Origin of the sequence: Trabulsiella odontotermitis (assembly GCF_001188485.1) — a bacterium.
Classification (GTDB): Bacteria; Pseudomonadota; Gammaproteobacteria; order Enterobacterales; family Enterobacteriaceae; genus Trabulsiella; species Trabulsiella odontotermitis_A.
This window is the reverse complement of the sequence record NZ_JNGH01000083.1, coordinates 1-57,671: the sequence shown is the minus strand read 5'-3', so window position 1 is coordinate 57,671 and position 57,671 is coordinate 1. Positions and strand designations below refer to the sequence as shown.

51 protein-coding genes, 3 tRNA genes and 4 pseudogenes (1 of these 58 running past the window's edge) are annotated in these 57,671 nt (G+C 56.1%); 20 read left to right on the top strand and 38 right to left on the bottom strand.

Annotated elements, in window-relative coordinates:
• The 25 genes and pseudogenes from GM30_RS10675 to nnr all read right to left on the bottom strand — a co-directional run.
• Positions 1–649 carry the beginning of an isovaleryl-CoA dehydrogenase gene (locus GM30_RS10675; RefSeq protein WP_049848606.1) on the bottom strand. The gene continues 974 nt to the left of window position 1, outside the view, so 649 of the gene's 1,623 nt are visible here — the first part of the coding sequence; the start codon lies at positions 647–649; its stop codon lies off the left edge, out of view.
• A 116-nt stretch (positions 650–765) separates the two neighbouring features.
• Positions 766–1,497, bottom strand: coding sequence for a 23S rRNA (guanosine(2251)-2'-O)-methyltransferase RlmB (gene rlmB / locus GM30_RS10670; protein ID WP_038156268.1), 732 nt, complete (start codon positions 1,495–1,497; stop codon positions 766–768).
• A gap of 106 nt (positions 1,498–1,603) precedes the next feature.
• A complete protein-coding gene (locus GM30_RS10665; protein WP_049848605.1) occupies positions 1,604–3,253 on the bottom strand; it encodes a dipeptide ABC transporter ATP-binding protein in 1,650 nt (549 codons plus the stop codon).
• On the bottom strand, positions 3,246–4,106 hold the full coding sequence (locus GM30_RS10660) for an ABC transporter permease (RefSeq protein WP_049848604.1): 861 nt from the start codon (positions 4,104–4,106) through the stop codon (positions 3,246–3,248). Before GM30_RS10660 ends, GM30_RS10665 begins: the two co-directional genes overlap by 8 nt.
• Entirely contained in the window at positions 4,103–5,059 is a 957-nt protein-coding gene (locus tag GM30_RS10655; RefSeq protein WP_049848603.1) for an ABC transporter permease, read from the bottom strand. Before GM30_RS10655 ends, GM30_RS10660 begins: the two co-directional genes overlap by 4 nt.
• 12 nt (positions 5,060–5,071) lie before the next feature.
• Entirely contained in the window at positions 5,072–6,634 is a 1,563-nt protein-coding gene (locus GM30_RS10650; protein ID WP_049848602.1) for an ABC transporter substrate-binding protein, read from the bottom strand.
• Positions 6,635–6,656: 22 nt separating this feature from the next.
• On the bottom strand, positions 6,657–7,874 hold the full coding sequence (locus tag GM30_RS10645) for a M20 family metallopeptidase (protein WP_049848601.1): 1,218 nt from the start codon (positions 7,872–7,874) through the stop codon (positions 6,657–6,659).
• 53 nt (positions 7,875–7,927) lie between these two features.
• Entirely contained in the window at positions 7,928–8,710 is a 783-nt protein-coding gene (locus GM30_RS10640) for an ABC transporter ATP-binding protein (RefSeq protein ID WP_049848600.1), read from the bottom strand.
• Positions 8,710–9,450 carry an ABC transporter permease gene (locus tag GM30_RS10635; RefSeq protein ID WP_049848599.1) on the bottom strand — a complete coding sequence of 247 codons (741 nt, stop codon included), beginning with the start codon at positions 9,448–9,450 and terminating at the stop codon, positions 8,710–8,712. Before GM30_RS10635 ends, GM30_RS10640 begins: the two co-directional genes overlap by 1 nt.
• The gene (locus tag GM30_RS10630; RefSeq protein WP_124965931.1) at positions 9,447–10,454 is read right to left on the bottom strand and encodes a taurine ABC transporter substrate-binding protein; all 1,008 of its coding nucleotides are present in this window, start codon (positions 10,452–10,454) and stop codon (positions 9,447–9,449) included. The genes GM30_RS10635 and GM30_RS10630 overlap by 4 nt, the downstream gene beginning before the upstream one ends.
• Before the next feature lie 54 nt (positions 10,455–10,508).
• Positions 10,509–11,219, bottom strand: coding sequence for a cysteate racemase (gene cuyB / locus GM30_RS10625; RefSeq protein WP_049848598.1), 711 nt, complete (start codon positions 11,217–11,219; stop codon positions 10,509–10,511).
• Positions 11,212–12,216 carry a D-cysteate sulfo-lyase gene (cuyA, locus tag GM30_RS10620; protein ID WP_049848597.1) on the bottom strand — a complete coding sequence of 335 codons (1,005 nt, stop codon included), beginning with the start codon at positions 12,214–12,216 and terminating at the stop codon, positions 11,212–11,214. Before cuyA ends, cuyB begins: the two co-directional genes overlap by 8 nt.
• A gap of 213 nt (positions 12,217–12,429) precedes the next feature.
• Positions 12,430–14,805: pseudogene (rnr, locus tag GM30_RS10615) on the bottom strand (ribonuclease R).
• Between the two features lie 42 nt (positions 14,806–14,847).
• Positions 14,848–15,276 (bottom strand): nitric oxide-sensing transcriptional repressor NsrR, encoded by a 429-nt coding sequence (gene nsrR / locus GM30_RS10610; protein WP_049848596.1) that lies wholly within the window; start codon positions 15,274–15,276, stop codon positions 14,848–14,850.
• Between the two features lie 138 nt (positions 15,277–15,414).
• On the bottom strand, positions 15,415–16,713 hold the full coding sequence (purA, locus tag GM30_RS10605) for an adenylosuccinate synthase (RefSeq protein WP_049848595.1): 1,299 nt from the start codon (positions 16,711–16,713) through the stop codon (positions 15,415–15,417).
• A 102-nt stretch (positions 16,714–16,815) separates the two neighbouring features.
• A complete protein-coding gene (locus GM30_RS10600; protein ID WP_049848594.1) occupies positions 16,816–17,013 on the bottom strand; it encodes a DUF2065 domain-containing protein in 198 nt (65 codons plus the stop codon).
• Between the two features lie 72 nt (positions 17,014–17,085).
• On the bottom strand, positions 17,086–18,090 hold the full coding sequence (gene hflC, locus GM30_RS10595) for a protease modulator HflC (protein ID WP_049848593.1): 1,005 nt from the start codon (positions 18,088–18,090) through the stop codon (positions 17,086–17,088).
• A 2-nt stretch (positions 18,091–18,092) separates the two neighbouring features.
• Positions 18,093–19,355, bottom strand: a complete 1,263-nt coding sequence (hflK, locus tag GM30_RS10590; protein WP_049848592.1) for an FtsH protease activity modulator HflK — start codon at positions 19,353–19,355, stop codon at positions 18,093–18,095.
• Positions 19,356–19,429: 74 nt separating this feature from the next.
• Positions 19,430–20,710: a ribosome rescue GTPase HflX gene (gene hflX, locus GM30_RS10585; protein ID WP_049848591.1), complete on the bottom strand. Its 1,281-nt coding sequence runs from the start codon at positions 20,708–20,710 to the stop codon at positions 19,430–19,432.
• A 75-nt stretch (positions 20,711–20,785) separates the two neighbouring features.
• Positions 20,786–21,100, bottom strand: a complete 315-nt coding sequence (gene hfq / locus GM30_RS10580) for an RNA chaperone Hfq (protein WP_049848590.1) — start codon at positions 21,098–21,100, stop codon at positions 20,786–20,788.
• An 84-nt stretch (positions 21,101–21,184) separates the two neighbouring features.
• The gene (miaA, locus tag GM30_RS10575) at positions 21,185–22,135 is read right to left on the bottom strand and encodes a tRNA (adenosine(37)-N6)-dimethylallyltransferase MiaA (protein WP_049848589.1); all 951 of its coding nucleotides are present in this window, start codon (positions 22,133–22,135) and stop codon (positions 21,185–21,187) included.
• The gene (gene mutL, locus GM30_RS10570; protein WP_049848588.1) at positions 22,128–23,987 is read right to left on the bottom strand and encodes a DNA mismatch repair endonuclease MutL; all 1,860 of its coding nucleotides are present in this window, start codon (positions 23,985–23,987) and stop codon (positions 22,128–22,130) included. Before mutL ends, miaA begins: the two co-directional genes overlap by 8 nt.
• A 28-nt stretch (positions 23,988–24,015) precedes the next feature.
• A pseudogene (amiB, locus tag GM30_RS10565) lies at positions 24,016–25,332 on the bottom strand (N-acetylmuramoyl-L-alanine amidase AmiB); the annotation flags it as partial.
• 18 nt (positions 25,333–25,350) lie between these two features.
• Positions 25,351–25,812, bottom strand: coding sequence for a tRNA (adenosine(37)-N6)-threonylcarbamoyltransferase complex ATPase subunit type 1 TsaE (gene tsaE / locus GM30_RS10560; RefSeq protein ID WP_049848587.1), 462 nt, complete (start codon positions 25,810–25,812; stop codon positions 25,351–25,353).
• Positions 25,805–27,328 carry a bifunctional ADP-dependent NAD(P)H-hydrate dehydratase/NAD(P)H-hydrate epimerase gene (gene nnr / locus GM30_RS10555; protein WP_049848586.1) on the bottom strand — a complete coding sequence of 508 codons (1,524 nt, stop codon included), beginning with the start codon at positions 27,326–27,328 and terminating at the stop codon, positions 25,805–25,807. The genes tsaE and nnr overlap by 8 nt, the downstream gene beginning before the upstream one ends.
• On the opposite strand from nnr, the gene queG reads away from it, so the two are divergent.
• Positions 27,327–28,466, top strand: a complete 1,140-nt coding sequence (gene queG, locus GM30_RS10550) for a tRNA epoxyqueuosine(34) reductase QueG (protein WP_049848585.1) — start codon at positions 27,327–27,329, stop codon at positions 28,464–28,466. The genes nnr and queG overlap by 2 nt on opposite strands.
• A gap of 269 nt (positions 28,467–28,735) precedes the next feature.
• On the opposite strand, the gene GM30_RS10545 is transcribed toward queG, so the two are convergent.
• The 3 genes from GM30_RS10545 to orn form a co-directional block, all read right to left on the bottom strand.
• A tRNA-Gly gene (locus tag GM30_RS10545) sits at positions 28,736–28,811 on the bottom strand.
• 217 nt (positions 28,812–29,028) lie between these two features.
• A tRNA-Gly gene (locus tag GM30_RS10540) sits at positions 29,029–29,104 on the bottom strand.
• 196 nt (positions 29,105–29,300) lie between these two features.
• Positions 29,301–29,846: an oligoribonuclease gene (orn, locus tag GM30_RS10535; RefSeq protein WP_038156354.1), complete on the bottom strand. Its 546-nt coding sequence runs from the start codon at positions 29,844–29,846 to the stop codon at positions 29,301–29,303.
• Between the two features lie 128 nt (positions 29,847–29,974).
• On the opposite strand from orn, the gene rsgA reads away from it, so the two are divergent.
• The 3 genes from rsgA to mscM all read left to right on the top strand — a co-directional run bounded on the left by rsgA (position 29,975) and on the right by mscM (position 35,464).
• A complete protein-coding gene (rsgA, locus tag GM30_RS10530) occupies positions 29,975–31,030 on the top strand; it encodes a small ribosomal subunit biogenesis GTPase RsgA (RefSeq protein WP_049848584.1) in 1,056 nt (351 codons plus the stop codon).
• Between the two features lie 120 nt (positions 31,031–31,150).
• Positions 31,151–32,119: an archaetidylserine decarboxylase gene (gene asd / locus GM30_RS10525; protein ID WP_049848583.1), complete on the top strand. Its 969-nt coding sequence runs from the start codon at positions 31,151–31,153 to the stop codon at positions 32,117–32,119.
• 21 nt (positions 32,120–32,140) lie between these two features.
• Positions 32,141–35,464 (top strand): miniconductance mechanosensitive channel MscM, encoded by a 3,324-nt coding sequence (gene mscM, locus GM30_RS10520; protein WP_049848582.1) that lies wholly within the window; start codon positions 32,141–32,143, stop codon positions 35,462–35,464.
• 40 nt (positions 35,465–35,504) lie between these two features.
• On the opposite strand, the gene GM30_RS10515 is transcribed toward mscM, so the two are convergent.
• On the bottom strand, positions 35,505–35,819 hold the full coding sequence (locus tag GM30_RS10515) for a YjeO family protein (RefSeq protein WP_049848581.1): 315 nt from the start codon (positions 35,817–35,819) through the stop codon (positions 35,505–35,507).
• Positions 35,820–35,847: 28 nt separating this feature from the next.
• The gene (gene epmA, locus GM30_RS10510) at positions 35,848–36,825 is read right to left on the bottom strand and encodes an elongation factor P--(R)-beta-lysine ligase (RefSeq protein WP_049848580.1); all 978 of its coding nucleotides are present in this window, start codon (positions 36,823–36,825) and stop codon (positions 35,848–35,850) included.
• A 311-nt stretch (positions 36,826–37,136) separates the two neighbouring features.
• On the opposite strand from epmA, the gene frdA reads away from it, so the two are divergent.
• From frdA to GM30_RS10485, 5 genes are all read left to right on the top strand, one after another.
• Entirely contained in the window at positions 37,137–38,927 is a 1,791-nt protein-coding gene (gene frdA / locus GM30_RS10505) for a fumarate reductase (quinol) flavoprotein subunit (RefSeq protein ID WP_049848579.1), read from the top strand.
• Positions 38,920–39,654, top strand: coding sequence for a fumarate reductase iron-sulfur protein (gene frdB / locus GM30_RS10500; protein ID WP_049848578.1), 735 nt, complete (start codon positions 38,920–38,922; stop codon positions 39,652–39,654). Before frdA ends, frdB begins: the two co-directional genes overlap by 8 nt.
• 10 nt (positions 39,655–39,664) lie before the next feature.
• Positions 39,665–40,060, top strand: coding sequence for a fumarate reductase subunit FrdC (frdC, locus tag GM30_RS10495; RefSeq protein WP_049848577.1), 396 nt, complete (start codon positions 39,665–39,667; stop codon positions 40,058–40,060).
• A 10-nt stretch (positions 40,061–40,070) separates the two neighbouring features.
• Positions 40,071–40,430, top strand: coding sequence for a fumarate reductase subunit FrdD (gene frdD, locus GM30_RS10490; RefSeq protein WP_049848576.1), 360 nt, complete (start codon positions 40,071–40,073; stop codon positions 40,428–40,430).
• Between the two features lie 107 nt (positions 40,431–40,537).
• Complete coding sequence (locus GM30_RS10485) at positions 40,538–41,068, top strand: lipocalin family protein (protein ID WP_049848575.1); 531 nt, start codon at positions 40,538–40,540, stop codon at positions 41,066–41,068.
• Here GM30_RS10485 and sugE read toward each other — a convergent pair.
• Positions 41,065–41,382 carry a quaternary ammonium compound efflux SMR transporter SugE gene (gene sugE, locus GM30_RS10480; protein ID WP_049848574.1) on the bottom strand — a complete coding sequence of 106 codons (318 nt, stop codon included), beginning with the start codon at positions 41,380–41,382 and terminating at the stop codon, positions 41,065–41,067. The genes GM30_RS10485 and sugE overlap by 4 nt on opposite strands.
• A 248-nt stretch (positions 41,383–41,630) precedes the next feature.
• Here sugE and GM30_RS10475 point away from each other — a divergent pair, with 248 nt between their 5' ends.
• On the top strand, positions 41,631–42,224 hold the full coding sequence (locus GM30_RS10475) for a helix-turn-helix transcriptional regulator (RefSeq protein WP_072091969.1): 594 nt from the start codon (positions 41,631–41,633) through the stop codon (positions 42,222–42,224).
• Positions 42,225–42,259: 35 nt separating this feature from the next.
• On the opposite strand, the gene ecnB is transcribed toward GM30_RS10475, so the two are convergent.
• Both ecnB and efp read right to left on the bottom strand, forming a co-directional pair.
• On the bottom strand, positions 42,260–42,406 hold the full coding sequence (gene ecnB / locus GM30_RS10470; RefSeq protein WP_049848572.1) for a lipoprotein toxin entericidin B: 147 nt from the start codon (positions 42,404–42,406) through the stop codon (positions 42,260–42,262).
• 183 nt (positions 42,407–42,589) lie between these two features.
• Positions 42,590–43,156, bottom strand: coding sequence for an elongation factor P (efp, locus tag GM30_RS10465; RefSeq protein WP_049848571.1), 567 nt, complete (start codon positions 43,154–43,156; stop codon positions 42,590–42,592).
• A gap of 41 nt (positions 43,157–43,197) precedes the next feature.
• Here efp and epmB point away from each other — a divergent pair, with 41 nt between their 5' ends.
• Positions 43,198–44,226 carry an EF-P beta-lysylation protein EpmB gene (epmB, locus tag GM30_RS10460; protein ID WP_049848570.1) on the top strand — a complete coding sequence of 343 codons (1,029 nt, stop codon included), beginning with the start codon at positions 43,198–43,200 and terminating at the stop codon, positions 44,224–44,226.
• 163 nt (positions 44,227–44,389) lie between these two features.
• Entirely contained in the window at positions 44,390–45,241 is an 852-nt protein-coding gene (gene yjeJ, locus GM30_RS10455; protein ID WP_049848569.1) for a YjeJ family protein, read from the top strand.
• A 63-nt stretch (positions 45,242–45,304) separates the two neighbouring features.
• On the opposite strand, the gene GM30_RS10450 is transcribed toward yjeJ, so the two are convergent.
• The 3 genes and pseudogenes from GM30_RS10450 to GM30_RS10440 all read right to left on the bottom strand — a co-directional run bounded on the left by GM30_RS10450 (position 45,305) and on the right by GM30_RS10440 (position 47,745).
• On the bottom strand, positions 45,305–45,658 hold the full coding sequence (locus GM30_RS10450) for a DUF4156 domain-containing protein (protein ID WP_038156333.1): 354 nt from the start codon (positions 45,656–45,658) through the stop codon (positions 45,305–45,307).
• 157 nt (positions 45,659–45,815) lie between these two features.
• A pseudogene (locus GM30_RS10445) lies at positions 45,816–47,411 on the bottom strand (chaperonin GroEL).
• Positions 47,412–47,451: 40 nt separating this feature from the next.
• A complete protein-coding gene (locus GM30_RS10440; RefSeq protein ID WP_013367964.1) occupies positions 47,452–47,745 on the bottom strand; it encodes a co-chaperone GroES in 294 nt (97 codons plus the stop codon).
• Between the two features lie 258 nt (positions 47,746–48,003).
• On the opposite strand from GM30_RS10440, the pseudogene yjeH reads away from it, so the two are divergent.
• A pseudogene (gene yjeH, locus GM30_RS10435) lies at positions 48,004–49,246 on the top strand (L-methionine/branched-chain amino acid transporter).
• Positions 49,247–49,279: 33 nt separating this feature from the next.
• On the opposite strand, the gene GM30_RS10430 reads toward yjeH, so the two are convergent.
• The gene (locus tag GM30_RS10430; RefSeq protein ID WP_049848568.1) at positions 49,280–49,750 is read right to left on the bottom strand and encodes an FxsA family protein; all 471 of its coding nucleotides are present in this window, start codon (positions 49,748–49,750) and stop codon (positions 49,280–49,282) included.
• Positions 49,751–50,086: 336 nt separating this feature from the next.
• Between GM30_RS10430 and aspA the strand changes: the two genes are divergently transcribed.
• From aspA to GM30_RS10395, 7 genes are all read left to right on the top strand, one after another.
• Complete coding sequence (gene aspA, locus GM30_RS10425) at positions 50,087–51,523, top strand: aspartate ammonia-lyase (protein WP_049848659.1); 1,437 nt, start codon at positions 50,087–50,089, stop codon at positions 51,521–51,523.
• 117 nt (positions 51,524–51,640) lie between these two features.
• Positions 51,641–52,942, top strand: a complete 1,302-nt coding sequence (locus GM30_RS10420; protein WP_049848567.1) for an anaerobic C4-dicarboxylate transporter — start codon at positions 51,641–51,643, stop codon at positions 52,940–52,942.
• A gap of 129 nt (positions 52,943–53,071) precedes the next feature.
• Positions 53,072–53,407 (top strand): divalent cation tolerance protein CutA, encoded by a 336-nt coding sequence (gene cutA, locus GM30_RS10415; RefSeq protein ID WP_049848566.1) that lies wholly within the window; start codon positions 53,072–53,074, stop codon positions 53,405–53,407.
• On the top strand, positions 53,383–55,080 hold the full coding sequence (locus GM30_RS10410) for a protein-disulfide reductase DsbD (protein WP_049848565.1): 1,698 nt from the start codon (positions 53,383–53,385) through the stop codon (positions 55,078–55,080). Before cutA ends, GM30_RS10410 begins: the two co-directional genes overlap by 25 nt.
• A gap of 36 nt (positions 55,081–55,116) precedes the next feature.
• Entirely contained in the window at positions 55,117–55,692 is a 576-nt protein-coding gene (locus GM30_RS10405) for a transcriptional regulator (protein WP_049848564.1), read from the top strand.
• A gap of 104 nt (positions 55,693–55,796) precedes the next feature.
• Positions 55,797–55,872: transfer RNA gene (locus tag GM30_RS10400), tRNA-Phe, on the top strand.
• Between the two features lie 195 nt (positions 55,873–56,067).
• Positions 56,068–57,330, top strand: coding sequence for a tyrosine-type recombinase/integrase (locus GM30_RS10395; RefSeq protein ID WP_049848563.1), 1,263 nt, complete (start codon positions 56,068–56,070; stop codon positions 57,328–57,330).
• Positions 57,331–57,528: 198 nt separating this feature from the next.
• Here GM30_RS10395 and GM30_RS24300 read toward each other — a convergent pair.
• Positions 57,529–57,671: IS3 family transposase (locus GM30_RS24300; protein WP_155483962.1), on the bottom strand; the 143-nt coding region annotated here is incomplete at its 5' end.

The following is a 57,671-nucleotide window of genomic DNA, read 5'->3' as shown; positions in this document are numbered from 1 at the left end:
AAAACCACTTGTGCCCCACCAGCCGCCAACTGCCATCGTCGGTTTTTTCTGCCCGCGTGGTATTGCTAAGGACATCCGATCCGCCCTGCTTCTCCGTCATTCCCATGCCAATCAGCAAACCACGTTTCTGCGCACCGGGGAGCAAATGCGCGTCGTAGCGATCGCTCAGCAGCGGCGTCATCCACTCGGCAAAAGGGGCTGGCAGGGATTGCTTCAGCAGCGGCGTGGCGGCGAAGGTCATGGTAATCGGACACAACGTTCCCGCTTCCACCTGCGCATGCAGCATGAATCGCGCGGCGCGAGCGGTGAAGGACCCGGCGCGGGCATCCTCCTCCCACGCCAGATTATGCACCCGGTTGGCGCACAGCCCCTGCATCAGGAGATGCCAGGCAGGGTGAAAACGCACATCATCCAGGCGCGCGCCGGTGGCATCATAACGCAGCAGTTCAGGAGGATTGGCGTTCGCCAGACGGCCCAGCTCCAGCGATTCCGCGGTGCCCAGCTGTTGCCCGATGCTGGCCAGCAGTTCACCGTCCCAGCCAGCGCCTTCACGCTGTATCGCCTCCCGTAACGCGGTATCGGAAAGGAAAAGGTTACTGTTATTGAGCGGGGTGGGTTGATTAAAAACGGTATGCGTTTGCCAGTGCATTGCGTTTCCCTCCTTCAATGGCTGTCCTGATAAGTATGGTTAGCCTTTGCCAGTCACGCCTGAATGGAGGGCAAAAAAAACCATCCCGCAGGATGGTTTTGTGAGGTCAGTGGCGATTAACCGCGCTGGCGCACGGCTTCAAACAGACAGATACCGGTCGCCACCGAGACGTTCAGCGACGACACGCTGCCCGCCATTGGAATGCTGATGAGCTCATCACAATGTTCGCGAGTCAGACGGCGCATACCTTCGCCTTCCGCCCCCATCACCAGCGCCAGCGGGCCGGTCATTTTGCTCTGATGCAGCGTGTGGTCGGCTTCGCCCGCCGTACCGACGATCCAGACGTTCTCTTCCTGCAGCAGACGCATGGTGCGCGCCAGGTTAGTCACACGGATCAGCGGTACGCTTTCCGCCGCGCCGCAGGCCACTTTTTTCGCCGTAGCGTTCAACTGGGCAGAACGGTCGCGCGGGACGATCACCGCATGCACGCCTGCGGCATCCGCGCTGCGCAGGCAGGCACCGAGGTTGTGTGGATCGGTCACGCCGTCGAGGATCAGCAGGAACGGTTGATCGAGTGAAGCGAGCAGATCGGGCAGATCGTTTTCCTGATACTGACGACCCGGCTTCACGCGCGCAATGATCCCCTGATGCACCGCACCTTCGCTTTTCTCGTCGAGATACTGGCGGCTGGCAACCTGAATCACCACGCCCTGCGCTTCCAGCGCGTGGATCAGCGGCAGCAGGCGCTTGTCTTCGCGTCCTTTCAGAATAAACACTTCCTGAAAGCGTTCAGGAGCGCGCTCCAGCAGGGCCTGCACCGCGTGGATGCCGTAAATCATTTCACTCATTAAACTTACTCATTGGGGGCGGTGTGCGCCGGGTTAAATGGGGCCGTGAGACAAATCACTTGCGCCTATTATAACCGACACGGCGTTCAGATCGACCCTGTCAGACTTACCCGTTGGCGACGGCGCGTGTTTCCCCCTCCGTAACAGGGTGCGCGGGCAGAATGGCGTTCAACAAATAACGCGTGTAGTCATGGCGCGGGGCGGCAAAGATTTGCGCCGTTTCTCCCTGCTCAACGAGCGATCCCCGGTACATCACCCCCACTCTGTCAGCGATGTGTCGGACCACATTCAGGTCATGAGAAATAAAGAGATATGCCAGCCCATGGTCGCGCTGCAAGCGCATCAGCAGATTGAGGATCTGCGACTGAATAGACACATCCAGCGCTGAAACCGGCTCATCGCAGACAATCAGCTTCGGCTTGAGGATCAACGCCCGGGCAATGCCGATACGCTGACGCTGGCCGCCGGAAAACTCATGCGGATAGCGGGCGGCATCCTGCGGACGCAGGCCAACCTGTTCCAGCATCTCAGCAACCTGCGCCTTGCGATTGCCGGCGCCGTGGATAATCAGCGGCTCTTCCAGGCTATAGCCAATGGTGCGTTTTGGATCGAGCGACGAAAGCGGGTCCTGAAAAATCATCTGCATGTCGCGACGCACGCACCGCCAGCCTGCAGCGTTAAGTCCTGCCAGCGATCGCCCTTCAAACGTGATCTCACCCGCGCTTGCAGACGTCAGCCCCAGCACCAGGCGACCGGTTGTGCTTTTGCCGCTGCCGGATTCGCCCACCAGCGCCCAGGTTTCACCGGCGTTGAGGGTAAAGCTGACGTTTTCCACTGCCTGTACCGACTGCCCGCGACGGTGAAACGTTTTCGACAGATTATTCACGCTCAGTAAAGGTGCCGTCATNNCCAACACTCCCGTTTCGTCGGCCCGCCAGCAGCGAACCTGTTGTGCCTTGTGCCCGACAGCCCGCAGTTCAGGGGCCTGTGCCCGGCAGCGCGGCTGCGCCAGCGGGCAGCGATCGGCGTAGGTGCAGCCCAAAGGCAAATCATGCAAAGCGGGCACCTGACCGCGAATTTCCGCCAGCGGCGTTNGCGCCACCACGCTCAAATCGTGCGTGATAATGACTATGCCCATGCCCGTCTGCAGTTTAATCTCATCCAGCAGGTCGAGAATTTGCGCCTGAATGGTAGCGTCCAGCGCCGTGGTGGGCTCATCGGCAATCAGCAGCGAGGGAGAGGTCGCAATCGCCATGGCGATCATCACGCGCTGGCGCATACCGCCTGAAAGCTCATGCGGCCAGGCGCTGGCGCAGCGGGCAGGATCGACAATACCAACCTGCGTCAGCAGGCTGATGATTTTTAGCTGACGCTGTGGCCGCGTCAGTGATGTGTGCAGCCGCAGACTTTCATCAATCTGAGCGCCAATGGTCATTACCGGATTGAGGCTGGCGAGCGGATCCTGAAAAATCATCGCCATCTCTCGCCCGCTGCGTTGACGGCGCGCCTTCGCCGACAGCGAATGCAACGCCTGCCCCGCCAGAATCACCTCGCCATCAACCCGGCTGGTGCGTGGTGAGAGCAGCCCCATCAACGCCTGCGCGGTGACGCTCTTACCGCAGCCGGATTCACCGATGATGCCGAGGGTTTCGTGGGTGTTGACCTGGAAGGAGACGCCGCGCACCGGGGAAACCACACCCAGCCGCGTCGCGAAATCTACCGCCAGATCGTTTACCTCAAGCAAGGCATCAGCCATGGCGTGCTCCTTGTTTTAACAGTCGCAGCACGCGGCGCGGCAACGGCTTCAGGCCTGGGTCGGCGCTGTCACGCAGATCGTCGCCAATGATATTCAGTCCGAGAATCAACAGCACAATCGCTATGCCCGGGAAAAAGGTCATCCACCAGGCGGTGAAGATCACAGCCTTCCCTTCCAGCAGCAAATTGCCCAGGCTCGGCATCGGGGCCGGTACGCCGGAACCGAGAAAACTCAGCGCCGCTTCGGTAAGAATGGCCACTGAAAACACCCAACTGACCTGCACGATAAACGGCGAGATGACGTTAGGCAGCAGGTGCAACCAGATAATGCGCGAAGCGCTCGCCCCCTGCGCGCGCAGGGCTTCGATAAAATTCTTCTCTTTAATGACCATGGCCGCGCCGCGGATCACCCGGGCTATCGACGGCACGTAAACCAGTGACAACGCCAGCACCACGTTGGCGATATTCGGCCCCAGTACGCCCACAATGGCGATGGCAAGCAGCAACGACGGAAAAGCGAACAGGCCATCACAGACGCGCATTAACACTCTGTCGACCGGACGATACCAGGCACACAGTAAACCGATGACAATCCCCGTGACGCCCGCGATCGCCGCTACCGCCGCGCCAACGGAGAGCGATACCCGTACCGCCAGCGCCACACGGACAAACAGATCCCGGCCGAAGTTATCGGTACCGAACCAGTGTTCAACAGAAGGCGGTTTCAGGCGACTCAACGGATCGATGCTGTAGGGATCGTAAGGGCTCACCAGGCTGGCAAAAAACGACAGCAGCACGATCGCCGCCAGCACGGCGGGCCAGATCAACAGCCCCGGGTTTCTCGACAGGCTCATTTTTCTCCTCCGTCGACGGACAGGCGCGGATCGGCCAGATAGCTCAGCAGATCCACCGCCAGGTTGATCAACACGTAGCACACGGTGATCAGCAACACCACGCCCTGGATCACCGTCACATCACGCCGCTCGATCGAATCCACAATCAGCGATCCTACGCCCGGAATGCCGAATACGCTCTCGATCACGATGGTGCCGGTCACCAGCGAGGCGAATGATTCACCGCAAATGGTCAGAATGGGGATCAGGCTGTTTTGCAGGGTATGACGCAGCAGCACCAGCCGCTCCGGCACGCCCTTTGCGCGTGCGGTGTTGATGAAAGGCTCCTGCATGACATCCAGCATCACGGCCCGGGTCATGCGGGCTATCAGCGCGGCAATGCGTAATCCCAGCGCGATGGCGGGCAACGTTAAGTACCAGACGTTCAGCCAGAAATCGTCATTGGTTGAGCGATAGCCCACCACGGGGAACCAGCGTAGCTGAACGGCGAAGAAGAAGATCAAAAACAGGCCAAGCAAAAATCCCGGCACCGACATGCCGAACGTGGCCAGCATTCGAATGACCCGATCCGTCATGCTGCCGTGCTGCCAGGCACTTACCACGCCGCCTGCCAGCCCCAGCAGCAGTGCAATGAACTGGGCATAAAGTGCCAGCGCCAGCGTTGGCGTCAGATGCTGTAAAAATAACGACATGACGCTGGTGTTCAGAAACAGCGAATGCCCCAGATCCCCGGTCAGGATCTCACCAAACCAGCTGACGAACTGCACCAGCAGAGGCCTGTCCAGCCCCATCTGCTGGCGCAGCGCGGCAATGTCCTGCGGGCTGGCGTCATTGCCGAGGATCACCAGCGCCGGATCGCCCGGCGCCAGGTGAATCAGACAGAACACCACCACCGACACCACCAGCAGCACCGGTAGCAGCGCCAGCAGGCGGTGAAAAAGGTATCTTTTCATCGCCTTCCCCCATCAGAGTTTCGTCACGCTAACGTTCCACAGAACGGGGCCGATGAGATCCTGATAGCCTTTTACGTTGGATTTGATCGCCACCGCATCCGGCGTGGTACGGCCCAGCACAATGACCGGCAAATATTGCCAGCTCAGCGTATTCAGTTTATCCACCAGCGATTTGGCCGCTTTCAGCGACGGCGCCTGTTTAATCTGATCCAGTACATTATCGATTTCCGGGCTGTCGCTCAGGCCGGGGAATTTCGCCCGGGAATCCAGAAACGGATACTGATGCAGCACCTGACGCATGGAAAATTCCAGCGCGCAGAGGTCAAAGTTTTTCGGATCCTGGCGGCGCTGTAGCACCGTCGGCCAGTCGTACACATCCAGCCGCGATTTCACGCCAATCTGCTTCAGCACCTGCTGGGCCACAATCGCCAGGTTATACAGTTCGGCATACTCTTTGGTGGCGATAATCACCACCTCTTCACCTTTGTAGCCGGACGCTTTCACCAGCGCCCGCGCCTCATCCAGCTTGTGTTGATTCCAGAAGGGTTTTCCCGCCTCGCTGTACCAGTCCACCTGATCCGGGAAACCCAGCGACGGATCTTCTTTGAAGAAACGCGGATCGCTGTAGCCCGCCAGCAGCGTCTGATGAACATCGAGCGCCAGGTTAAACGCCTGACGCAGCTTCACGTCGGCAAACGGCCCCTGATGTTTGTTGAACAGATAAGTGATCAGTGAGCCGCCGCTCTGCGGCTGGAACAGCGACAGATCCGGCGCGCTGTTGAGGGTGTCGATGTTGTCTTTCGGCAACTGGAAAACGAGATCATATTCACCGGTCATCGCCCCGGCCAGGCGGGTGGATTCGTCGGTGATATAGCGGAACCAGATGTCCTTCACGTTCGCTTTTTTCTGCCCCGACAACCCGCTCGCCGGCTCCGTGCGGGACTGGTACTGGTCATAGCGGGTCAGGTGCAGGTAATCACCCGGTTTGAATTCAGCCAGCTTGTAAGGACCGGTCCCGATGAGTTCGGTGACTGGCTTCTTGCTGCTGTTGGCCTCGTCGATAATGCGTTTAGGCATAATCGCGGCAATGTTCTTCACATCCGCCAGCACGTTAAGCGTGATGAGCGACGGAGCGGGTAGCGTAAAGCTGACGGTCTTATCATCAACTTTCGTAAACTGCACGCCCGGCAGGTTGGCTTTGCCCTGCGTCGACACGGCCAGCCAGCGGTTCATTGAGGCCACCACGTCATCGGCGGTCAGCAACTGTCCGTCATGAAAATGGATCCCGTCGCGCAGCACAAAGGTATAGGTCTTGCGATCGTCGCTCAGGGAATAACGTTGCACCAGCTCCGGTACCGGCTCGAATTTCGCATTAATAGTGAACAACGCCTCGAAAATATGCCGGTCCACGTCAGACGTGGCGTTGTTGGTAGTCAGATAGGGATCCAGCGTGCCCGGCCGGTTCCCGTAGGCAATATTGAGCGTGGCGTTACGATCGACGCTCTCAGCCTGTGCGCTTCCCAGGGGTAAAACCGCCGCTAGCAGCAGCGCGGCGGCAGAAAACAGCATTTTCATTGTTATGTTACTCCAGTCAGGATCACGCGGCTTGCGTGGTGGCGGTGCGCCCGGCAAATTCGTCTTTCGCTTCCTGCAGTAGCGCTGCATCCGTTAACAGACGCAGCCCGGTACGGGCCAGCACCTGCGCGCCCGTGACCAGTGCGTCATATCCCTGGACCGAGTTCGCGGCTTCGCGAAACGCCACGGTGTGGCCAATTAATTCATCGGGACCAATCTTGATGTACGGATGGGCGGTCGGCACCGCATGGCTGATATCGCCTGCGTCGGTGGAACCAAGCCCCTCTTTTTCCTTCAGCTCGACGTTTTCCCCGGCGACAGTGAACTCTTCCAGCAGCACGCCGTTCAGCGTGTGATTGATATTGAAATCTCGCGGCCCGACCTGATGCTCAATTTTCACCGTGGTGCCGGTTGCCAGCGCAACGCCTTCTGCAATCGCACGGATACGCGGCTCCAGCGCCACCACTTCCTCACGGGTATGGGCACGAATGTAGTAATGCGCCGACGCATATTCAGGGATAACATTCGGCGCCTGCCCGCCGTTGGTAATGATGCCGTGGACGCGAATGCCATCCGGCAACTGCTGGCGCAGGACGCTAATCCCGTTGTACAGCAGCACCAGCGCATCCAGCGCATTCACGCCTTTATGCGGCGAGCTTCCCGCGTGGGACGGTTTGCCGTAAAAATGGAAATAGAGATGATTATTCGCCAGCGACGGGCCGGTCAGACGCGTTTTACCCGCCGGGTGAATCATCAGCGCCGCATCAACGTCCTTCAGGAAACCGTGCTCCACGAACCGGGCCTTCACATTGCCGTTCGGGCCGCCTTTGCCCCGCAGTCCGCCCTCTTCTGCTGGCGTCCCCAGCACGACGACTTTGCCGCCGGTGCTGTCCAGGGTTTCGCCGAGCGCAATCGCCGCAGCAATACTGGTCACGCCAATGATGTTGTGTCCGCAGGCATGGCCGATATCAATCAGCGCATCGTATCCGGCGAGATAGGCGATGGTCGGGCCGGGTTTACCGCTCTCCTTCACCGCATAGAAAGCCGTTTCATGACCCACAACGTTAAGGGTGACGGCAAAGCCGTGTTTTTCCAGCAGCGCTGTCAGCACACCGCTGGCGTAATATTCGTTGTTACCGGTCTCGGGGTGGGCGTGAATATCTTTGGCTATCGCCACGTACTCATCCCGGTGCTGTTGAATACTTATTTCAAGACGGTCTCGTAATTCGCTGCTGCTCATTGCTTCCACCTCAGTCATGACAGTTGATTCATTCCCGACACCGGGAATGGCGTTTAACCTAAGTGCCGCTTCGCTTCCTGGCGCACCCGATGCAGAACGTGGTGTTTGATCTCGCTGTAGGCGGGGTGTTCGGCGAGGGTTTCGATATCCCGTTCCCGGCCAAAGGGCAAAACAATCTCATCGACGATTTTTCCCGGTTTTGCCGACATGATCAGAATGCGATCGGCAAGAAACAGCGCCTCTTCCACATCGTGGGTAACGAAGAGCAGCGTGGTGCCGGTGGAAAGCCAGGCCTCACGCAGCAACTCCTGCATCATCAGTCGGGTTTGCGCATCCAGCGCGCCAAACGGCTCATCAAGCAGCAGCACTTCCGGGCCCGGAAGCCAGGCGCGCGCCAGCGCCACGCGCTGCTTCATGCCGCCGGAAAGCTGCCAGGGCGCGTGATGTTCGAATCCCTTCAGCCCCACGCGCTCCAGCCATGCCTGCGCCTGCGCGTTGGTTTCGTCCTTACGGTGTTTCCCCAGTCGCGGACCAAAGGTGACGTTTTCCAGTACCGACAGCCACGGGAACAGATTGGGCTGCTGGAAGAGGAAGATCATCCCGCGATCCGGTCCGGGCTGGCGCACCGTTTTACCACCTGCGGCTACCCGCCCACGATCCGGTTTATTGAAGCCGGCCACGAGGTTCAGGATGGTGGATTTTCCACAGCCAGACGGCCCCAGCAACACGACAAATTCGCCGCGATTCAGGGTCAGGCTGATATCTTCCAGCACCGTAAACGGCTGCGGTTTCGCCGCAAAAGAGAGCGACACATTTTCGAGAGTGATGGCATTCATTATTCTTTCCCCGCCCAGGGTACCGTCAGGCGCTGCAGCCCCAGCAGTAGCAGATCCAGCAGATAGCCGATGCCGCCCAGCAGCAAAATGCCGAGCATGACGATATCGGTGCGCAGATAAGAGCTGGCGTTGATTACCATCCAGCCCAGCCCGGAACTGGCCGCGACCATCTCCGCCGCGATCAACGACGTCCAGCCGATGCCAATAGAAAGCCTGACGGTGGTGAAAAGATCCGGCAGCGCATCCGGCAGCACCACGCGCAGGANCGCCACGCGAATACGCGAGCGTCCGATGCGCTCAACGGCCGCCGACGCGCCGACTACCACGCTTAAAAACGTGGCGATGAAAATCAGGAAGAATTTGGACGCCTCGCCAATCCCCAGCCAGACCACCGCCAGCGGGATGAGCGCGATTTTCGGCAGCGGGCGCAGAAACTGGACGAAAGGGTTAAGCACTGCCGCCAGACCGTCCGACAGCCCCATCAACAGCCCCAGCGGAATACCGATGATAATCGCCACGGAAAACGCGCTGAGGGCACGCGCCAGACTCACCGCGATATGCTCCCAGAGCGGCACCTGGCGGTAGCCATCTGCCAGCAGTTCTTCGGTGGTCAGGCCGATATCGGTGAGCGACGGCAGCAGCAGCGGATCGACCCACTGCCGCATCGCCGCCACCTGCCAGACGATAAAAAAAACCGCCACCGACAACACGCTGATGGCGATATGCTGACTCAATCTCATTGCGCCGCCACCGCCGCATCGCGAATGTAGCGGGACTCAATCGCGGTATCCCAGTTGGCGGGAATATCGCGCTTACGGATCTCACCGATACCGGCAAGGAAGCTGGAGGTTTTGGTCAACGCTTTGCCAATACCGCTGTTGGAAGTTTGCGTCCCGTTACCCAGCCAGTCCGCCGTGCCCTGCTGGGCAAGCGTTGGGTATTCCAGCCCGCCGAGGGTGTTTGCCGCCGTGGTAACCGGGGCGCCAACCTCTTTTGCAACAATCGCCGCGGCGCGTTCCGGATCTTTCCTGAACTCATCCACTTTCTGCTGATGCACGCGCAGGAAGGCGGTGACCGCTTCCGGATATTGTTCCGCAAAGGCTTTGCGTACCACGTAGTTGTTGTAGATCAGGTAGCCGTCTTTTTGCAGATCTTTGGTGGCAAACACCTGATGACCGCCCGAGGCCTCCAGCTCCTGTGCAAACGGTGCCCAGACATAACCGGCATCAATGTCACCACGTTTCCAGGCCGCCACCATCTCAGCCGGGCGCAACGGCAGCAGCGTGATTTTGCTGCGATCCAGTTTATTCACGCTGATTGCGGCTTCGAGGGCATACTGCGCTGTTGAGTTTGGCGGATACGCCACGCGCTTGCCTTCGATATCATTAATTTTCGCAATGCCGTCTTTGCCGATCAGTCGCTCGTAGCTGGCAATGACGCCTGAAACGCCAATAATCTCGACCGGTAATTTACGCACGATACCGGCCGTCGCCGGGCTGGAACCGAAATTAGCGATATCAATCGCGTTGCTGGCGAAATAATTCAGCGCATCCGCACCAGACGCAAATTGCACCCATTTCACTTTGCTGTTTAACGCTTTATCCAGAGAGCCGTCAGCTTTTGCCAGCATTAATACCTGGGAACCGCCACTATAAGCCACGCGAACTTCAGCCGGTGTATCGGCAAAACTCATATTTGCCCATAAACCACCCGCTGCAATTAATAAGCAGAGACGTTTTTTCATTTTATTTATCCTTTGATGAAACCCATTATTTCGCCCGATACCAGACCGGACCGTTTATCTGGTTAATTGCCATAACTGCGAACATCGTTCGGCCAGCGCGTGTGCCGGGTCGTAAGTAAGATGGCGGAACGGCGCATTGACAGCCTCAAGCGCCACTGGCACCTCGGTACACGCCAGCACCAGTTTTTGCGCACCACGGGCAAACAGCGCGTTGGCCTGCAGAGACAGCAACTCGCCCCCTTCCGTCAGCGCCCCGCGTTTGACCGCGTAGCAGCCCGGCACAAACCATTGCGCCAGTTCCTCTTCCGTTGGCACGACAACCTCAATATCCTGCTGTGCCAGCCGGGTTTGATACCAGCCCGCCTCCAGCGTGCCTTTGGTGGCAATCACCCCTACCCGCTGCGGTCTTTGCGCCGACTGTGCCAGCGCATCCAGCGTGGCATCCACGATATGCAGAATGGGCGCCTCACTCGCGTCGCTGAGCGCGTCGTACCAGTGGTGCGCCGTATTGCAGGGGATGGCGATATGGCTCGCGCCTGCCTTATTCAGCTTCTCAATACCGTGGAGCAACTGCGGCAAGGGCGACGGTCCGGTGCCCGCCAGCGCTTTCTGACGATCCGCGATTTGCGGCACATTCCAGACCACCGTGGGGATCTGCTGCTGGTCGCTTTGCGCGGGGGTGACGTCCAGCAGGCGGCGCTGAAAATCCAGCGTCGCCAGCGGGCCCATACCGCCCAGTACGCCAAGCAGAAAAGGCTTAGCCATGTTCCAGCACCTGACGATAACCAAACAGACCCGCCGCGCCGCCGGTATGGATAAACACAATATTTTCATCCTGGCGGAAATGGCCTTTGCGGATGAGATCGATAAGCCCGGCCATGCCTTTCGCGGAATAGACCGGATCGAGCAGAATGCCTTCATGGCGTGCGAGCAGTGTCAACGCTTCCAGGGTGCCTTCCGTCGGCAAACCGTAGCCGTCGCCGACATAATCGCTGTTCGCCACCACCGCATGCCGCGACAGTTCCCCCGGCACGCCAAGCAGATCCAGCGTCCGCGAGGCCAGGTTCCAGACGTTCTCTTCCTGTTTCGCTTTTGGCGCCCGCACGCTAATGCCCAGCACCGGAATATGGCTATTGGTGGCGGTAAAACCGGCGACTAAACCAGCCTGCGTGCCGGTACTACCGGTGGCGTGAACGACATGGTCGATGCGCAGACGGCGCTCTGATGACTGGTACAGCAGCTCTTCCGCGCAGGCCACGTAGCCCAGCGCGCCGGTCGGGTTCGAGCCACCGCCGGGGATGATATAGGGATTGTGCCCCTGCTCGCGCAGCGTCGCCGCGTATTCTTCCATTGCCTGCTGCATATCAGTACCGCCCGGCAGATGGGCAACGATATCGCCGCCGAGCAGGTTATCCAGCAGCACGTTGCCGGAACGCTGGTAATCCTCACCAAAATCGGTAACGCGCTTTTCCAGCAGCGCTTTCGCTTTCAGCCCGAGACGCGCGGCACCCGCGATCGTCTGGCGCACATGGTTAGACTGCGTCGCCCCCTGGGTAATGACCACATCGGCCTTTTTCTCCAGCGCATCCGCCAGCAGAAATTCCAGCTTGCGGGTTTTATTTCCGCCCGTTGCCAGACCGGTTGCGTCGTCGCGTTTAATCCATATTTTGGGGCCGCCTAATAATTCGCTTAAATTATTCAGCGGTTCCAGCGGCGTCGGAAAATGACCAAGTGAAATTCGAGGAAACCGGGCCAGATGCATATACGCTCCTTGCTAATAAAAAGGGCTTTATAAAAGTGAAATTCACTATACACATCTGGCAGATGGGGCTAATCAAGAATACTCAATAACGATTACTGAAAAACGTATAAGCAGGAGAAAAGCGGATGGCGGGACAAGATATATTCTGTTCTGGAATGGCTTGCGGCGAAAAAGAATAACCCCTTCCGGGTGGAAGGGGTTATATGAGGACGTTTACTGCGCAGGATTCTTTTTCGCTGCGCGCTTCGCTTTGGTGGCGGCCGCGATTTTTTGCGTTTTAGCGGAAGGCTTTTTCGCTTTTCGGGCGTCTTTCTTTTCCGCCTTTGGCTTCGGTTTTTTCTCGCCGCGGAACGCGCTGTCCGGCTCGAAATTCACCTTTTTGCCTGTCTGACGACGTCTGCCGCTCGCGTTACCGTTGCCGCCTTTTTTCGCTTTCTCACGCGCCGTTTTGCCGACGTTGCGCGGGCCGCGTTCGCTGGAGATCAGCGTAAAGTCGATCTTACGTTCGTCCATATTGACCGCTTCGACGCGCACTTCAACGCGATCGCCCAGACGGTAAGTCTGGCCGCCAGATTCACCAATCAGACGCTGACCGACCTGGTCAAAGCGATAGTAGTCGTTATCCAGCGTGGAGACGTGGACCAGGCCATCGATAAACAGCTCATCAAGACGAACAAAGAAGCCAAAGCCGGTGACGCTGGCAATCACGCCTTTAAAGACGTTACCTACCTGATCCAGCATAAAGTCGCACTTCAGCCAGTCGGAAACTTCACGGGTGGCTTCGTCGGCACGGCGCNTGGTGCCCGCCGGTCTCGGTGCTGTTGCCCTTATGCCCCTGCTCTTTTGCCAGCAGATACTTGATGGCGCGGTGCAGTGACAGGTCAGGATAACGACGAATCGGCGAGGTAAAGTGAGCGTAAGACTGCAGCGCCAGGCCGAAGTGACCACGGTTTTCCGGGTCATACACCGCCTGCTTCATGGAGCGCAGCAGCATGGTCTGCAGCATTTCTGCATCAGGGCGATCGCCGATGGATTCCAGCAGCTCGGCGTAATCGCGCGGCTCCGGCTTGTTACCGCCAGGCAGCTCAAGGCCCAGTTCAGCCAGTACCGAACGGAACGCGGAGATCGCCTCGTTGCTCGGTTTGTCGTGAATACGGAACAGCGCAGGCTCGTTGGCTTTCTCCACAAAACGCGCCGCAGAGATGTTTGCCAGGATCATGCACTCTTCAATCAGCTTGTGCGCGTCGTTACGCTGGGTTTGCTCGATGCGTTCGATGCGGCGCTCGGCATTGAAGATAAACTTCGCTTCTTCGCTCTCAAAGGAGATGCCGCCGCGCTCTTCACGGGCGCTGTCCAGCACTTTGTAGAGGGTATGCAGCTCTTCGATGTGCTTCACCAGCGGCGCATACTGCTCGCGCAGATCCTGATCGCCCTGCAGCATATGCCACACTTTGGTGTAGGTCAGACGCGCATGAGAGCTCATCACCGCTTCGTAGAATTTGTAACCGGTCAGACGCCCTTTGGTCGAAATCGTCATTTCGCAGACCATACACAGGCGGTCTACCTGCGGGTTCAGTGAGCACAGGCCGTTGGAGAGCACTTCCGGCAGCATCGGAACGACCTGCGACGGAAAGTAGACGGACGTGCCGCGGCTGCGCGCTTCGTCATCCAGCGCGGTGCCTGGTCGCACGTAATAGCTCACGTCGGCAATCGCCACCCACAAACGCCAGCCGCCACCCCGTTTTTTCTCGCAGTAGACCGCATCGTCAAAGTCGCGGGCGTCTTCGCCATCAATGGTCACCAGTGGCAGGCTGCGCAAATCGACGCGCCCGGCTTTTGCCGAGTCCGGCACCTGCTCTTTCAGGCCCGCAATCTGCTTTTCCACCGCCTGCGGCCAGACGTAGGGGATCTCATGGGTGCGCAGCGCCATGTCAACGGCCATGCCGGTCCCCATGTTGTCGCCGAGCACTTCGACGATTTTACCGACGGCTTTGGTACGACGCGTCGGACGCTGGGTGAGCTCAACCACCACCACGAAACCCATGCGCGCGCCCATGATATCTTCCGGCGGGATGAGGATATCGAAGCTCAGGCGGCTGTCATCCGGGACGACAAAGCCGACACCGGCTTCGGTAAAATAGCGGCCCACGATCTGGCTGGTTTTCGGCACCAGCACGCGCACGATGCGCGCCTCGCGACGGCCTTTACGATCGGCACCCAGCGGCTGCGCCAGTACCACGTCGCCGTGGATACAGGTTTTCATCTGCTCGCTGGAGAGATAGAGATCGTCTTTGCGCCCTTCGATGCGCAGGAAACCGTAGCCATCACGGTGGCCAATGACGGTCCCTTTCAGCAGATCGAGACGTTCCGGCAGCGCATAGCACTGGCGGCGGGTAAAGACCAGTTGTCCGTCGCGCTCCATGGCACGCAGACGACGGCCTCTTCGCCATCAATATTCAGCTCAACCGCCAGCTCTTCACGGCTGGCGGGTTTTTCGCGTTTAGATAAATGATCAAGGATGAATTCCCGGCTCGGGATAGGATTGGTGTATTTTTCTGCTTCGCGTTCCAGGAAAGGATCTTGTGACATCTCGGTTCCTCCGTTGTCATCTCTGGTGAAAGCCTTCTGTTATCATTCTTCCACCAGCAATAATTTATAAAGCGGTTGATTCTCTTCAACCAAATCAGCCAGTGTGTAGTTATCCAGTTCCTTAAGGAAACTATTCACGGCATTAGAAAGGGCCTGTTTGAGTCGACAGGCAGGGGTAATATGGCAAAATTCACTGCTGCAGTTCACCAGCGAAAGCGGTTCTAATTCGCGTACGACATCTCCCACACGAATCATTGCAGCCGGTTTGCCTAAACGGATCCCGCCGTTTTTTCCGCGCACAGCAGCAACGTAGCCCGCGCGGCTAAGCTGGTTGATAATTTTAACCATGTGATTACGGGACACACCGTAGACCTCTGTCACTTCAGAGATACTGGTCATTCGTCCGTTCGGCAACGACGCCATGTAAATCAGCGCACGTAATCCGTAATCCGTAAAACTCGTTAACTGCACATCAACCTCAAAACAGGGGAAAAGCGGAGATTATTACTATTGATGATAAACCAGCCAGATAGTAACGGGCTAATTAATTCGAACGGGGAAGTAAAAAAGCAGATAAGAAGGGGGCACGGCAGGCGTGCCCCGGCATGATTATGCGTCGAACGGATCGCGCAGGATCATGGTTTCAGTACGGTCAGGACCAGTGGAGATAATATCAACCGGCACGCCCGTCAGTTCTTCAATACGCTTGATGTAATTCAGCGCTGCCTGCGGCAGGCCGCTACGCGTTTTCACACCGAAGGTCGATTCAGACCAGCCCGGCATGGTTTCGTAGATGGGCTCAATACCTTCCCAGTCGTCGGCAGCCAGCGGCGTTGTCATCACTTCACGGCCATCCGGCAGACGGTAAGCCACACAGATTTTCACCTCTTTCAGGCCGTCCAGGACGTCCAGTTTGGTCAGGCAGAAGCCAGACAGAGAGTTGATCTGTACGGCGCGACGTACGGCGACGGAATCCAGCCAGCCGGTACGACGACGACGGCCGGTAGTGGCACCGTATTCGTTACCCTGCTTGCACAGGAACTCACCGATGTCATCAAACAGTTCGGTCGGGAACGGACCTGCGCCCACGCGAGTGGAGTAAGCTTTCAGGATACCCAGCACGTAATCAACATAACGCGGGCCAAGGCCAGAACCTGTCGCCACGCCACCCGCGGTGGTGTTGGACGAGGTCACGTACGGATAGGTACCATGGTCGATATCCAGCAGCGTACCCTGCGCGCCTTCAAACATGACGAAATCGCCACGCTTACGCGCCTGATCCAGCAGATCGGAGACGTCAACCACCATCGCGGTAAGGATGTCGGCAATGGCCATGACATCGTCCAGCACTTTCTGGTAGTCAACCGCTTCCGCTTTGTAGAAGTTCACCAACTGGAAGTTGTGATATTCCATCACTTCTTTCAGTTTGTCAGCGAAGGTGGCTTTGTCGAACAGATCGCCAACGCGCAGACCACGACGAGCGACTTTATCTTCGTAAGCCGGCCCGATACCACGACCGGTGGTGCCGATGGCTTTCGCGCCACGTGCTTTCTCACGCGCGTTATCCAGCGCAACGTGATAATCGAGGATCAACGGGCAAGCTTCAGAGAGCAGCAGACGTTCACGAACCGGGATACCACGGTCTTCCAGTTCTTTCATCTCTTTCATCAGCGCAGAAGGCGACAGCACAACGCCGTTACCGATGATGCTGGTGACGTTTTCGCGCAGAATGCCTGATGGAATAAGATGGAGGACGGTTTTTTCACCGTTGATTACGAGAGTATGGCCTGCGTTGTGTCCGCCCTGGTAGCGTACAGCATATTTGGCCCGTTCAGTCAGAAGATCGACGATCTTTCCTTTACCTTCGTCACCCCATTGGGTGCCCAGTACGACGACGTTGTTACCCATTTTTCAAAATCACCGTTTGCTTAAAAATGGATTCTACCATCGCTTTTTCAGAGTTACAGCACTTTTTGACCCAAATATCAGGCAAATCTGACTGTAAATTGATCAGCCAATCGTTTTCCTCAACATGTAGTAGATCACAATCCCTGCGACCACAAGACCACCGCCAAAACGACGCAACAGGTTATCCGGCAACTGACTCATGGTCGCCACCATCCGCCGCCAGGCGCGCGGATAGAGCATCGGGCCAAGCCCTTCAAGTACCAGCACGAGAGCCAGCGCCAGCCAGATTGTTGAGTTCATTTTTATTCCTTACAAAAGAAAACCACCGCGCTCCAGAGAAGGCGGTGGTTTGACAGGACAACGGCACCGATATTAACGCGTCGCGTTACCCGGCGTCTTCATATAACGGAAGAAATCGCTGTCCGGGCTCATCACCATCACATCCTGGTTGCTTTCGAAGCTGTTTTCATACGCGCGCAGACTACGGATAAAGGCGTAGAAATCCGGATCCTGACTGAAAGCGTCAGCGAACAGTTTCGCGGCTTCGGCATCGCCTTCACCCCGCATGATGCGACCCTGACGCTCGGCTTCCGCCAGCGTTTTGGTCACTTCATAGTCTGCGGTCGCGCGCAGTTTTTCCGCTTCTTCCTGACCCTGTGAACGGTGGCGACGGGCAACCGCTTCACGCTCGGCGCGCATACGGTTATAGATAGCCTCAGACACTTCCGCTGGCAGGTTGATCTGCTTGATACGCACGTCCACCACTTCGATACCCAGCGCCGCCATACTGTTCGGGTTCACCACCGGTACTTTGCCGTTGGTCTCTTCCTGAACGCGCTCTGCAGCTTTGGCAATCGCGTCATCAGCAGCAGGCGTGGTCACTTCATCTTCAGTGCCCGCAGAACCGGAGTTCAGCGCATCACGCACTTCCAGGGTCAGACGACCACGGGAATCGGTGACGATGTCTTTCACATCCAGACGACCGATTTCAGAACGCAGACGGTCAGAGAATTTACGCTTCAGCAGCACTTCGGCCTGGGAGACGTCACCGCCGCCGGTCGCCAGATAGTAACGGCTGAAATCGCTGATGCGCCACTTGATGTAGGAGTCGACGATCAGGTCTTTTTTCTCTTTGGTGACAAAGCGATCGGCCTGGTTATCCATGGTCTGAATGCGCGCATCCAGCGTTTTAACCGATTCAATAAAGGGCACTTTAAAATGCAGGCCCGGCGCATACACCAGCGGTTTGTTGTCATCGTCACGAACGACTTTGCCGAAACGCAGCGTGATCCCGCGCTGGCCTTCTTTAACAACAAAAACAGACGTATACAGCCCTACCAGCACGATGATGATAATCGCAATAACTGACTTACGCATCGTTATTCCCCCTGACGCTGGTAGTCGTTACGCTGCGCGTTGGCGCGGCGTTGGTCCATAATATCGCCCTGACTGGTGGATGATGAATTGCTTGCTCCACTGCTGGATGAGGACGAAGGCGGCAGACGCAGCAGATTGTTTGCGCCGCTGCTGTCACTCTTTGCCCCGGACGCGTTGCTGCCTTTCAGCATCTGATCCAGCGGCAGCACCATCAGGTTTCCGCCCTTATCGTTAACCAGCACTTTGCGGGTATGGCTCAACACTTTTTCCATGCTTTCGATATACAGACGCTCGCGGGTAATTTCCGGCGCGGCTTTATACTCAGGCAGGATCTTCGCGAAGCGAGCCACTTCACCCTGTGCTTCCAGGATGGTCTGGGTCTTGTACGCGCGCGCCTCTTCGAGGATACGCTGCGCCTGACCGTTCGCACGCGGCTGAACTTCGTTGGTGTACGCTTCCGCTTCACGGATGTACTGCTGCTCGTTCTCACGCGCCGCAATCGCATCATCAAACGCCGCTTTCACCTCTTCCGGCGGACGCGCGGCCTGGAAGTTCACGTCGAGCAGGGTGATGCCCATGTTGTACGGACGAATGGTCTCTTCCAGCTCACGCTGGGTATCGCTACGAATAACGGTACGACCTTCGGTCAGGATGCGGTCCATGGTGTATTTACCGATAACGCCGCGCAGGGCGCTGTCCGTCGCCTGACGCAGGCTATCATCAGCACTGGTCACGCTGAACAGGTAGCGCTGCGGATCGGTCACGCGGTACTGGACGTTCATTTCAACGCGCACCACGTTTTCATCGGAGGTCAGCATCACGCCGGACGCGGCCAGTTCACGCACCGCTTCGACGTTAACCGGCGTGACGTCGTCAATGAACGTCGGTTTCCAGTTCAGGCCCGGCTCAACCAGATGGCTGAATTTCCCAAAGCGCGTCACCACACCACGTTCTGCTTCTTTAATGGTGTAGAACCCTGTCGCGGCCCAGATGATGACCACGGCTGCGGCAACGATACCGACAATGCGACCGCCCATCTGAACGCGAGGCCCTTGCGGATTACTGCCGCCGCCCTGGCCACCTTTATTACCGCCGCCAAAACCACCAAGCTTTTTGCTCAGTTTGCGGAAGATATCATCCAGATCCGGTGGCCCCTGATCGCGACCACCTTTGTTTCCATTTCCCCCAGAGTTGCCGCCTTGATTATTGCTGCTTCCCCACGGGTCGCGGTCCTGTCCGTTATTACCGGGCTGATTCCACGCCATGTTTATGCTCCATATTTGTATTGGGTACCCTAAACAGGGTTAATATCTTCAGGCAAGCTGCACTGTCAGACCTTTCAGACGATGTAGTCAGCCAGTGCCGGTTCTTGTTTACAGAGGCGACGCCAGTCGACGACAGGCATACGCACCTGTATGCCGACGCTACCGTCATCCTCCAACCACTCTTTTTCTATCGCCTGAAGCTGATAAAACCGGCTTCGCAGACGCCCCTCTTTCGGCGGCAGACGCAGCGTATGCTGCGCAATTTGCCCGGAAAGACGCTCAGTTAAAGCCTGGAAAAGCAGTGGTACACCCACTCCGGTCTGGGCAGAGAGCCAGACCCGAATCGGTTTATTCTCGTCATCACGATCAATGCGCGGTTCGAAATTCTCCAGCGCATCGATTTTGTTCATTACCAACAGCGTCGGGATCTCGTGCGCGTCGATCTCTTCGAGAACCGTATTCACGGCATCAATGTTTTCCTGCACCCGCACATCGGCGGCATCGATAACGTGCAGCAGCAACGTCGCCTGCCGGGTTTCCTGCAGCGTCGCTTTAAACGCCGCCACCAGATCGTGCGGCAGGTGGCGAATAAACCCTACGGTATCCGCCAGCACCGTTTCACCCACATCGGCGACATCAATACGGCGCAGCGTCGGGTCCAGGGTGGCAAACAACTGGTCTGCCGCGTAAACCTGGGCCTCAGTGATTTGGTTAAACAGCGTCGATTTTCCGGCGTTGGTGTAACCCACCAGCGAGACGGTCGGAATATCCGCTTTGGTTCGCGAACGGCGCCCCTGCTCGCGCTGTTTTTCCACTTTTTCAAGCCGCGAGAGGATTTGCATAATGCGATTGCGCAGCAAACGACGGTCGGTTTCAAGCTGGGTCTCACCCGGACCGCGCAAACCAATCCCGCCTTTTTGCCTTTCAAGGTGGGTCCAGCCGCGCACCAGGCGCGTTGCCAGATGGCGCAGCTGCGCCAGTTCAACCTGCAGCTTACCTTCGTGGGTTCGCGCACGCTGAGCAAAAATATCTAAAATCAGGCCGGTGCGATCGATCACACGGCATTCGCAAAGGCGTTCCAGGTTACGTTCCTGGGCCGGGGTCAATGCATGGTCAAACAAGACGACGGAAGCGCCCGTCGCTTTTACGGCGTCCGCAATTTCGACAGCTTTACCTTCACCAACAAAATACTTAGGGTGCGGTGCTTTACGGCTACCGGTAATCACCTGCATTGCTTCGACACCGGCGGAAGAGACCAGAGATTCAAACTCCTGGAGGTCTTCCATATCTTTGTCTTGCGAAAAATAGATGTGTACCAGTACCGCCTGCTCACCGGCATCATAACGGTCAAACAAGCGTCAACCCTCAAAAAAGATCAGCGGGGAACGCAGAAAACCTGGCTCCCCGACATAGAAAAACAGCCATAAACCTTATTCGGTTTCGTCGCTGTCTTGTGGCGCATTAGAACCTTGCGCGTTGCTGCCATGGTGGTAATTACTACCGGTACCGGTACCGCCACCTGCGTTGTTGCTGTGATGAGAAACAGGGCGGGACGGAACAACGGTAGAAATTGCGTGCTTATAGACCATCTGGCTGACCGTGTTTTTCAACAGGATCACGAACTGATCGAAAGACTCAATTTGACCTTGCAGCTTGATACCATTCACCAAATAAATAGAAACCGGAACACGCTCCCGACGCAGTGCGTTCAGGAACGGATCTTGTAAAGATTGCCCCTTAGCCATTCTCTCTTTTCCTTATATGCTTGTTTTGTACTTAGAACCCTGCGGTTCTGAAAATTGCGCACGATACGGTTCAATTGTACACATTCAGCCTGCACTCGCACCAACTACCTGTAACACTTCGTTGAGCGCCTGTTGCGGTTGTTCGCTGTCTAACCAGTGAACACCGTCCCAACCGCGCAACCAGGTCACCTGGCGCTTCGCGAGCTGTCTCGTGGCGCAAACACCTCGATAAACCATTTCATCATATGAAATCTCGCCTTCAAGATAAGACCACATCTGGCGGTATCCCACACAACGAACGGAAGGCATATCCGTATGCAAATCTCCACGGGCAAAAAGCGCCCGCACTTCTGCTTCAAAACCTGAAGCTAACATCTGATGAAAACGCTGCTCGATGCGTTGATGGAGCAGTTCACGGCTCGCCGGGGCGATGGCGAACTGATGCACCTGATACGGCAGAGCGTCTCCTGACGTTCGCGTCAGTTCCGTTAAAGTTTTACCCGAAATGAAAAAAACTTCCAGTGCTCGGGAAAGTCTTTGCGGATCATTCGGATGAATACGCCCGGCAGCTACCGGATCTATCGCCTGAAGCTGCTCGTGCAGGGCATTCCATCCGCGCTCTGCGGCATCCTGCTCAATTCTGGCTCTGATCTCCGGGTCCGCCGACGGTAACGGCGACAACCCTTCCAGCAACGCCTTGAAATACAACATGGTTCCACCCACCAACAACGGGATCCGACCCGCCGCGGTGATCTCCGCCATCTCAGCTAACGCATCGCGGCGAAAATCTGCCGCGGAATACGCCTGCGCCGGATCGAGGATGTCCAGCAACCGGTGCGGCGCCGCACGACGCTCTTCTGCGTCTGGCTTTGCCGTTCCGATATCCATCCCCTGATAAATAAGGGCAGAATCGACGCTTATCAACTCTACTGGCAAAACTTTACGCAATTCTATCGCTAATGCGGTTTTACCGGAGGCCGTTGGCCCCATCAAAAAAATTGCCTTTGGCAGGCTGGTTTCTGCTACTTCACTCATCTTTCAGGGCGTTCATCGCCGAATGCAAATCAACGGATTGTAACAGGCCACCCGGCGGCGCCTTGACCAGTTGCGGGCATAAACGCTCCACATCGGCCAGCACGGCGATTGCCTGCGCCATATTCCAGTGGTCATGTTCACTCGCCAGATTGCGGGACATCCACTGGGCAATATCGCTCGCGACCACCGTTTTTTGCTGCGCTAAGTAGCCTATCAGTTCAGGAATCAAGTTTTGTAAATTTTGTTGTCTTAAGGGTAAAGGCACTGCTCTTACGGTGACATACTGCGCATCGGGTTGAATGTCGATCCCCAGTTCGGTGAGCGCCGCCTGATGGTTTTTCAGCGCCTGCTGCTCTTCCCCGGAGACTTTCAGCCGCAGCGGGATCAGCAACGGCTGTGCGCACATCGGCTCTTTGCCCGGCATCAGCTGTGCCTGGCGCAGCCAGCGCTCCGCCACCGGCAACGCCAGCAGGCTCAACCGGCCATCCCGCTCCAGCAGCGCGCAATCCCCCGCCACAATCGTCAGCACCCGACCAAAGCTCTGGCTGTGACCGTCGAGACTGGCCTGCACCGGCTGTGGAGCAGGCGCTTTGTGTGTGGCGACGGGCGTCTCCAGCAGTTGACGATAGAGCGCCCCCTGCTGTTTCTGATACCCCGGCTGCGCGTGCGGATACGCTGCCCCACCCTGCCCGCGACTCGCACCGCCAGACGACGGTGCGCTATAAGTTGGTGCCGCAGGCTCACGGGCGGCAATCGGCTCGGCAAACTGGTTACGCCCGGCGGCGACCCGGTTTTCCGGGATTGGCCGGGGCGCAGGCGCGTTCTCTTCCGCCAGCGGTAGCGGCGCGTCCAGTTGCTGTTGCAGCACGCTCAGCACGCCCTGGTAGATAAAATCATGCACCAGACGCGACTGATGGAAACGCACCTCATGCTTAGCCGGATGGACATTGACATCCACCTGATGCGGGTCGATTTCCAGATAAAGCACAAACGCAGGCTGTTGATCCGCGCCCAGTTTATCTTCGCACGCCTGACGAATCGCATGATTAATCAGGCGGTCGCGCATCATACGGCCATTCACATAACAGTACTGAATTTCCGCCAGCGCTGACGTGGTGTGTTTCGGGTCGGCCACCCAGCCGCGCAGCGACAGATCGCCGTGCTGCCATTCAATCGCCAGCGCCTGCTCAAGAAACGTGGTGCCACAAATGGCGCCCAGACGGCGTTCCTGCTGACCGCCCTGCGGCACCGCACGATACTGGCGCACCATTTTACCGTTATGATTGAGGTTAATGGTGACGTCAAAACGCGCCAGCGCAATGCGACGAACCACCTCATCAATATGGCCAAATTCGGTTTTTTCGGTGCGCATAAACTTGCGGCGCGCCGGGGTGTTGTAAAACAGATCGAGCACTTCCAGCGTCGTGCCGACCGGATGCGCGGCGGGTTTTACCGTCACGTCCATGTCGCGCCCTTCCGCATAGGCCTGCCAGGCTTCCTGCTGTTCAGCGGTGCGGGAGGTTAACGTCAGACGGGAAACCGAGCTGATACTGGCCAGTGCTTCACCACGAAAACCGAGGCTGATAATGGCTTCCAGATCGTCAAGGGTGGCGATTTTACTGGTGGCATGTCGCGCCAGCGCCAGTGCAAGCTCGTCTTTTTTAATACCGCCGCCGTTATCGCGAATGCGGATAAGCTTCGCGCCGCCGCGTTCGATATCGATATCGATCCGCGTGGCGCCAGCATCGAGACTGTTTTCTACCAGCTCTTTCACTACCGATGCAGGTCGCTCTACCACTTCGCCTGCGGCAATCTGATTCGCGAGCTGCGGCGGCAGAATCTGAATCGGCATGATCTCTCCTTAATTCACCAGCGCCCCACCCGGCGATGCGGCGCTNGGCGGTTTGCGCACTCTCGCCCTGCGGCGCGGACTGTATCGGGTGGGCCTCGAAATATTTACGCAGGCCGCCATAAATTGCTTCGGCAATTTGCTGCTGGAAATCATCGCTCGCGAGCAGGCGTTCTTCGCTGGTATTACTGATAAACCCGGTTTCGACGAGGATCGAGGGGATATCAGGGGAACGCAGCACCCCGAGGCTGGCATGTTCCGGATGACGCTTATGCAGGTTACCCACCCGCTGCATCTGCCCAAGCACATTAACCGCAACATCATACCCGACGCGCTGAGAATGGCCGAATTGTAAATCCAGTACCGCCTGGCTCAGATACGGGTCGGACTGACTGTTTGCCAGCACGTCGCCCGCGCCGCCCAACAGTTCTGACTGCTTCTCATGCTGTTCCAGCCAGCTCGCCATTTCGCTGTTGGCGCGACGGTTAGACAGCACCCACACCGAGGCGCCGGTGGCACCGCGGTTTGGCGCCGCGTCCGCATGAATCGACACCAGGAAATTGGCGTTCTGCTTACGCGCCACGTCAGAGCGGCCCATCACCGAAATAAAGTAGTCGCCGTCACGGGTCATCACGCCTTTAAACATCGGGTCGGCGTTCAACAGCGTACGCAGTTTGCGGGCAATGGCGATAGTGACGTTTTTCTCACGCGTGCCGCCAGGGCCGATCGCGCCAGGATCCTGACCGCCGTGGCCCGCATCAATCGCGATAATGACTTTGTCGCCGGGCGCCACCGCACGAGCAGATGCCGCAGGGCGCGTCACCGTATTGCTGCTGGTCGCCGCCGTAATACGATCGTTATTGGCTTTGAACGGGTTCCGCGCCGGTTCCGACGGACGAGAGACGACCGCAGGCGCATCAACGCGCTTCGCGACCACACGCGGTGGCGGAGGTGGCGGCGGCGCATCGGCATTAATGGTAAAGACGACGGTATAGTTCGCGCCGTTCTGCTGTTTTGCGACGCGCGTTTTACCGTTTTCGGTCAGGTCGACCACCAGCCGCAGGGACTGGTCATCCTTCGGCGTTCCCGAACGGATGCTTCTGACCAGGTTATTACCGCTGAACTGCAACGGTAGCCCCTGGATCACCCCGGTCTGTTTGATATCGAGCGCCACACTGCGCCTGCCGTCCTGGCTGAAGGAATATTCCGGATCGCCCATAAAACTGAAGGTGATTCGGGCTTGTTTGTCGCCATTCGAGACCTGAATGTCGGATAAGCTGGCCGCGGTTGCTTGCAGGGTCAACAGCATCAGTGCAGCCATCAACGCACTTTTAACGCGATACATCATCCCGCCATCCCTTTTAAATTAACTGGCTAAACGCGCCAGTAATGACTCACCCAGCGAGGAGACGGCGGTCACGCGCGCCTCCCGCCCTTGTGCCTGGTAGTCTATGTGAATTTCGACGTCCGGGTCAGGCAGCACACCCGCGCCCTGTTGCGGCCACTCCACCAGGCAGATGGCATCATTGGCAAAATAGTCGCGGATCCCCATAAATTCGAGCTCCTCTGGATCCGCAAGTCGATATAGATCAAAGTGGTACACGTTCAACTGCTCAAGCGCATACGGCTCGACCAGCGTGTACGTTGGGCTTTTTACGTTACCCTTATGCCCCAGCGCCTGCAAAAAGCCGCGACTGAACGTTGTTTTACCCGCGCCTAAATCACCGTACAGATAAATCACTGTTGCGCCAGTGCAGGCCTGCGCGATACGGTGACCCAGTGCTAAAGTGGCCTGCTCGTCGGGTAAAGAAATCACTCGATTAATCATGGTTTACGTCAATCACATCCGGGTTAACAACACGCCTCAGCGTGGAAAAAAGATCGGTCGCCAGCATGCCGCGCGTGCCAGAACCAGCCAGCTTGTCAGCGGCGGCGCCGTGCGCCACACAGCCTGCGCAGGCGGCATCATAAAGCGTCAGTGCCTGTCCCAGCAATGCGCCGATAATGCCTGACAGCACATCGCCCATCCCGCCGCTGGCCATTCCGGCATTTCCGGCATCAATGATTCCAAGGTGGCCATCATCGTCAGCGACCACGGTGCCTGCGCCTTTCAGCACCACCACGCCCCCGTATCGTTTTACCAGACGCTGCGCGGCATTTACGCGATCGCTTTCAATGTCTGCCACGCGACAGCCAAGCAAACGGGCGGCCTCGCCGGGGTGCGGGGTTAATAACCGATTGTGACGTTTATCGGGATTGATTGCCAGAAGGTTCAGCGCATCGGCGTCCCAGAGCATCGGTTTGCGAACGTTTTCGACCTTCCGCAACGCCTGTTGCCCCCAGGATTGCTGCCCAAGCCCCGGGCCAATAACCACAACATCGGCCCATTCCAGGCTCTCTTCCAGCGTTGGCGGCGTCAGCTCATGTACCATCAATTCCGGGCGGGCGGTGATAATTGGCGCGATATTTTCGGCCCGCGTCAGCACGCGCACCAGCCCGGCTCCCGCGCGCAGGGCGGCTTCTCCGGTCATGCGAATCGCCCCGGCAGTGCCGTGATCGCCACCGATGATCACCAGCCGCCCATGGTCGCCCTTGTGTGACGTCGGGCGACGCGGCGGTAACCAGTGCGCCAGCTGTGAAGCATCAAAACGGGAAATGACGATCGGCTGAGCGGCAAGCCAGCTGTCCAGCCCCAGTGAATGGTGGTGTAATTTTCCCACCACGTCGCGCGCTTTACCGGTGAGCAACCCCGGTTTCAGGGCGATAAAGGTCAGGGTATGCGCGGCGTGAATGACCGCGCCCGGCGTCGCGCCAGTCTGTGCGATAAGCCCGGAAGGAATGTCGAGCGCCATGACCGGCGCAGGGTATTTATTTGCCTGCTCAATAAGATCTGCCACCTCGTCACGCGGCGCGCTATTGAGACCGGTGCCGAGCAGACCATCGATAATCAGATCGACGTCCTCCGGCCAGGAGATCGTCGGGGCGTGGATCACGCCACCGGCGTTCAGCCAGGCGTCACACGCGTCGTGGGCTTCCTCGGGGAGTGGTTTGTCGCTCTCCAACGCCAGCAGCGTCACGCGAATGCCCTGCGCGGCCGCCAGTCGCGCGACCACATAACCGTCGCCGCCGTTATTGCCGTGACCACAAAGCACCAGCCAGTGCCGCGCATCAGGCCAGGTGTCGCGAGCGAGGGAAAACGCCGCCTCACCCGCGCGGAACATGAGTTCGTGCAGCGTCAGCCCCAGACTGTCTGCTGCCGCTTTTTCGGCACGACGCAGGTCATCCGCAGGCCAAATGGAATGTGGTATACTTGCGAGGTTCCTCGTCAATGTATGGTCCGTCATGTCACAGCCCCTCGATCTCAATCAGTTAGCGCAAAAAATCAAACAATGGGGCACTGAACTCGGCTTTCAGCAGGTCGGTATTACCGATACCGATCTCAGCGCCAGCGAGCCAAAACTGCAGGCGTGGCTGGATAAACAATACCACGGCGAGATGGCGTGGATGGCGCGTCACGGCATGATGCGCGCCCGCCCCCATGAACTCTTACCCGGTACGTTACGCGTGATTAGCGTGCGTATGAACTACCTGCCTGCGAATGCAGCCTTTGCCCGTACCCTGAAAAATCCCGCACTCGGTTACGTCAGCCGTTATGCTCTTGGGCGTGATTATCATAAGCTTTTACGCAACCGACTCAAAAAGCTCGGCGAAATGATTCAGGAACAATATACTTCGCTCAATTTTAGACCGTTTGTGGATTCTGCGCCTGTTCTGGAACGCCCGCTGGCGGAAAAAGCCGGGCTTGGCTGGACAGGTAAGCATTCACTTATTCTCAGCCGGGACGCGGGTTCCTTCTTTTTTCTCGGCGAATTGCTGGTGGATATCCCCTTACCCGTTGATAAACCTGTCGAAGAAGGCTGCGGTCGCTGTGTCGCCTGCATGACCATCTGCCCGACCGGCGCTATCGTCGAACCCTACACCGTTGACGCTCGCCGCTGCATTTCTTATCTGACCATTGAACTCGAAGGCGCTATCCCGGAAGAGTTTCGCCCGCTGATTGGCAACCGCATCTACGGCTGCGACGACTGTCAGCTCATCTGCCCGTGGAATCGGTATTCACAGGTCACCGATGAAGACGACTTCAACCCGCGCAAAGCCCTGCATGCGCCGGAACTGGTGGAACTGTTCGGCTGGAGCGAGGAGCGGTTCCTGAAAGTAACGGAAGGATCGGCCATTCGCCGGATTGGACATCTGCGCTGGCTGCGCAATATTGCAGTCGCGCTGGGAAATGCGCCCTGGGGTGACGCGAACATGCGCGCGCTGGAAAGCCGCCGGGGTGAACATCCCCTTCTTGATGAGCATATTGAGTGGGCGATCGCTAAGCAGATCGAGAAACGAAATGCCTGCGTTATCGAGGTGCAGCCGCCGAAAAAACTGCGGTTGGTTCGTGTCATAGAAAAAGGTTTGCCGCGTGACGCCTGATTCATTCACAGCATGTGAATAAAATTAAAAAGGCATTGCGATTCAATGCACAGAAAATCGTCAAGTGATCCCAGTAACACTTTGCAATCAAATTTTCTCTTTATATATCAATAAACTAATAAGATATAATTCACCCTGCTAACGATTGGTTGTAACGGGCCGAATTCAAATTTCTGTGGATAACTCTGTTCACAAGAGTGTTTCAGGCACGACATAAAACGTCCCCAGCCGCGAAACGCGTTGTGGATAATCGTGAAGAAAAGAAATTTTGGAGCGGGAAACGAGACTCGAACTCGCGACCCCGACCTTGGCAAGGTCGTGCTCTACCAACTGAGCTATTCCCGCATAATCTTCGTCTTTCACGCTGCCATTCATTGCAACGCGAAATCCTGTGATTAGGATGGTCCGTATCTTTCGATACTTTCNCGCGACCCCGACCTTGGCAAGGTCGTGCTCTACCAACTGAGCTATTCCCGCATAATCTTCGTCTTTCATGCTGCCATTCATTGCAACCTGAAATCCTGTGATTAGGATGGTCCGTATCTTTCGATACTTTCAAATTTGGAGCGGGAAACGAGACTCGAACTCGCGACCCCGACCTTGGCAAGGTCGTGCTCTACCAACTGAGCTATTCCCGCAAAATCTGAAGCTGCCGTAACGCAACAAAACTATGTCGTTACGGGAGGCGCATTATACGAGAAAACCGTGGAGCTGCAACCCCCTCAACCGCAATTTTTTACCTTTTCCGTTTGAGTGATGATTTTATCAGCAAGATGCACAATTTAGCGCCAAATGCCCGGAGGCGCAAGCCTACCGGGCCGCTGTTCACCTGTCTTACAACTGAATAAAATGCTCGCGATAGTACGCCAGCTCAGCCACCGATTCGCGGATGTCGTCCATCGCTTTATGGGTGCCCTGCTTCTTAAAACCGTCGAGAATTTCTGGTTTCCAGCGGCGCGCCAGCTCTTTCAGCGTGCTGACGTCGAGATAGCGATAGTGGAAATAAGCTTCCAGTTCCGGCATGTATTTAAACAGAAAACGACGATCCTGACCGATGCTGTTGCCGCAAATAGGGGATTTACCGGCAGGCACCCACTGCTTGAGAAACTCGATTGTCGCCAGCTCCGCCGCGCGATCGTCCTGGGTACTCGCTTTGACCCGATCCACCAGCCCGCTGCCGGTGTGAGTCCGCACGTTCCACTCGTCCATCAGCGCCAGCTGATCGTCAGACTGATGAACCGCAATCGTCGGCCCCTCCGCCAGAATGTTCAGATTCGCATCGGTCACCAGCGTCGCGATTTCAATGATACGATCGCGCTCTGGATCAAGCCCGGTCATTTCAAGATCGATCCAAATCAGGTTGTTTTCATCTGCACTCATGCTATTTTCCACCATAATTTCACCATCCGGACCCACCAGCATCATGAAAGATGACGGGTCGATATTGATCTAAGATAGCGTGTATCATAGAGGTTTTGCCCGTACAGGGCGACCAGGAGCCAGAACGATTGAGTAAAAATAAACTCTCCAAAGGTCAGCAGCGCCGCGTGAAAGCGAATCATCAGCGCCGTCTCAAAACGACTTCGGAGAAGATCGATTTCGATGACAACCTGTTTGGCGAACCGTCGGAAGGCGTCGTCATTAGTCGCTTTGGCATGCATGCTGACGTGGAGTCCGCCGATGGCGACATTCACCGCTGTAATATTCGCCGCACGATCCGCTCGCTGGTGACCGGGGATCGCGTGGTCTGGCGACCAGGCAAAACCGCGGCGGAAGGGGTAAACGTCAAAGGCATCGTCGAAGCGGTGCACGAGCGCACGTCAGTACTGACCCGCCCGGATTTCTACGATGGCGTAAAACCGATCGCCGCAAATATCGATCAGGTGATCATCGTCTCCGCCATTTTGCCGGAGCTGTCGCTGAATATTATCGATCGTTATCTCGTGGCCTGCGAAACCCTCAACGTCGAACCGCTGATCGTACTGAATAAGATCGACCTGCTGGACGATGACGGGATGGATTTCGTCAATGCGCAAATGGATATCTATCGCCACATCGGCTATCGCGTGTTGATGGTCTCGAGCCGCACCCAGAACGGGTTAACACCGCTGGAAGAGGCGCTGACGGACCGCATCAGCATCTTTGCCGGGCAGTCCGGCGTCGGCAAATCCAGCCTGCTGAACGCGCTACTGGGGCTGCATGACGATCAGATCCTGACCAACGACGTCTCCGACAACTCCGGTCTGGGGCAGCACACCACTACCGCCGCCCGGCTGTATCACTTCCCGCACGGCGGTGATGTGATTGATTCACCTGGCGTTCGCGAATTCGGTCTGTGGCATCTCGAACCGGAACAAATCACCAACGGCTTTGTCGAATTCCATGATTATCTGGGCAGTTGCAAATACCGCGACTGCAAGCATGACACCGATCCCGGCTGCGCCATCCGCGAAGCGGTAGAAAACGGTAAAATCGCGCAGAGCCGCTTCGATAATTATCACCGAATCCTTGAAAGTATGTCGCAGGTAAAAACGCGTAAAAACTTTTCGGAAACCGATAACTGAGAATTATGCTTGCGATGACTGACATTTACGTTCGCCATCGTTAAAATCGGCCACTTTTCTGTAAGATCCGCTGAAAACGTGGCGGGTTGGGAATGACAAAATCATGGCCTGGAGGCTACCTTGTTAAACGATCTTAAACTTTCTCTGCAATACATTCTGCCGAAACTGTGGCTCACTCGCCTGGCAGGCTGGGGTGCGAGCAAACGAGCAGGCTGGTTGACCAAACTGGTCATCGATATGTTCGTAAAGTACTACAAGGTCGACATGAAAGAGGCGCAAAAGCCGGATACCGCCAGCTATCGCACCTTTAATGATTTCTTCGTTCGCCCGCTGCGCGATGAAGTGCGCCCACTGAATACCGATCCGAACGTGCTGGTGATGCCTGCCGACGGCGTGATCAGTCAGCTTGGCAACATCGAAGACAACAAAATTCTGCAGGCGAAAGGCCACGACTACACGCTGGAAGCGCTGCTCGCGGGCAACTATCAGATGGCAGACTTGTTCCGCAACGGGACCTTTGCCACCACCTACCTGTCGCCGCGCGACTATCATCGCGTCCACATGCCGTGCAACGGTATTTTGCGTGAAATGATCTATGTGCCGGGCGATCTGTTCTCCGTGAATCACCTGACGGCGCAGAACGTGCCGAATCTGTTTGCCCGCAACGAGCGCGTGATCTGCCTGTTCGATACGGAATTCGGCCCGATGGCGCAGATTCTCGTTGGCGCGACCATTGTTGGCAGCATTGAAACCGTCTGGGCAGGCACCATTACGCCGCCGCGCGAAGGCATTATCAAGCGCTGGACGTGGCCAGCAGGCGAAAGCGAAGGGTCTGTTGCTCTGCTGAAAGGCCAGGAAATGGGCCGCTTTAAACTGGGCTCTACCGTCATCAATCTGTTTGCGCCAGGTAAAGTCGCGCTGGTTGAGCAACTACAAAGCCTGTCGGTCACCAAACTGGGTCAGCCGCTGGCGTACTCCACCGAAACGATGGTTACGCCGGACGCCGAGCCTGCGCCGCTGTCTGCGGAAGAAATTAAAGCCGAACACGACGCCAGCCCGCTGGTTGATGAAAAGAATGACGAAGGTTAAGTCCTGACAAAAGGTTATCCCGTGCGCCTGATTATCACTTTCCTGATGGCCTGGAGCCTCAGCCTGGGGGCGTACGCAGCGACGGCCCCTGATGCAAAACACATCGCCCAGGAACTGGAGCAGGCGAAAGCGGCAAAACCCGCTCAGCCGGAGGTCGTCGAGGCGCTCCAGGCTGCGCTGAACGCGCTTGAGGAGCGAAAAGGCTCCCTTGAGCGCGCGAAGCAATATCAGCAAGTTATCGACAACTTCCCCAAACTTTCCCAGACGCTGCGCACCCAGCTCAGCAATCAGAGCACCGAACCACGCCAGGTGCCGGTCGGGCTGACCAGCGATGCACTGAACCAGGAAATCCTGCAGGTCAGCAGCCAGTTGCTGGAAAAAAGCCGCCTGGCGCAGCAGGAGCAGGATCGCGCCCGCGAAATCGCCGATTCCCTGAGCCAACTGCCGCAACAGCAAACCGACGCCCGTCGTCAGTTGAACGAGGTGGAGAGGCGCGTCAACGCCCCTGGCGGCAACTCCTCGCTGGCGCAGGCGCAGAATCTCAACCAACAGGCTGAATCCGCCCGCCTGAAAGCGCTGGTCGATGAACTGGAGCTGGCGCAGCTGTCCGCCAACAACCGCCAGGAGCTGTCGCGGATGCGCTCCGAACTGGCGCAAAAACAGAGCGAACAGCTTGATGCGTACCTGCAGGCGTTGCGTAACCAGCTCAACAGCCAGCGTCAACGCGAAGCGGAGCGCGCGCTCGAAAGCACCGAACTGCTGGCGGAAAACAGCGCCAACCTGCCAGAAGGTATCGTTAAACAGTTCAAAACGAACCGCGAGCTGTCGCAGGCGTTAAATCAACAGGCGCAGCGGATGGATCTGGTGGCCTCACAGCAGCGTCAGGCGACCAATCAGACGCTACAGGTTCGTCAGGCGCTGAATACGCTGCGCGAACAGTCGCAATGGCTGGGCTCCTCGAACCTGCTGGGTGAAGCGCTGCGCGCGCAGGTGGCCCGTCTGCCGGAGATGCCCAAACCGCAGCAGCTGGATACCGAAATGGCGCAACTGCGCGTGCAGCGTTTGCGCTATGAAGAGCAGCTCAACAAGCAGCCGCAGCTCCAGCAAATCCGTCAGGCCGATGGTCAGGAACTCACCAGTGAACAGACCCGCATTCTGGACGCGCAGCTGCGCACCCAACGCGAACTGCTGAATTCCCTGCTACAGGGCGGCGATACGCTGATCCTCGAACTGACCAAGCTGAAAGTCTCCAACGGTCAACTGGAGGATGCGCTGAAAGAGGTCAACGAAGCCACGCACCGTTATCTTTTCTGGACCTCGGACGTCAGCCCCATCACCTTTAGCTGGCCGATTGAAATCGTGCAGGATCTGCGTCGGCTGATCTCACTCAACACCTTCAGCCAGTTAGGCAAAGCGTCAGTGATGATGCTCACCAGCAAAGAGACGTTGTTCCCGCTGTTTGGCGCGCTAATCCTGGTCGGGTTCAGCATCAGCTCGCGCAAGCATTTCACCCGTTTTCTGGAGCGTTCCAGCGCCCGCGTCGGCAAAGTGACGCAGGACCATTTCTGGCTAACGTTGCGCACCGTGTTCTGGTCGATTCTGGTGGCCTCGCCGCTACCCGTGCTGTGGATGACGCTGGGCTACGGGTTGCAGGAAGCCTGGCCTTATCCGCTGGCGGTGGCGATTGGTGATGGGGTGACCGCCACCGTGCCGCTGCTGTGGGTGGTCATGATTTGCGCCACCTTTGCCCGCCCCAACGGTTTGTTCATTACGCACTTTGGCTGGCCGCGCGATCGCGTGTTGCGGGCGATGCGCTACTACCTGATGAGCATCGGGCTGATTGTACCGCTCATCATGGCGCTGATCATGTTCGATAACCTGAACGATCGTGAGTTTTCCGCTTCGCTCGGCAGGCTCTGTTTTATTCTGATTTGCGGCGCGCTGGCGGTGGTGACGCTGAGCCTCAAACGGGCAGGTATTCCTCTCTATCTCGATAAAGAGGGTGAAGGCGACAACATGGTTAACCGCCTGCTCTGGAACCTGCTGATGGGCGCGCCGCTGGCGGCAATTCTGGCGGCAGGCGTCGGTTATCTGGCAACGTCTCAGGCGTTACTGGCGCGTCTGGAAACGTCTGTCGCCATCTGGTTCCTGTTGCTGGTGATTTACCACGTCATCCGCCGCTGGATGCTGATCCAGCGACGCCGTCTGGCGTTCGACCGTGCGAAGCATCGCCGTGCTGAGATGCTGGCGCAGCGCGCGCGTGGCGAGGACGAGCACCACGCCTCCAGCCTGGAAGGCTCCGCCGAAGTGGAAGTCAGCGAAATCGATCTCGACGCTATCAGCGTGCAGTCATTGCGACTGGTGCGTTCGATTCTGATGCTGATTGCGCTGGTGTCGGTCATCGTGCTGTGGTCTGAAATCCATTCCGCCTTTGGTTTCCTGGAAAACATTTCGCTGTGGGATGTGACATCGACGGTGCAGGGCGTGGAAAGCCTTGAGCCGATAACCCTCGGCGCGGTGTTGATTGCGATTCTGGTGCTGATTATCACCACGCAGCTGGTGCGGAACCTTCCTGCCCTGCTGGAGCTGGCGATCCTCCAGCATCTGGATCTGACGCCGGGAACGGGCTACGCCATCACCACCATTACCAAATACCTGTTGCTGCTGGTGGGCGGGCTGGTCGGCTTCTCGATGATTGGTATTGAGTGGTCAAAACTGCAGTGGCTGGTGGCCGCGCTCGGTGTCGGTCTTGGCTTTGGTTTACAGGAGATTTTCGCCAACTTTATCTCCGGCCTGATCATTCTGTTTGAAAAACCGATCCGTATTGGCGATACCGTGACGATCCGCGATTTGACCGGCAGCATCACGAAGATCAACACCCGCGCGACGACAATCAGCGACTGGGATCGCAAAGAGATCATCGTGCCGAACAAGGCGTTCATCACCGAACAGTTTATCAACTGGTCGCTGTCCGATTCGGTGACCCGTGTTGTGCTGACGGTGCCCGCGCCGTCGGATGCCAACAGCGAAGAGGTGACGCAAATTCTCTATACCGCCGCCGAGCGCTGCTCGCTGGTGATCGACAACCCGGCCCCGGAAGTGTTCCTCGTGGATTTACAACAGGGGATCCAGATTTTCGAGCTGCGTATTTACGCCGCCGAAATGGGCCATCGCATGCCGCTGCGTCATGAGATCCACCAGCTGATTCTGGCTGGCTTCCGCGAGCACGGTATCGAGCTGCCATTCCCGCCATTCCAGATGCGCGTCGAAACGATGGGCGGTAAACCGTCAGGGAAAACGCTGTCGTCGGCAGGCAGACGCCCAAGAACGCCGGGGAGTTTGTAACAAAAGAGGCCGGTCACTAAAAATTGACCGGCCTCTTTTTTCAGAAGCACCACTGATAGCGGAAATAAAAACGCCACAACCAGAACCCAGCCACCGCGAATGTTGCAATGTAGAGCAAGGCAAAACGCTTCTTTTTGATAAATAGCGCATAAAGCACCGGGAAAAATAACGGTAGCGTTACGAGGATCCCTACATCGCGGGTATCATCGTCTTCAACAGCGCTTATCAGATCGCAGAAGTTATTGATATTATTAGTGCCAATCCACCACTCTTTATCATGAACCGTCAGCAAAAGAATCCACAACACGGAAAACAAGGTCCATATAAAAACCAGAGTAAAGCGCTTCCAGCTCATAGAACCTCCGTATATTTTTTCGTCTGGATTACGCCCGATCGACCGTAAAGGCGATGACATCGCCGATCGTTTCTGCGCCCAGCGCCAGCATCACCAGACGATCCACGCCCAGCGCCACGCCGGAGCTGTCCGGCATCCCGGCGCTCAACGCATCCAGCAGATTCTGGTCGATCGGCTGCTGCGGTAAGCCGCGTGCGGCGCGCTTGCGATTATCCTGCTCGAACCGCTGCTGCTGTTCGCGGGCATCGGTCAGTTCGTGGAAACCGTTCGCCAGCTCCAGCCCCTTGTAATAAACCTCAAAGCGCTCGGCCACGCGATGGTCTTCGGTGCTGATCTGCGCCAGTGACGCCTGGCTTGCCGGGAAGTGATAGATCACCGTCGGGCGATCCTGACCGATGTGCGGTTCCACGCCGGTGACAAACAACAACTGGAGCAACGTGTCGCGATCTTCTTCGGTGTCGGCAATGTTGCTGACATCAAGTTTGGCCGCCGCTTCGCGCAACTGGGTTTTATCCGCCGACAGCGGGTCAATTTCCAGATGGCGCTGAAACGCCTGCTGGTAGGAGAGACTTTCCGCCGGCGCGCATTCGAGTACCTGTTGCAGCAGATCGTCGATTTCATTGATCAGGCGATACATGTCGAAGTGCGGGCGATACCACTCCAGCATGGTGAATTCCGGGTTGTGGTGACGGCCCATCTCTTCGTTACGGAAACTCCGGCACAACTGGAATATCGGCCCGCAGCCAGCGGCCAGCAGACGCTTCATGTGATATTCCGGGCTGGTCATCAGATACAGGTTCATCCCCTGAGAATGTCCGGGGCCGACGAAACGGGTCTCAAACGGGAACAGGTTGATGTCTGTGACCGTCGCCTGGCTCATACAGGGCGTTTCCACCTCCAGCACGCCGCGATCGGCGAAGAAGCGGCGAATCTCCGCCATAATTGCCGCGCGTTTTAACAGGTTAGGGATGGATGCGCTCGGCTGCCAGGTTGCCGTTTCGCTCATGAGTTTCTCTCCGATTGGTGATAAGGGCACGAAGTCTACTCGCAACCGCTCAGGGAGACAAATTTTGTCCAGCAAAGCGCAGCAAATCCATTAGTGCAGATGATTGCCGTACGAAATACATCAAAACGTGTGATAAATCCCCGCACGGATCCGCAAAAAAATCGAACACATCAAATTTCCCCTTTCCCCATGCGGTTATACTGCCATCCCATAAAAGGAGTCGTGGATACGCTTTCGCAATGGCGGCTTGTGACAGGTGAACTACCCTTGGTCAGGCGCATTGCGAAAAAACAATAAACTGGAGGAATGTCGTGCAAACCTTTCAAGCCGATCTTGCCGTTATAGGCGCTGGCGGATCAGGATTACGGACTGCTATCGCAGCAGCTCAGGCGAATCCTAACGCTAAAATCGCTCTGATTTCAAAAGTCTATCCGATGCGCAGTCATACGGTGGCCGCTGAAGGCGGTTCTGCAGCGGTTGCGCAGGATCACGATAGCTTTGAGTATCATTTTCACGATACGGTTGCCGGTGGCGACTGGCTTTGTGAACAGGATGTCGTCGATTACTTTGTCCATCACTGCCCGACCGAGATGACCCAGCTTGAGCAATGGGGTTGTCCGTGGAGTCGCCGTCCTGACGGTTCCGTCAACGTGCGCCGCTTTGGTGGTATGAAAATTGAACGTACGTGGTTCGCCGCCGATAAAACCGGCTTCCACATGCTTCACACGCTGTTCCAGACCTCCCTCCAGTTCCCGCAGATCCAACGTTTCGATGAGCACTTCGTCCTCGATATTCTGGTGGATGACGGTCAGGCACGTGGTCTGGTCGCGATGAATATGATGGAAGGCGAACTGGTGCAGATTCGCGCGAACGCCGTCGTGCTTGCTACTGGCGGTGCGGGTCGCGTTTACCGTTTCAATACCAACGGCGGCATCGTGACCGGCGATGGGATGGGCATGGCGCTGAGCCATGGCGTTCCGCTTCGCGACATGGAATTCGTGCAGTATCACCCGACCGGGCTGCCGGGCTCAGGGATCCTGATGACGGAAGGCTGCCGTGGTGAAGGCGGTATTCTGGTCAACAAGAACGGCTACCGCTATCTGCAGGATTACGGCATGGGTCCGGAAACCCCGCTGGGCGAGCCGAAGAACAAATACATGGAACTCGGCCCGCGCGACAAAGTATCTCAGGCGTTCTGGCATGAGTGGCGTAAAGGCAACACCATTTCGACGCCGCGCGGCGACGTGGTCCATCTCGACCTGCGCCACCTCGGTGAGAAGAAGCTGCTTGAACGTCTGCCGTTCATCTGTGAACTGGCAAAAGCGTACGTCGGCGTGGATCCGGTGAAAGAGCCGATTCCGGTGCGTCCGACCGCGCATTACACCATGGGCGGTATCGAAACCGATCAGAAATGCGAAAGCCGTATCAAAGGGCTGTTTGCCGTCGGCGAATGTTCGTCTGTCGGTCTGCACGGTGCCAACCGTCTGGGCTCCAACTCGCTGGCCGAGCTGGTGGTGTTCGGCCGTCTGGCCGGTGAACAGGCGATGGAGCGTTCATCGACCGCTACGCCTGCCAACAGCGCGGCACTTGATGCGCAGGCCGCTGATGTAGAAAACCGCCTGAAAGCGCTGGTTAACCAGGAAGGCAACGAAAACTGGTCGAAGATCCGCGACGAAATGGGTATCTCCATGGAAGAAGGCTGCGGGATCTACCGTACGCCGGAACTGATGCAGAAAACCATCGACAAGCTGGCGGAGCTGCAGGAGCGCTTCAAGCGCGTTCGCATCACCGATACGTCCAGCGTCTTTAACACTGACCTGCTGTACACCATCGAGCTGGGCCATGGTCTGAACGTTGCTGAGTGTATGGCGCACTCCGCCATCGCGCGTAAAGAATCGCGCGGCGCGCATCAGCGTCTCGACGAAGGCTGCACCGAGCGTGACGACGTCAACTTCCTCAAGCATACCCTCGCTTTCCGCGACGCTGACGGGACCACCCGCCTGGAGTACAGCGACGTGAAGATCACCACCCTGCCACCGGCGAAACGCGTATACGGTGCAGAAGCGGAAGAAGCCGAGAAGAAGGAGACGGCGAATGGCTGAGATGAAAAACCTGAAAGTTGAGGTGGTGCGTTATAACCCTGAAGTGGATGACGCTCCGCACAGTGCTTTCTATGAAGTGCCTTACGATGAGCAGACCTCGCTGCTGGACGCGCTGGGCTACATCAAAGATAACCTGGCACCGGATCTGAGCTACCGCTGGTCCTGTCGTATGGCGATTTGTGGTTCCTGCGGCATGATGGTCAACAAAGTGCCGAAGCTGGCCTGTAAAACGTTCCTGCGTGACTACACGAAAGGACTGAAGGTCGAAGCGCTGGCGAACTTCCCGATTGAACGCGATCTGGTGGTCGACATGACCCACTTTATCGAAAGTCTGGAAGCGATTAAGCCGTATATCATCGGCAACCCGCGTACGCCGGATCAGGGTCCAAACACCCAGACCCCGGCGCAGATGGCGAAGTATCACCAGTTCTCCGGCTGCATCAACTGCGGTCTGTGCTATGCAGCCTGCCCGCAGTTTGGCCTGAATCCTGAATTCATCGGCCCGGCGGCGATTACCCTGGCGCATCGCTACAACGAAGACAGCCGCGACCACGGTAAAAAAGAGCGTATGGCGCAGTTGAATAGCCAGAACGGCGTCTGGACCTGTACTTTCGTGGGCTTCTGCTCCGAAGTTTGTCCGAAGCATGTCGATCCGGCTGCTGCCATTCAGCAGGGTAAAGTGGAAAGCTCGAAAGACTTTCTTATCGCCACCCTGAAACCACGCTAAGGAGTGCATTATGACGACTAAACGCAAAGCCTATGTACGGCCGATGCCGTCCACCTGGTGGAAAAATCTGCCGTTTTATCGCTTCTATATGCTGCGTGAAGGGACGGCGGTACCGGCAGTCTGGTTCAGTATTGTCCTGATTTACGGCCTGTTCGCATTGAAAAATGGCCCTGAATCCTGGGCAGGTTTCGTGGGCTTTCTGCAAAACCCGGTGGTGGTGATCCTCAACCTCATCGCCCTGGCTGGCGCATTGCTGCACACCAAAACCTGGTTTGAACTGGCGCCAAAAGCGGCGAATATCATCGTAAAAAACGAAAAAATGGGGCCAGAGCCAATCATTAAAGGGCTTTGGGTGGTAACGGCGGTGGTCACCGTTGTCGTGCTATTTGTCGCCCTGTACTGGTAAGGAGGCTAACGTGATCAATCCAAATCCAAAACGCTCTGACGAGCCCGTATTCTGGGGTCTGTTCGGCGCAGGCGGCATGTGGAGCGCAATTGTCGCGCCGGTAATGGTGCTGCTGGTGGGGATCCTGCTTCCGCTGGGACTCTATCCGGGCGAGGCACTGGGCTATGAGCGCGTGCTGGCGTTTGCCCAGAGCTTCATCGGCCGCGTGTTCCTCTTCGTGATGATCGTGCTGCCGCTGTGGTGTGGCTTACATCGTATCCATCACGCGATGCACGACCTGAAAATCCATGTGCCGAGCGGTAAATGGGTCTTCTACGGTCTGGCGGCCATCCTGACGGTTGTAACGCTGGTCGGCGTTATCTTCCTGTAATCTCCCTGCCCTCTTACGCCTCCGTAAGAGGGCAAATTTCTTCTGCTCCCGCCCCTTTTTCCTCGCTGCGTTCTACACTTAGCTAAAAACCTAGCAAGGAAGAAATCATGCGTGTGCTCCCCGCCATCGTGTCCGTTGCCGTTGCGTTTTTGCTGGTTGCCTGTAGTACCCCAACACCGCCGCCCGGCGTCACCGTCGTTACGCCGTTCAATGCTCAGCGTTATCTGGGCACCTGGTATGAAATCGCCCGTTTCGACCACCGTTTTGAAAGCGGTTTACAAAGGGTCACGGCCACCTACAGCCTGCGCGATGACGGCGGGCTGAACGTGATCAACAAAGGCTATAACCCCGACCGCGGCATGTGGCAAAAAACGGATGGCGTGGCGTACTTCACCGGATCGCCGGACAGAGCCGCACTGAAGGTATCATTCTTCGGACCTTTCTATGGCGGCTATAACATCATTGCACTGGATAAAACCTACCAGCATGCGCTGGTGTGCGGGCCGGATCGCGGCTATTTGTGGATCCTCGCCCGAACGCCCACCCTTTCAGCAGAGATGAAACAGCAGATGCTGGACGCCGCGACCCGGCAGGGCTTTGACGTGAGCAAGCTTATCTGGGTAAGACAGACGCCTTAGTGCGTGCTGAGCTTCAGCCCGATAATCCCGGCGACAATCAACACCAGGCTGGCGATTCTCGCCGCGCTCGCCGATTCGCCAAGCAGGATAATGCCGGTGATCGCCGCGCCGACGGCACCGATGCCCGTCCAGACCGCATAGGCCGTGCCGACCGGCAACGTTTTCATCGCCCAGGAGAGCAGCGCGACGCTGGCAATCATCGCCACGGCGGTAATGACGCTTGGCATTAAGCGGCTAAAACCGTGGGTGTATTTCAGGCCGATGGCCCAGACGACTTCGAGAAGACCTGCAACAACAAGAATTAACCAGGACATTATGGCTCCAGTGTGGGGCCGTCCCCGTTGTGAGATACGCTTACGGGTCGTCCCGTAAGGTGGTTGAAGTGCATTATTTTACCTCGTCAACGTCGGGATTCAAGACGTTTGCCTTAAGTCACACAATTTGTGCGTTATACCCGGAAATGGGCCTGTTTAGCGGCTTAGATTCTGCCTTTATTCATCATCGACTTCTTTATGATGGAAACTTCGTCAGTCAGCCTCATTCATCCCATTACGAAGCCAGAATGTACAAGATTCTATTACTTGATCGATGCCACTTCAGCCGTCAGGGGCTGGAATCATGGCTGATGCAGGTCAATGCTTTTGCGGCCCCGCTTTCCATTACCAGCCTGGGCAGTTTGCTGCTGGCGAAAGAGCATATTGAAGGCTGGCAACCGCATTTAATTATTGCCGATCTCAGCGGTTTTGCGGCCGAGCGTCATCAGATCCCGCTGATCTCTTCGCTGATCCGCAGCTCTTCCCCTCGCTCGCGGCTGGTGCTGTTGCAGTACGATAATTTCACCTCGACGGATTTGCACGACGCCTCGTGGGCAATCCTCGACAAGAAAATCGCCCTGACCGAGATGATGAACATTCTCGATGGCGCGCTGCGCTCAAGCCCCGGTATTAACCACGCGCGCACGGTAGCCCCGCTGCTGACGCGGCAGGAAGAGAAAGTGCTGTCGTTATGGATGGAAGGAACGAGTCACGGCACCATCGCCCGGATGCTGAACATTAACGGGAAAACGGTTTACACCTATAAACGCAACATTCGGCTCAAGCTGAAAGTAGAAAACCGGTTTTCACCGTTTCTCTCCGCCGCCGAAAGAAGAGGATAACGGTACGGCAGACGCCGCACCGCTTGCTGCCAGTATTACTGCTGCGCTTTCGTCGCGGCCCCAGAGATCGCGCTCCCGCCGTCCGAAATATCCTCGCCGACACCGCGCGTTGTATTACATGCAGTCAAGAGTGAAGAAAGCACTAAAACCGAGAAGATCGCTGCAATTGTTTTCTTAACCATAATATCTTCCTTTTATAGCCCGTGTTATTTGTGCTTTATAAGCATAGACAAAATCCCGGAAAGGAAAGAGAAAAGTATGGATTTTAGGAGAACGAGAAGCCATCGGCTGACGGCGTGGGGAATGAGGAACCTGGAATAACCCAGGCGCGGCACGACGCCACGCCTGAATTGACATCACATGAATTACTTCACGCGGGACACGTATTCGCCGGAGCGGGTATCCACTTTGATGACTTCGCCGATCTGTACGAACAGCGGAACTTTCACCACGGCGCCGGTGCTCAGGGTCGCCGGTTTGCCGCCGGTACCTGCGGTGTCACCTTTCAGACCTGGATCGGTCTCAACGATTTCCAGCTCTACAAAGTTAGGCGGAGTCACGGAGATAGGCTGACCGTTCCACAGGGTCACGATGCATTCAGCCTGATCCAGCAGCCACTTCGCGTTATCACCCACGGCTTTCTCGTCTGCAGCCAGCTGCTCGAAAGTCTCGTTGTTCATGAAGTGGTAGAACTCGCCGTCGTTGTACAGGAAGGTCAGGTTCATATCGACAACGTCTGCGCCTTCGGCGGAATCCGTAGATTTGAAGGTTTTCTCTACGCGGGTGCCGGTCAGCAGGCGGCGCAGCTTAACGCGCGCAAATGCCTGGCCTTTACCCGGTTTCACGAATTCACTGGATTCGACCGCATAAGGTTCGCCGTCCATCATGATTTTAAGACCGGCACGAAAATCGTTGCTATAGTAAGTCGCCATAAGGCCCTCTGAAATTGAAAACTTGGTAGCTTAGCCAAAAAATGGCAGACATTGTAACCCTAAACACCCTTTCCAGAGAAGATTGGTTATCGCAACTTGCCGATGTTGTGACCAATCCGGATGAACTCCTGCATCTTTTAAATGTAGACGCTGATGAACAGTTGTTGGCAGGTCGGGAGGCAAAACGCCTGTTTCCGCTGCGTGTTCCGCGCGCGTTCATCGCCCGTATGGAGAAGGGCAACCCCAACGATCCGCTGCTACGTCAGGTACTTACCTCCGAAGAGGAGTTTGTCGTGGCACCCGGTTTTTCCACCGATCCGCTGGAAGAACAGCATAGCGTGGTGCCCGGACTGCTGCATAAATACCAGAACCGGGCACTGCTGTTGGTGAAAGGCGGTTGTGCGGTAAATTGCCGCTATTGTTTCCGTCGACACTTCCCTTACGCTGAAAATCAGGGAAACAAGCGCAACTGGCAGACAGCGATGGCGTATATCGCGGCGCATCCGGAACTGGACGAGATTATTTTTTCCGGCGGCGATCCGCTGATGGCGAAAGATCATGAAATGGACTGGCTGATGACGCAGCTGGAAGCTATTCCGCACGTGAAGCGTTTACGTATTCACTCGCGCCTGCCGATTGTGATCCCTGCACGCATTACGGACGCCCTCGTTGCCCGTTTTGCGCGTTCCTCGCTGCAGGTGTTGCTGGTCAACCATATCAACCACGCCAATGAGATTGACGACACCTTCCGTGTCGCCATGGCGCGACTACGTGACGCGAAAGTGACGCTGCTGAACCAGAGCGTGCTGCTGCGCGGCGTGAATGACAACGCCAGAACGCTGGCAGACCTGAGTAACGCGCTGTTTGATGCTGGCGTGATGCCTTATTACCTGCATGTGCTCGATAAAGTGCAGGGCGCGGCGCATTTCCTGGTGAGTGATGAAGAAGCGCGTCGCATCGTCCGCGAACTGCTGACGCTGGTATCAGGCTATATGGTGCCCAAACTGGCGCGTGAAATTGGCGGTGAGCCAAGCAAAACGCCGCTCGATCTCCAGCTTCGTCAGCAATAATCGTTTTAGCAAAAATAAATTCATGGAAAATTCTTCCATGAATTTATTTTGCATCCCGTTTCAATATGCTATTTTACCGTCGCTGTAATACAGCTCCACTTCATTAATTCAATCTATATATAACGCCTACATTATTTATTTAAATAATGTTCAGGGAGTAACCATGCCGCTCATGATAAAAGGAATTAACACTGGTGTTATTCGTCACGATAATAACTTTCTGGCTCTTGCGCTCAAAGTTAAATATCAAAGAAATAAAGAGGCGCTTTTTTTCTTTCCGCCGCTGGTTCTGAGAGACGTGCTGATTGCCCTTGAACATCGCCTGTTTCAGCACGCCAGCCTCTCTGGACAACCGCAGGAACAGCTGAACAGGGCAAAGCGCAGCGCCATGAAAAAGCTGCGTGCGCATATTCCTGAACTGACCGAACAGGAGCTGGCGCAGGCGGATATTTCTCGCCGCGTGGAAACTGTTGCGCTGACGGAAAATAGCGAAAGCTGTTTATTATTCACGTTAACGATGAATGACAAAACGCAAACACAATTACAGGTTGAAGAAAATCAAATTGAATTGCTGGTAATTGCCATTGTGCAGGCGATTAATAATGCGGGTATGCATGAACTTGCGATACGCCTTTCTTCGTTGCTTGATTTCCTGCCGCTCTATGATGTGGATTGCCGCGAAACGGGCGAGCTGGAATATGACAGCTACGATCAGCCCGACTGGAAACAAACCCTGTTCAGCCATTATCTGGCATTGATATACCGGTTCTCTGACAATGACGGCAAGGACATCACCTGCGGCGCGGTCATTAAAACGCGCAGCAATTCGGATTCCGAAGAAGCAAAAGCCATCTCGCGACGATTGATGAATTTCAGCCCACGGCTGGGCAAACTGAAAGGCCGCGCCTGCCAGGTCTTTATTCGCGCGATCCCTCACGCACAACAGCAGGCATTGAGCCTGGAGCAGTGTTTACGCGCACTGCATCACCTGCGGGCCAGCATTCCGCAAAACTAACGGCGAACAGCAACCGATGCGCCCTCAAATCTGAGAGGGCGCAGCCTCTTCATGACCCGTAGATCAGTTCGGGCACTTATAAACCTGACCAATCATTTCGCTGTCGGTCGGCACAAAGCTGGAGAGCATGCCCTGCGTTGGGCTGCTGACGCCATAAATCACGTTGCCGCCCATTGCCGCGGCCTGATTACGCAGCGCATTTGCCGCACCGCGCATAGAGCCGCCCTCTTCGCCATGCTGACCAGAGAGCCAGTTGCTCTGCTTGCCGGTCGCCGTACCCAGTAGCTGACAATCCGCCGCCGGTTTATCTTCAACAAAGCGAACGTTCTGTCCGCCCGCGGTCAGTTCACTGCTGGAACTGCAACCTGCCAGCAGCAAAGCGGCACCGACGATCCCTGCACAGACTTTTACGCGCATGTTATTCCTCGTTATCAATGAGCTGGACACAACTTGTCCGTGTTGAACGTTATACTAAAAAGATGACCAAAAGAAAAACCCCCAGCCATTTCTGACCGGGGGTTTTTCAATCGGTGTGACAAAGCGAGCACCCAAATCATTCCGGGTGCCGGCATGATTACATCATGCCGCCCATACCACCCATACCGCCCATGCCGCCAGCAGCACCTAAGTCAGGCGCGTCGCCTTTCGGCAGGTCAGTGACCANTGCACTCGGTGGTGATCATCAGCCCAGCCACAGACGCCGCATACTGCAGTGCAGAACGGGTCACTTTGGTTGGATCCAGGATACCGAAGTCGATCATGTTGCCGTATTCTTCAGTGGCCGCGTTGTAACCGTAGTTACCTTCACCGGCTTTCACGGCGTTCGCCACAACAGACGGCTCTTCACCGGCGTTGGAAACGATCTGACGCAGCGGTGCTTCCATCGCGCGCAGCGCAACTTTGATACCGACGTTCTGATCTTCGTTCTGCGCGGTCAGGTGAGCCAGTTTCGCTGCAACGCGAACCAGCGCCACACCACCACCAGCAACCACGCCTTCTTCTACCGCCGCACGGGTCGCGTGCAGGGCATCGTCAACGCGGGCTTTCTTCTCTTTCATTTCCACTTCAGTCGCCGCACCCACCTTGATGACTGCAACNTGCCTCCACCCCCCCCTGCCAGTTTCGCTACGCGCTCCTGCAGTTTTTCACGGTCGTAATCGGAAGTGGCTTCTTCGATCTGTTTGCGGATCTGACCAACACGGCCCTGAATAGCAGCTTCGTCGCCCACGCCATCAATGATGGTGGTGGTGTCTTTGTTGATCACAACGCGTTTCGCCTGGCCCAGGTCTTCCAGGGTTGCTTTTTCCAGCTCCATACCGATCTCTTCAGAGATAACGGTACCGCCAGTCAGGGTGGCGATATCCTGCAGCATCGCTTTACGACGGTCGCCGAAGCCCGGTGCTTTCACCGCAGCCACTTTCACGATGCCACGCATGGTGTTAANTTTCGCAACGGCTTCCAGAACCGGCAGCATTTCGCGGATGTTGGAGATTTTTTTATCAGCCAGCAGGATGAACGGGCTTTCCAGTTCTACGGCGCCTGTTTCCGGCTTGTTGATGAAGTAAGGAGAGAGGTAACCGCGGTCGAACTGCATACCTTCTACAACGTCCAGTTCGTCTTCCAGGCCGGTACCGTCTTCAACGGTGATCACGCCTTCTTTACCGACTTTGTCCATCGCTTCCGCGATCAGTTTACCTACGGTTTCATCGGAGTTAGCGGAGATAGTCCCCACCTGAGCGATGGCTTTAGAGTCAGAGCACGGTACGGACAGCGCTTTCAGTTCTTCAACCGCAGCAACGACCGCTTTGTCGATACCACGTTTCAGATCCATCGGGTTCATGCCTGCAGCAACGGCTTTCAGCCCTTCTGCGATGATAGCCTGCGCCAGAACGGTGGCGGTGGTGGTACCGTCGCCTGCTGCGTCGTTCGCTTTAGAGGCAACTTCTTTCACCATCTGCGCGCCCATGTTCTCGAACTTGTCTTCCAGTTCGATTTCACGTGCCACGGAAACGCCATCTTTGGTGATGGTCGGTGCACCGAAAGATTTATCCAGAACCACGTTACGGCCTTTCGGGCCGAGGGTAACTTTCACTGCATCTGCCAGTACGTTTACGCCACGGAGCATTTTTACACGGGCGTCGTTACCGAATTTTACGTCTTTTGCTGCCATGTTCTTATATCCTCAAATTCGTTCAGTTTCGCGCGCGAAATTACGCTTCAACAATTGCCAGAATGTCGCTTTCAGACATGATCAACACTTCTTCATTGTCGATCTTCTCAGATTTCACACCGTAGCCATCATTGAAAATCACGATGTCACCGACTTTCACGTCCAGCGGCTGCACAGTTCCGTTTTCCAGAATGCGGCCCTTACCGACAGCGATGATTTCGCCACGCGTTGATTTCCCTGCTGCAGAACCGGTCAGAACGATACCGCCAGCGGATTTTGACTCAACTTCTTTACGTTTGACGATCACACGATCATGTAACGGACGAATACTCATTGATAGCTCTCCTTTGAGAAAGTCATTATCAGTTATGGATGGCGCCGGCCCGTAAACGGTTTCCCGGCTAGTGACCAGAGAGATGGGGATAAGTTTTTAGGCCTTCAAGGGGGAGTAAGAAAAAAATTTTTCTTACTGTCTCCGGGATCCCGTTTCGCTGTGCCAAAGAAAGCAATATCCGCTTAAAGCCTAAGGCCAACGGGATGTGATACCCTTTGCCTTCTGTTGTTTTTGTCAGGCCTGGGTGGGTCGATAAGCATGGGTGGATTAAAGCAGGAGCTTGGCCTTGCGCAAGGGATTGGTTTACTGGCGACATCGCTGCTGGGTACCGGCGTNTGCTGTTCCGGCGCTGGCGGCGCTGGTCGCCGGCGATAACAGCCTGTGGGCCTGGCCAGCGCTTATCGTTCTGGTTTTCCCCGTCGCCATTGTGTTCGCTATCCTTGGGCGCCATTTCCCCAGCGCGGGCGGCGTAGCGCATTTCGTCGGGCTGGCGTTCGGCCCGCGTATGGAAAGGGTGACCGGCTGGCTGTTTCTCTCGGTGATCCCCGTTGGTTTACCTGCAGCGCTGCATATCGCGACCGGCTTTGGCCAGGCGCTGTTTGGCTGGCATGGTGCACAACTGTTGCTTGCGGAATTTGGCACGCTGGCGATTGTCTGGTGGGTGGGCTCCCGCGGCGCCAGCTCCAGCGCCAATTTGCAGACGGTGGTGGCGATACTGATTGTGGCGCTTGTCGTCGCGATCTGGTGGTCGGGCGACCTTTCCGTTGCGAATATCCCCTTCCCTGCGATCAACGAGATTGACGTTCCGCAACTGTTTTCCGCGCTGTCGGTGATGTTCTGGTGCTTTGTCGGGCTGGAAGCATTCGCTCATCTGGCGTCAGAATTTAAAAATCCGGAACGGGACTTTCCCCGCGCATTGATGATTGGCCTGCTACTGGCGGGCACCGTTTACTGGGTCTGTACCGTAGTGGTACTGCATTTCAACGCTTACAGCGCGGATCGCGCCGCAGCAGCGTCATTGCCGGGGATCGTGGTCGGCCTGTTTGGCGTCAAAGCGCTGTGGATTGCTTGTGTAATCGGTTATCTCGCCTGCTTCGCCAGCCTGAACATTTATATTCAAAGCTTCGCCCGCCTGGTGTGGTCGCAGGCGATGTACACGCCGCAAAGCCGCCTCGCCCAACTCTCCCGCCGCCATCTGCCGATTAATGCGCTGAACGCCGTACTGGCCTGCTGCGCGCTAAGCTCGTTGTGCGTTTACTGGCTGAATATTAATCTCGATGCGCTCATCGTCTACGCCAACGGTATTTTTATTATGATCTATTTGCTGTGCATGCTGGCGGGTTGTCGACTGCTGAAAGGGAAATACAAACTGCTGGCGGCGATTGGCGGCGCGCTGTGCCTGCTGTTGCTGGTGATGGTGGGCTGGAAGAGTCTCTACGCCATTATTATGCTGGTCGTGTTGTGGTTCGCGTTGCCGAAGCGCAAAACAGCAGACGCATAGAAAAAAGCCCGGCGGGTTGCCGGGCCGTTACGGTTAGCGGTCGTCTTTATGATCAAGGCGATCGCGGTCATCCTCTTTACGCTGATACTCGCCATCAAAGGTATTTCCGCCAGCATTCCCACCGCTAAAACCCCCGCCAGACATGGCAGAAAAACGCAGGTAAGGCATCAGCTTCACTGTCAGATGGTTCTGCACCGGCGGCAATAACAGCAGCAGACCGAGCAAGTCGGTGAAGAAACCAGGCAGCAGCAGCAACAGACCAGCGATGATAATCGACACGCTTTTAATCATCTCTGCTGCCGGACTCTCGCCTGCCGCCATTTTCTGCTGCATCAGCATGAAGTTCTTGAAGCCCTGGTTGCGCACCAGCGACATCCCGATGACCGAGGTGAAAATCACCAGCACCAGCGTCAGCAGAACGCCCAGCACATGCGCCACCTGGATGAAAATAGTGATCTCAACGTAAACATAGAGAAAGAAAGCAATAAACGGTATCCAGCGCACTGGCGTCTCCTTTAAAAACAGGGGCGATGTTGCCACTGCCGGTATGGGTTTGCGATTCGCATAAAGGTGTTGTGGTGGTGAAACGTCGCATTTCAAGCGGTTCGCAACGTTATTTTTGCCGAAAATCACAAAGCGGTGACTCATTTCACAGATTAATGATTCTTATGCGAAACAAGCGACAATAAGTGATCCAGATTACTGCAATTCGCTATCATCAGCATATGATCATGGCCACCAGACCGATTAAGGAAATAATCGTCGGTCAGAAAACGCACATACTCCCATTAATTTTGTGTGTTTGGTGAATTCATTGGCAGCTTGAAAAAGAAGGTTCACATGTTAAACAACATTCGTATCGAAGAAGACTTGTTGGGCACCAGGGAAGTTCCAGCGGACGCATACTATGGGGTCCACACTCTGAGAGCGATTGAAAACTTCTACATCAGCAACAGCAAAATCAGCGACATTCCTGAGTTTGTACGTGGCATGGTGATGGTTAAGAAAGCCGCTGCGCTGGCTAACAAGGAACTGCAAACCATTCCTAAAGGCATCGCGAACGCCATTATTGCCGCATGTGACGAAGTTCTGAATAACGGAAAATGCATGGATCAGTTCCCGGTTGACGTCTACCAGGGCGGCGCAGGAACCTCCGTGAACATGAACACCAATGAGGTGCTGGCAAACATCGGTCTGGAACTGATGGGGCACCAGAAAGGTGAATACCAGTACCTGAATCCAAACGATCACGTCAACAAATGCCAGTCGACGAACGATGCGTACCCGACCGGCTTCCGTATCGCCGTTTACGCGTCCATCCTGAAACTGGTTGACGCGGTGAATCAGCTGGGCGACGGTTTCCAGAACAAAGCCGTAGAGTTCCAGGACATCCTGAAAATGGGCCGTACCCAGTTGCAGGATGCGGTTCCGATGACCCTTGGTCAGGAATTCCACGCGTTCAACGTTCTGTTGAACGAAGAAACCAAAAACATTCTGCGTACCTCCGAACTGCTGCTGGAAGTTAACCTCGGCGCAACGGCTATCGGTACCCGTCTGAACACCCCTGAAGGCTATCAGCATCTGGCAGTGCAGAAACTGGCTGAAGTCAGCAACCTGGCAGTGGTTCCGGCAGAAGATCTGATCGAAGCAACCTCTGACTGCGGCGCTTACGTCATGGTACACAGTGCGCTGAAACGTCTGGCGGTGAAACTGTCCAAAATTTGTAACGACCTGCGCCTGCTCTCTTCGGGTCCGCGTGCCGGTCTGAATGAAATCAACCTGCCGGAACTGCAGGCAGGCTCCTCTATCATGCCAGCGAAAGTGAACCCGGTTGTGCCGGAAGTGGTGAACCAGGTGTGCTTTAAAGTCATCGGTAACGACACCACCGTCACCATGGCCTCTGAAGCCGGTCAGCTGCAGCTGAACGTGATGGAGCCGGTGATTGGCGAAGCGATGTTTGAATCCATTCACATCCTCACCAACGCCTGCTACAACCTGCTGGAAAAATGCATTAACGGTATTACCGCGAATAAAGAGGTGTGCGAAGGTTTCGTTTACAACTCTATCGGTATCGTCACCTATCTCAACCCGTTCATCGGTCACCACAATGGCGACATTGTTGGTAAAATCTGCGCCGAAACCGGTAAGAGCGTACGTGAAGTGGTACTGGAACGCGGTCTTTTGACCGAAGCCGAACTGGATGACATCTTCTCTCCGCAGAACCTGATGCATCCGGCCTATAAAGCGAAACGTTATACAGATGAAAATGAACAGTAAGTGTAGTTCAGAGTAAAATGAGAAAGGCATGTCAGAAATGGCATGCCTTTTTCGCTTTTATTGGATACCAAAACACAACATTTAATTATCCAACGTTCAACAATCAAGGAAGCAGTTATGATAGTCATCGAACTCATCATCGTGTTAGCGGCAATCTTTGTCGGCGCCCGGCTGGGGGGTATTGGCATAGGTTACGCAGGAGGACTAGGGGTTTTAGTTCTGGCGGCCATTGGCGTAAAACCGGGGAACATTCCGTTTGACGTTATTTCCATCATCATGGCCGTTATCGCGGCTATTTCGGCAATGCAAGTGGCAGGGGGTCTGGATTACCTCGTTAATCAGACCGAAAAACTGCTTCGCAGGAATCCAAAATACATCACCATTCTGGCGCCGATCGTCACCTATTTCCTGACGATTTTTGCCGGTACCGGTAATATCTCGCTGGCAACGCTGCCGGTTATCGCTGAAGTGGCGAAGGAGCAAGGGATCAAACCTTGCCGTCCGCTCTCCACCGCAGTGGTCTCGGCGCAGATCGCGATCACCGCGTCGCCGATCTCCGCAGCCGTGGTGTACATGTCCTCCGTTATGGAAGGTCACGGCATCAGCTACATCCATTTACTGTCCGTGGTCATTCCGTCCACGCTGCTGGCAGTGCTGCTGATGTCCTTCCTGGTGACCGTGCTGTTCAACTCTAAACTGTCTGACGACCCGGTGTATCTGAAGCGCCTGGAAGAAGGGCTGATCGAGCTGCGTGGCGAAAAAGAGCTGGTTATCAAACCGCGCGCTAAACTCTCCGTGCTGCTGTTCCTGCTGGGTGTGGTCGGCGTGGTCATTTACGCGATCATCAACAGCCCGAGCCTCGGACTGGTGGCGACGCCGCTGATGAACACCACCAACGCGATCCTGATCATCATGCTGAGCGTGGCAACCCTGACCACCATCCTGTGTGGTGTAGAAACTGACGGCATCCTGAACTCCAGCACCTTTAAAGCCGGTATGAGCGCCTGTATTTGTATTCTGGGCGTGGCATGGCTGGGCGATACTTTCGTTTCCAACAACATTGACTGGATCAAAGACACAGCAGGTTCCGTGATTCAGGGCCATCCGTGGCTGCTGGCGGTGATCTTCTTCTTTGCCTCTGCGCTGCTCTACTCTCAGGCAGCAACGGCGAAAGCCCTGATGCCGATGGCGCTGGCGCTGAACGTCACGCCGCTGACGGCAGTGGCATCCTTCGCAGCGGTTTCCGGCCTGTTCATTCTGCCGACCTACCCGACCCTGGTCGCGGCGGTACAGATGGACGACACCGGTACCACTCGCATCGGACGCTTTGTCTTTAACCATCCGTTCTTTATCCCTGGCACCATGGGCGTGGTCTTCGCCGTGTGCTTTGGCTTCCTGCTCGGAAGCGTCATGCTGTAATCTCACCCCACGGGACGCTCCGGCGTCCCGTTTTCTCAGCTTTACACGTCACCGCTTCGTGGTTTCCCCCTCACGCTGTTATAGTAATCCCCTGTTCTTTTTCAGGCTGTTTGCTCTGATGAGGTGTCTATGTTTGATGAAAGCAATCGTACTGCCGTCGTTGTTGTTCTCTGCACTGCCCCCGATGAAGCCACCGCTCAGGATCTGGCGGCCAAAGTACTGACTGAGAAGCTAGCCGCCTGCGTCACGCTCCTGCCGGGTGCCACGTCGCTGTATTACTGGGAAGGGAAGCTGGAGCAGGAATACGAAGTCCAGATGCTGCTCAAGACCAACATCGAACATCAGCAGGCGCTGCTCGATTGCCTGAAATCTCATCACCCGTATCAAACCCCTGAACTACTGGTTTTGCCCGTCACCCACGGAGATAACGAATACCTCTCATGGCTCAACGCATCTTTACGCTGATCCTGCTGCTGTGCAGCACATCCTCTTTAGCCGGGTTGTTTGACGGCCCCGGCCGTTCTCATTTCGTGCCTGCCGATCAGGCGTTCGCCTTTGATTTTCAGCAGAACCAGCACGACCTGACGCTCTCATGGCAGATAAAAGACGGCTATTACCTCTACCGCAAACAAATCAACATCGAGCCAGTCAACGCCAGCATCGCGCCGCCGCAGTTGCCTGCGGGCGAGTGGCATGAAGACGAGTTCTACGGTAAAAGTGAGATCTACCGCGAGCAACTGAACCTGCCGTTGACCCTCACCCAGGCCGCGAAAGGCGGCACGCTGACGGTGACGTATCAGGGCTGCGCCGACGCCGGTTTTTGCTATCCGCCAGAGACCAAAATAGTGCCGCTGAGCGATGTGGCGCCGCTGTCCGTCACTCCGTCCGCCGGGGCGCAACCACAGCCGCAACCAGCGGTGAAAACCGAACTCCCCTTCTCTGCCTTATGGGCGCTGATTATCGGCATCGGTATCGCCTTCACACCTTGCGTGCTGCCGATGTATCCGTTGATTTCCGGGATTGTGCTCGGCGGCAAAACGCGCCTCTCCACCGCCCGCGCGCTGCTGCTGGCGTTTATCTATGTACAAGGAATGGCGCTGACCTACACCCTGCTCGGGCTGATCGTCGCGGCGGCCGGGCTGCAGTTCCAGGCGGCGCTGCAATCCCCTTACGTGCTGGTTGGGCTGTCAGTGCTGTTTATCCTGCTGGCGCTGTCAATGTTTGGCCTGTTCACGATGCAGTTGCCCTCGTCGCTGCAAACCCACTTAACGCTGCTGAGTAACCGCCGTCAGGGCGGCTCTCTGGGCGGCGTTTTCACCATGGGTGCCATCGCCGGGCTTATCTGCTCGCCGTGCACCACCGCGCCGCTGAGCGCGATCCTGCTCTATATCGCCCAGAGCGGAAATATGTGGCTCGGCGGCGGTACGCTTTATCTGTACGCGCTCGGCATGGGCTTGCCGCTGATACTGGTTACCGTGTTTGGCAACCGCCTGCTGCCGAAAAGCGGCCCGTGGATGGAACACGTCAAAACCGCGTTTGGCTTTGTGATCCTCGCGCTGCCGGTTTTCCTGCTCGAACGCGTCATTGGTGATGTCTGGGGCTTGCGGCTGTGGTCGATGCTGGGCGTCGCCTTCTTCGGCTGGGCGTTTATCACCTCGCTGAGCATCAGCAAACCGTGGGTTCGCGTGTTGCAAATTGTACTGTTGGCCGCCGCGCTGGTGGGCGCGCGGCCGTTGCAGGACTGGGCGTTTGGCACCACTGCCGTGCAACAGCAGGCGCACCTGAACTTCACGCGCATCAGTACGGTTGAGGATCTCAATCAGGCACTGGCTCAGGCGCAGGGTAAACCGGTGATGCTGGATCTCTATGCCGACTGGTGCGTGGCCTGCAAAGAATTTGAGAAATACACCTTCAGCGATAAATCCGTTCAGCAGGCACTGGAAAACACGGTTCTGCTGCAAGCCGACGTCACTAAAAATACACCGCAGGACGCGGCGCTGCTGCGGCATTTACAGGTGCTGGGGCTGCCCACCATTTTGTTCTTTGATGGCGCTGGCAAGGAGCTTAACGGGCAGCGCGTCACCGGATTTATGGATGCCGGGGCATTTCGCGCACATTTGCAGAAACGGCCCCAGTAAACGACACTGTGAGTGAGATATAGGGAGGAATACGCCGTGCAACGTGAAGATGTGCTGGGAGAAGCCCTGCAATTACTTGAGATAAAAGGGATTGCCGACACCTCGCTTGAAATGGTAGCCGACCGCGTTAACTATCCGCTTGATGAGCTTATGCGTTTCTGGCCCGACAAAGAAGCGCTGCTGTATGACGCGCTGCGCTACCTCAGCCAGCAGGCAGAAATCTGGCGACGCCAGTTGTTGCTGAATGAAGAGATGAGCGTTGAGCAAAAGCTGATGGCGCGCTACGCCGCGTTGACCGAGTGTGTCAGCAATCATCGTTATCCGGGCTGTTTATTTATCGCCGCCTGTACGTACTATCCGGATCCGGAACACCCGATCCATCAACTGGCAGATCAGCAAAAACGGGCCGCACACGACTACACGCATGAGCTGCTGACGCAGCTTGAAGTCGATGACCCGGCGATGGTCGCCAGGCAAATGGAGCTCATCCTGGAAGGCTGTTTAAGCCGGATGCTGGTGAAGCGCAGCCAGGCGGATGTCGATACCGCCCAACGTCTTGCAGAAGACATTTTGCGCTTCGCCCAGTGCCGTCAGGGTGGTGCACTTACCTGAAATGCGCGGTTTACGGTCAAACTGCCGCAAAGTTAAGCAAACGCGCTGTTTTTGCTGAATTTGGGTTGACGGAGGCCGCTGATTACGGTTTAATGCGCCCCGTTGCCCGGATAGCTCAGTCGGTAGAGCAGGGGATTGAAAATCCCCGTGTCCTTGGTTCGATTCCGAGTCCGGGCACCAAATTCATATCAACGGACCTCCAGTGAGGTCCGTTTTTGTTTGTATATACCCAGAAAAATCAACACACCACTGCCTGCCCACTTCAACTGAACTCAGTCAAATCCTACCCGCGTCAAGTCCCTTGTGCGGGTACAATTGAGGGTATAGTCTGATTCGATAAAATCCTGTACCCTCAAATCACTCAGGAAACCAGCTATGGCACTTACTGACGCAAAAATCCGCGCAACAAAACCGGATGAAAAGCCATATAAACTTGCCGACAGTGGCAACATGTTTTTGCTCGTTCACCCTAACGGGTCGAAGTACTGGCGGCTGCGCTATCGTCATCTCGGTAAAGAGAAAACTCTGGCCCTTGGTCAGTACCCTGAAGTGTCACTCTCTGAGGCACGTGAAAAACGCGATGAGGCCAGAAAACTCATTGCTGATGGTATTGACCCCTGTGAGCAACGAAGAGCAAAGAAAGCAGTACCCGATGCCGTAAATACTTTTGAGCTCATTGCCCGTCAGTGGCATAAGAGCAATAAAAAATGGTCTGAAGCTCACAGCGAGAAAGTTCTCAAAAGCCTTGAAGGGCATGTATTTCCCTATATAGGCTCACGCGATATCACCGCACTGAAAACACCTGACCTGCTTGTTCCTGTCAAAGCTGCTGAAACTAGAGAGATATACGAGATAGCAGCCCGCCTTCAGCAACGCATCACTGCAATTATGCGATTTGCCGCCCAGTCCGGCATAATCAGCTATAACCCTGCTGTCGATATGGCGGGAGCTTTAACGACGGTGAAACGCCAGCATCGCCCTGCCCTCGCCTTAAATTGCATTTCAGAGCTTCTTAAACGACTGGATAGCTACAGGGGACAGCCCCTCACTCGACTGGCAACCAGACTCACTCTGCTTATCTTCATCCGTTCCAGTGAATTACGCTTCGCCAGATGGCCAGAGATTGACTTTGAAAAATCCATGTGGACCATTCCTCCTGAGCGAAAACCTATTGAAGGTGTCAAACACTCGCACCGTGGCGCAAAAATGCGTGCAGAGCATCTTGTTCCACTATCAGCTCAGGCACTGGATATTCTGAAACAGATCCAAACTATCAGCAGTCAGCATGAACTGGTTTTCACTGGCGACCACAACCCGTGGAAACCCATGAGTGAAAATACAGTAAATAACGCACTGCGCCTGATGGGCTACGATACAAAGGTTGAAGTCTGTGGTCACGGCTTCAGGGCAATGGCCTGCAGTTCTTTGATCGAGTCAGGCTTATGGTCAAGGGATGCTGTCGAGCGCCAGATGAGTCACCAGGAACGAAATGGTGTTCGGGCAGCCTATGTCCATAAGGCAGAGTTCATCGACGAACGTAAACTGATGCTGCAATGGTGGGCTGATTTTCTGGATGCTAACAGGGAACAGAGTGTCAGCCCTTTTGACTATGCCAAAATCAATAACCCACTCAAGTAGAAACAGCACTGTCCAGTATCAAAACATAGAGTAAAATTTCAGACAAACTTTTTAAGTCTCACAATATCTCACCGATACCAACAAGCCCGTGTAATAACGGGCTTTTCTAATGCCATAGAATCTCACACGATCTCAATACAGCGCACATTTATCGTGTACATAGTTGTGTGATCCTACCCGCGTAATGTGGGCACAGCCCTAAGCGAGGTTTTTGTTTTCATATTGTTCCGGACTGAGACCGCCACAGGCACTGTGACGACGCCATCGGTTGTAATCACACTCGATATAATTAAATACCGTCGTACTCATTATTTCACGGCTGGTAAAACGCTCCCCGTGGA

Bases quoted from the DNA above. Each gene is read 5' to 3' on its own strand.
- rlmB (WP_038156268.1), bottom strand. From the start codon at position 1,497: ATGAGTGAAATGATTTACGGCATCCACGCGGTGCAGGCCCTGCTGGAG.
- GM30_RS10660 (WP_049848604.1), bottom strand. From the start codon at position 4,106: ATGAGCCTGTCGAGAAACCCGGGGCTGTTGATCTGGCCCGCCGTGCTG.
- GM30_RS10655 (WP_049848603.1), bottom strand. From the start codon at position 5,059: ATGAAAAGATACCTTTTTCACCGCCTGCTGGCGCTGCTACCGGTGCTG.
- GM30_RS10650 (WP_049848602.1), bottom strand. From the start codon at position 6,634: ATGAAAATGCTGTTTTCTGCCGCCGCGCTGCTGCTAGCGGCGGTTTTA.
- GM30_RS10645 (WP_049848601.1), bottom strand. From the start codon at position 7,874: ATGAGCAGCAGCGAATTACGAGACCGTCTTGAAATAAGTATTCAACAG.
- GM30_RS10640 (WP_049848600.1), bottom strand. From the start codon at position 8,710: ATGAATGCCATCACTCTCGAAAATGTGTCGCTCTCTTTTGCGGCGAAA.
- GM30_RS10630 (WP_124965931.1), bottom strand. From the start codon at position 10,454: ATGAAAAAACGTCTCTGCTTATTAATTGCAGCGGGTGGTTTATGGGCA.
- cuyB (WP_049848598.1), bottom strand. From the start codon at position 11,219: ATGGCTAAGCCTTTTCTGCTTGGCGTACTGGGCGGTATGGGCCCGCTG.
- cuyA (WP_049848597.1), bottom strand. From the start codon at position 12,216: ATGCATCTGGCCCGGTTTCCTCGAATTTCACTTGGTCATTTTCCGACG.
- purA (WP_049848595.1), bottom strand. From the start codon at position 16,713: ATGGGTAACAACGTCGTCGTACTGGGCACCCAATGGGGTGACGAAGGT.
- GM30_RS10600 (WP_049848594.1), bottom strand. From the start codon at position 17,013: ATGAACTCAACAATCTGGCTGGCGCTGGCTCTCGTGCTGGTACTTGAA.
- hflC (WP_049848593.1), bottom strand. From the start codon at position 18,090: ATGCGTAAGTCAGTTATTGCGATTATCATCATCGTGCTGGTAGGGCTG.
- hflK (WP_049848592.1), bottom strand. From the start codon at position 19,355: ATGGCGTGGAATCAGCCCGGTAATAACGGACAGGACCGCGACCCGTGG.
- hfq (WP_049848590.1), bottom strand. From the start codon at position 21,100: ATGGCTAAGGGGCAATCTTTACAAGATCCGTTCCTGAACGCACTGCGT.
- miaA (WP_049848589.1), bottom strand. From the start codon at position 22,135: ATGAGTGAAGTAGCAGAAACCAGCCTGCCAAAGGCAATTTTTTTGATG.
- mutL (WP_049848588.1), bottom strand. From the start codon at position 23,987: ATGCCGATTCAGATTCTGCCGCCGCAGCTCGCGAATCAGATTGCCGCA.
- tsaE (WP_049848587.1), bottom strand. From the start codon at position 25,812: ATGATTAATCGAGTGATTTCTTTACCCGACGAGCAGGCCACTTTAGCA.
- queG (WP_049848585.1), top strand. From the start codon at position 27,327: ATGTCACAGCCCCTCGATCTCAATCAGTTAGCGCAAAAAATCAAACAA.
- nnr (WP_049848586.1), bottom strand. From the start codon at position 27,328: ATGACGGACCATACATTGACGAGGAACCTCGCAAGTATACCACATTCC.
- orn (WP_038156354.1), bottom strand. From the start codon at position 29,846: ATGAGTGCAGATGAAAACAACCTGATTTGGATCGATCTTGAAATGACC.
- GM30_RS10515 (WP_049848581.1), bottom strand. From the start codon at position 35,819: ATGAGCTGGAAGCGCTTTACTCTGGTTTTTATATGGACCTTGTTTTCC.
- epmA (WP_049848580.1), bottom strand. From the start codon at position 36,825: ATGAGCGAAACGGCAACCTGGCAGCCGAGCGCATCCATCCCTAACCTG.
- frdB (WP_049848578.1), top strand. From the start codon at position 38,920: ATGGCTGAGATGAAAAACCTGAAAGTTGAGGTGGTGCGTTATAACCCT.
- frdC (WP_049848577.1), top strand. From the start codon at position 39,665: ATGACGACTAAACGCAAAGCCTATGTACGGCCGATGCCGTCCACCTGG.
- GM30_RS10485 (WP_049848575.1), top strand. From the start codon at position 40,538: ATGCGTGTGCTCCCCGCCATCGTGTCCGTTGCCGTTGCGTTTTTGCTG.
- sugE (WP_049848574.1), bottom strand. From the start codon at position 41,382: ATGTCCTGGTTAATTCTTGTTGTTGCAGGTCTTCTCGAAGTCGTCTGG.
- GM30_RS10475 (WP_072091969.1), top strand. From the start codon at position 41,631: ATGTACAAGATTCTATTACTTGATCGATGCCACTTCAGCCGTCAGGGG.
- ecnB (WP_049848572.1), bottom strand. From the start codon at position 42,406: ATGGTTAAGAAAACAATTGCAGCGATCTTCTCGGTTTTAGTGCTTTCT.
- efp (WP_049848571.1), bottom strand. From the start codon at position 43,156: ATGGCGACTTACTATAGCAACGATTTTCGTGCCGGTCTTAAAATCATG.
- epmB (WP_049848570.1), top strand. From the start codon at position 43,198: ATGGCAGACATTGTAACCCTAAACACCCTTTCCAGAGAAGATTGGTTA.
- yjeJ (WP_049848569.1), top strand. From the start codon at position 44,390: ATGCCGCTCATGATAAAAGGAATTAACACTGGTGTTATTCGTCACGAT.
- GM30_RS10450 (WP_038156333.1), bottom strand. From the start codon at position 45,658: ATGCGCGTAAAAGTCTGTGCAGGGATCGTCGGTGCCGCTTTGCTGCTG.
- GM30_RS10440 (WP_013367964.1), bottom strand. From the start codon at position 47,745: ATGAGTATTCGTCCGTTACATGATCGTGTGATCGTCAAACGTAAAGAA.
- aspA (WP_049848659.1), top strand. From the start codon at position 50,087: ATGTTAAACAACATTCGTATCGAAGAAGACTTGTTGGGCACCAGGGAA.
- GM30_RS10420 (WP_049848567.1), top strand. From the start codon at position 51,641: ATGATAGTCATCGAACTCATCATCGTGTTAGCGGCAATCTTTGTCGGC.
- cutA (WP_049848566.1), top strand. From the start codon at position 53,072: ATGTTTGATGAAAGCAATCGTACTGCCGTCGTTGTTGTTCTCTGCACT.
- GM30_RS10410 (WP_049848565.1), top strand. From the start codon at position 53,383: ATGGCTCAACGCATCTTTACGCTGATCCTGCTGCTGTGCAGCACATCC.
- GM30_RS10395 (WP_049848563.1), top strand. From the start codon at position 56,068: ATGGCACTTACTGACGCAAAAATCCGCGCAACAAAACCGGATGAAAAG.